This window comes from Bacillus sp. FSL P4-0248, from assembly GCF_038593305.1.
Lineage (GTDB): Bacteria > Bacillota > Bacilli > Bacillales > Bacillaceae > Bacillus > Bacillus safensis.
Genome location: NZ_CP151983.1, coordinates 2,761,629 through 2,817,613, shown reverse-complemented (window position 1 = coordinate 2,817,613; position 55,985 = coordinate 2,761,629). Strand labels below are relative to the sequence as shown.

The 55,985-nt window shown below is 41.2% G+C and carries 68 protein-coding genes and 1 tRNA gene (2 of these 69 cut by a window edge); 60 read left to right on the top strand and 9 right to left on the bottom strand.

What is annotated here, in order from left to right; genetic code table 11:
- Positions 1–86, top strand: the final stretch of a protein-coding gene (locus tag NST65_RS14605) for an aminotransferase (protein WP_041115831.1). 1,108 nt of this gene lie to the left of the window's left edge; 86 of the gene's 1,194 nt are visible here — the last part of the coding sequence; the start codon falls outside the window, past its left edge; its stop codon occupies positions 84–86.
- A 198-nt stretch (positions 87–284) separates the two neighbouring features.
- Positions 285–677, top strand: a complete 393-nt coding sequence (gene yugI, locus NST65_RS14600) for a S1 domain-containing post-transcriptional regulator GSP13 (protein WP_008345795.1) — start codon at positions 285–287, stop codon at positions 675–677.
- A 244-nt stretch (positions 678–921) separates the two neighbouring features.
- Here the strand turns inward: yugI and NST65_RS14595 are convergent, their stop codons facing one another.
- The gene (locus NST65_RS14595; protein ID WP_003212952.1) at positions 922–1,158 is read right to left on the bottom strand and encodes a DUF378 domain-containing protein; all 237 of its coding nucleotides are present in this window, start codon (positions 1,156–1,158) and stop codon (positions 922–924) included.
- 144 nt (positions 1,159–1,302) lie between these two features.
- Between NST65_RS14595 and NST65_RS14590 the strand changes: the two genes are divergently transcribed.
- The 5 genes from NST65_RS14590 to NST65_RS14570 all read left to right on the top strand — a co-directional run bounded on the left by NST65_RS14590 (position 1,303) and on the right by NST65_RS14570 (position 6,201).
- Positions 1,303–2,466: an iron-containing alcohol dehydrogenase gene (locus tag NST65_RS14590; protein WP_024423295.1), complete on the top strand. Its 1,164-nt coding sequence runs from the start codon at positions 1,303–1,305 to the stop codon at positions 2,464–2,466.
- Positions 2,467–2,587: 121 nt separating this feature from the next.
- Positions 2,588–3,760: an iron-containing alcohol dehydrogenase gene (locus NST65_RS14585; protein ID WP_034282532.1), complete on the top strand. Its 1,173-nt coding sequence runs from the start codon at positions 2,588–2,590 to the stop codon at positions 3,758–3,760.
- A gap of 126 nt (positions 3,761–3,886) precedes the next feature.
- The gene (locus NST65_RS14580) at positions 3,887–5,242 is read left to right on the top strand and encodes a glucose-6-phosphate isomerase (RefSeq protein ID WP_041107612.1); all 1,356 of its coding nucleotides are present in this window, start codon (positions 3,887–3,889) and stop codon (positions 5,240–5,242) included.
- A gap of 309 nt (positions 5,243–5,551) precedes the next feature.
- Positions 5,552–5,770, top strand: coding sequence for a spore germination protein (locus NST65_RS14575; protein WP_046313371.1), 219 nt, complete (start codon positions 5,552–5,554; stop codon positions 5,768–5,770).
- A gap of 29 nt (positions 5,771–5,799) precedes the next feature.
- A complete protein-coding gene (locus NST65_RS14570) occupies positions 5,800–6,201 on the top strand; it encodes a YugN-like family protein (RefSeq protein WP_024423291.1) in 402 nt (133 codons plus the stop codon).
- Here NST65_RS14570 and NST65_RS14565 read toward each other — a convergent pair.
- Positions 6,198–7,184: a potassium channel family protein gene (locus NST65_RS14565; RefSeq protein WP_034282528.1), complete on the bottom strand. Its 987-nt coding sequence runs from the start codon at positions 7,182–7,184 to the stop codon at positions 6,198–6,200. The two genes, NST65_RS14570 and NST65_RS14565, sit on opposite strands and share 4 nt — an antisense overlap.
- Before the next feature lie 126 nt (positions 7,185–7,310).
- Between NST65_RS14565 and NST65_RS14560 the strand changes: the two genes are divergently transcribed.
- The 6 genes from NST65_RS14560 to NST65_RS14535 all read left to right on the top strand — a co-directional run bounded on the left by NST65_RS14560 (position 7,311) and on the right by NST65_RS14535 (position 11,468).
- A complete protein-coding gene (locus tag NST65_RS14560; RefSeq protein ID WP_024423289.1) occupies positions 7,311–7,535 on the top strand; it encodes a hypothetical protein in 225 nt (74 codons plus the stop codon).
- Positions 7,536–7,616: 81 nt separating this feature from the next.
- The gene (locus tag NST65_RS14555; RefSeq protein ID WP_024423288.1) at positions 7,617–8,291 is read left to right on the top strand and encodes a zinc metallopeptidase; all 675 of its coding nucleotides are present in this window, start codon (positions 7,617–7,619) and stop codon (positions 8,289–8,291) included.
- A gap of 48 nt (positions 8,292–8,339) precedes the next feature.
- Positions 8,340–9,632 (top strand): hemolysin family protein, encoded by a 1,293-nt coding sequence (locus NST65_RS14550; RefSeq protein WP_024423287.1) that lies wholly within the window; start codon positions 8,340–8,342, stop codon positions 9,630–9,632.
- Between the two features lie 113 nt (positions 9,633–9,745).
- On the top strand, positions 9,746–10,147 hold the full coding sequence (locus NST65_RS14545) for a secondary thiamine-phosphate synthase enzyme YjbQ (protein WP_065215236.1): 402 nt from the start codon (positions 9,746–9,748) through the stop codon (positions 10,145–10,147).
- Between the two features lie 16 nt (positions 10,148–10,163).
- On the top strand, positions 10,164–11,195 hold the full coding sequence (locus tag NST65_RS14540; protein WP_065215237.1) for a nitronate monooxygenase: 1,032 nt from the start codon (positions 10,164–10,166) through the stop codon (positions 11,193–11,195).
- 24 nt (positions 11,196–11,219) lie between these two features.
- On the top strand, positions 11,220–11,468 hold the full coding sequence (locus NST65_RS14535; protein WP_065215238.1) for a hypothetical protein: 249 nt from the start codon (positions 11,220–11,222) through the stop codon (positions 11,466–11,468).
- Between the two features lie 21 nt (positions 11,469–11,489).
- Here the strand turns inward: NST65_RS14535 and NST65_RS14530 are convergent, their stop codons facing one another.
- On the bottom strand, positions 11,490–12,230 hold the full coding sequence (locus NST65_RS14530) for a protein-glutamine gamma-glutamyltransferase (RefSeq protein ID WP_342489037.1): 741 nt from the start codon (positions 12,228–12,230) through the stop codon (positions 11,490–11,492).
- A gap of 156 nt (positions 12,231–12,386) precedes the next feature.
- Here NST65_RS14530 and NST65_RS14525 point away from each other — a divergent pair, with 156 nt between their 5' ends.
- The 5 genes from NST65_RS14525 to NST65_RS14505 all read left to right on the top strand — a co-directional run bounded on the left by NST65_RS14525 (position 12,387) and on the right by NST65_RS14505 (position 21,614).
- Complete coding sequence (locus tag NST65_RS14525; RefSeq protein WP_111926641.1) at positions 12,387–14,378, top strand: methyl-accepting chemotaxis protein; 1,992 nt, start codon at positions 12,387–12,389, stop codon at positions 14,376–14,378.
- A 125-nt stretch (positions 14,379–14,503) separates the two neighbouring features.
- Positions 14,504–16,495: a methyl-accepting chemotaxis protein gene (locus tag NST65_RS14520; RefSeq protein WP_111926639.1), complete on the top strand. Its 1,992-nt coding sequence runs from the start codon at positions 14,504–14,506 to the stop codon at positions 16,493–16,495.
- A 173-nt stretch (positions 16,496–16,668) separates the two neighbouring features.
- Entirely contained in the window at positions 16,669–18,645 is a 1,977-nt protein-coding gene (locus tag NST65_RS14515; RefSeq protein WP_111926637.1) for a methyl-accepting chemotaxis protein, read from the top strand.
- 365 nt (positions 18,646–19,010) lie between these two features.
- Complete coding sequence (locus NST65_RS14510; RefSeq protein ID WP_046313385.1) at positions 19,011–20,999, top strand: methyl-accepting chemotaxis protein; 1,989 nt, start codon at positions 19,011–19,013, stop codon at positions 20,997–20,999.
- A gap of 90 nt (positions 21,000–21,089) precedes the next feature.
- Positions 21,090–21,614, top strand: coding sequence for a type 1 glutamine amidotransferase domain-containing protein (locus NST65_RS14505; protein ID WP_024423278.1), 525 nt, complete (start codon positions 21,090–21,092; stop codon positions 21,612–21,614).
- Between the two features lie 62 nt (positions 21,615–21,676).
- On the opposite strand, the gene NST65_RS14500 is transcribed toward NST65_RS14505, so the two are convergent.
- Complete coding sequence (locus NST65_RS14500; protein WP_046313387.1) at positions 21,677–22,669, bottom strand: Gfo/Idh/MocA family oxidoreductase; 993 nt, start codon at positions 22,667–22,669, stop codon at positions 21,677–21,679.
- A gap of 197 nt (positions 22,670–22,866) precedes the next feature.
- Between NST65_RS14500 and NST65_RS14495 the strand changes: the two genes are divergently transcribed.
- The 4 genes from NST65_RS14495 (at position 22,867) to NST65_RS14480 (ending at position 26,277) form a co-directional block, all read left to right on the top strand.
- Positions 22,867–23,259 (top strand): DoxX family protein, encoded by a 393-nt coding sequence (locus NST65_RS14495; protein WP_034282508.1) that lies wholly within the window; start codon positions 22,867–22,869, stop codon positions 23,257–23,259.
- Between the two features lie 66 nt (positions 23,260–23,325).
- A complete protein-coding gene (locus NST65_RS14490; RefSeq protein ID WP_024423275.1) occupies positions 23,326–24,468 on the top strand; it encodes an AI-2E family transporter in 1,143 nt (380 codons plus the stop codon).
- A 127-nt stretch (positions 24,469–24,595) separates the two neighbouring features.
- Positions 24,596–25,429 (top strand): undecaprenyl-diphosphate phosphatase, encoded by an 834-nt coding sequence (locus tag NST65_RS14485; RefSeq protein ID WP_046313507.1) that lies wholly within the window; start codon positions 24,596–24,598, stop codon positions 25,427–25,429.
- 374 nt (positions 25,430–25,803) lie between these two features.
- Positions 25,804–26,277 (top strand): stress protein, encoded by a 474-nt coding sequence (locus NST65_RS14480; RefSeq protein WP_111926629.1) that lies wholly within the window; start codon positions 25,804–25,806, stop codon positions 26,275–26,277.
- Positions 26,278–26,312: 35 nt separating this feature from the next.
- Here NST65_RS14480 and bioB read toward each other — a convergent pair whose 3' ends face one another.
- From bioB to NST65_RS14465, 3 genes are all read right to left on the bottom strand, one after another.
- On the bottom strand, positions 26,313–27,308 hold the full coding sequence (gene bioB, locus NST65_RS14475; protein WP_111926627.1) for a biotin synthase BioB: 996 nt from the start codon (positions 27,306–27,308) through the stop codon (positions 26,313–26,315).
- 151 nt (positions 27,309–27,459) lie between these two features.
- Positions 27,460–27,810 carry a hypothetical protein gene (locus NST65_RS14470; RefSeq protein ID WP_111926625.1) on the bottom strand — a complete coding sequence of 117 codons (351 nt, stop codon included), beginning with the start codon at positions 27,808–27,810 and terminating at the stop codon, positions 27,460–27,462.
- 218 nt (positions 27,811–28,028) lie between these two features.
- Complete coding sequence (locus tag NST65_RS14465; RefSeq protein WP_065215243.1) at positions 28,029–28,406, bottom strand: helix-turn-helix transcriptional regulator; 378 nt, start codon at positions 28,404–28,406, stop codon at positions 28,029–28,031.
- Between the two features lie 159 nt (positions 28,407–28,565).
- Here NST65_RS14465 and NST65_RS14460 point away from each other — a divergent pair, with 159 nt between their 5' ends.
- From NST65_RS14460 to NST65_RS14280, 37 genes are all read left to right on the top strand, one after another.
- Positions 28,566–28,829, top strand: a complete 264-nt coding sequence (locus NST65_RS14460; protein ID WP_065215244.1) for a helix-turn-helix transcriptional regulator — start codon at positions 28,566–28,568, stop codon at positions 28,827–28,829.
- A complete protein-coding gene (locus tag NST65_RS14455) occupies positions 28,826–28,978 on the top strand; it encodes a hypothetical protein (RefSeq protein WP_170825845.1) in 153 nt (50 codons plus the stop codon). The genes NST65_RS14460 and NST65_RS14455 overlap by 4 nt, the downstream gene beginning before the upstream one ends.
- Positions 28,956–29,198 (top strand): hypothetical protein, encoded by a 243-nt coding sequence (locus NST65_RS14450; RefSeq protein WP_080701215.1) that lies wholly within the window; start codon positions 28,956–28,958, stop codon positions 29,196–29,198. The genes NST65_RS14455 and NST65_RS14450 overlap by 23 nt, the downstream gene beginning before the upstream one ends.
- Before the next feature lie 50 nt (positions 29,199–29,248).
- The gene (locus tag NST65_RS14445; protein WP_034282500.1) at positions 29,249–29,650 is read left to right on the top strand and encodes a hypothetical protein; all 402 of its coding nucleotides are present in this window, start codon (positions 29,249–29,251) and stop codon (positions 29,648–29,650) included.
- Positions 29,647–29,853: an XtrA/YqaO family protein gene (locus NST65_RS14440; RefSeq protein WP_024423268.1), complete on the top strand. Its 207-nt coding sequence runs from the start codon at positions 29,647–29,649 to the stop codon at positions 29,851–29,853. The genes NST65_RS14445 and NST65_RS14440 overlap by 4 nt, the downstream gene beginning before the upstream one ends.
- Before the next feature lie 126 nt (positions 29,854–29,979).
- The gene (locus tag NST65_RS14435) at positions 29,980–30,498 is read left to right on the top strand and encodes a sigma-70 family RNA polymerase sigma factor (RefSeq protein WP_034282498.1); all 519 of its coding nucleotides are present in this window, start codon (positions 29,980–29,982) and stop codon (positions 30,496–30,498) included.
- 152 nt (positions 30,499–30,650) lie between these two features.
- Positions 30,651–31,295 carry a phage terminase small subunit gene (terS, locus tag NST65_RS14430; RefSeq protein WP_061110000.1) on the top strand — a complete coding sequence of 215 codons (645 nt, stop codon included), beginning with the start codon at positions 30,651–30,653 and terminating at the stop codon, positions 31,293–31,295.
- 8 nt (positions 31,296–31,303) lie between these two features.
- Positions 31,304–32,605, top strand: coding sequence for a PBSX family phage terminase large subunit (locus NST65_RS14425; RefSeq protein ID WP_162176180.1), 1,302 nt, complete (start codon positions 31,304–31,306; stop codon positions 32,603–32,605).
- The gene (locus NST65_RS14420; protein ID WP_111926623.1) at positions 32,602–34,059 is read left to right on the top strand and encodes a phage portal protein; all 1,458 of its coding nucleotides are present in this window, start codon (positions 32,602–32,604) and stop codon (positions 34,057–34,059) included. The genes NST65_RS14425 and NST65_RS14420 overlap by 4 nt, the downstream gene beginning before the upstream one ends.
- Positions 34,060–34,097: 38 nt before the next feature.
- Positions 34,098–35,186 carry an XkdF-like putative serine protease domain-containing protein gene (locus NST65_RS14415; protein WP_098677629.1) on the top strand — a complete coding sequence of 363 codons (1,089 nt, stop codon included), beginning with the start codon at positions 34,098–34,100 and terminating at the stop codon, positions 35,184–35,186.
- A 22-nt stretch (positions 35,187–35,208) separates the two neighbouring features.
- The gene (locus tag NST65_RS14410) at positions 35,209–36,132 is read left to right on the top strand and encodes a phage major capsid protein (protein ID WP_081124729.1); all 924 of its coding nucleotides are present in this window, start codon (positions 35,209–35,211) and stop codon (positions 36,130–36,132) included.
- A gap of 13 nt (positions 36,133–36,145) precedes the next feature.
- Positions 36,146–36,529 (top strand): DUF3199 family protein, encoded by a 384-nt coding sequence (locus NST65_RS14405; protein WP_024423261.1) that lies wholly within the window; start codon positions 36,146–36,148, stop codon positions 36,527–36,529.
- Positions 36,526–36,882 carry a YqbH/XkdH family protein gene (locus NST65_RS14400; RefSeq protein ID WP_101676422.1) on the top strand — a complete coding sequence of 119 codons (357 nt, stop codon included), beginning with the start codon at positions 36,526–36,528 and terminating at the stop codon, positions 36,880–36,882. The genes NST65_RS14405 and NST65_RS14400 overlap by 4 nt, the downstream gene beginning before the upstream one ends.
- Positions 36,879–37,376, top strand: a complete 498-nt coding sequence (locus NST65_RS14395) for an HK97 gp10 family phage protein (RefSeq protein WP_101676421.1) — start codon at positions 36,879–36,881, stop codon at positions 37,374–37,376. Before NST65_RS14400 ends, NST65_RS14395 begins: the two co-directional genes overlap by 4 nt.
- 4 nt (positions 37,377–37,380) lie before the next feature.
- A complete protein-coding gene (locus tag NST65_RS14390) occupies positions 37,381–37,836 on the top strand; it encodes a hypothetical protein (RefSeq protein WP_034282479.1) in 456 nt (151 codons plus the stop codon).
- Positions 37,823–38,035 carry a hypothetical protein gene (locus NST65_RS14385; RefSeq protein WP_034282476.1) on the top strand — a complete coding sequence of 71 codons (213 nt, stop codon included), beginning with the start codon at positions 37,823–37,825 and terminating at the stop codon, positions 38,033–38,035. Before NST65_RS14390 ends, NST65_RS14385 begins: the two co-directional genes overlap by 14 nt.
- Before the next feature lie 3 nt (positions 38,036–38,038).
- Entirely contained in the window at positions 38,039–39,385 is a 1,347-nt protein-coding gene (locus NST65_RS14380; RefSeq protein WP_041107583.1) for a phage tail sheath family protein, read from the top strand.
- A 1-nt stretch (position 39,386) separates the two neighbouring features.
- The gene (locus NST65_RS14375; protein ID WP_024423257.1) at positions 39,387–39,830 is read left to right on the top strand and encodes a phage tail tube protein; all 444 of its coding nucleotides are present in this window, start codon (positions 39,387–39,389) and stop codon (positions 39,828–39,830) included.
- 525 nt (positions 39,831–40,355) lie between these two features.
- Positions 40,356–40,796 (top strand): phage portal protein, encoded by a 441-nt coding sequence (locus NST65_RS14370; protein ID WP_012011040.1) that lies wholly within the window; start codon positions 40,356–40,358, stop codon positions 40,794–40,796.
- A 41-nt stretch (positions 40,797–40,837) separates the two neighbouring features.
- On the top strand, positions 40,838–40,975 hold the full coding sequence (locus NST65_RS14365) for a hypothetical protein (protein ID WP_095357030.1): 138 nt from the start codon (positions 40,838–40,840) through the stop codon (positions 40,973–40,975).
- Entirely contained in the window at positions 40,976–45,058 is a 4,083-nt protein-coding gene (locus NST65_RS14360) for a transglycosylase SLT domain-containing protein (RefSeq protein WP_342489029.1), read from the top strand.
- Positions 45,051–45,719, top strand: a complete 669-nt coding sequence (locus NST65_RS14355; protein ID WP_034282467.1) for a LysM peptidoglycan-binding domain-containing protein — start codon at positions 45,051–45,053, stop codon at positions 45,717–45,719. Before NST65_RS14360 ends, NST65_RS14355 begins: the two co-directional genes overlap by 8 nt.
- Before the next feature lie 11 nt (positions 45,720–45,730).
- Positions 45,731–46,741 carry a phage portal protein gene (locus NST65_RS14350; RefSeq protein ID WP_101676420.1) on the top strand — a complete coding sequence of 337 codons (1,011 nt, stop codon included), beginning with the start codon at positions 45,731–45,733 and terminating at the stop codon, positions 46,739–46,741.
- Entirely contained in the window at positions 46,738–47,004 is a 267-nt protein-coding gene (locus NST65_RS14345) for a DUF2577 family protein (protein ID WP_101676419.1), read from the top strand. Before NST65_RS14350 ends, NST65_RS14345 begins: the two co-directional genes overlap by 4 nt.
- A gap of 14 nt (positions 47,005–47,018) precedes the next feature.
- The gene (locus NST65_RS14340) at positions 47,019–47,441 is read left to right on the top strand and encodes a DUF2634 domain-containing protein (protein ID WP_041115871.1); all 423 of its coding nucleotides are present in this window, start codon (positions 47,019–47,021) and stop codon (positions 47,439–47,441) included.
- Positions 47,434–48,483 (top strand): baseplate J/gp47 family protein, encoded by a 1,050-nt coding sequence (locus NST65_RS14335; RefSeq protein WP_024425895.1) that lies wholly within the window; start codon positions 47,434–47,436, stop codon positions 48,481–48,483. The genes NST65_RS14340 and NST65_RS14335 overlap by 8 nt, the downstream gene beginning before the upstream one ends.
- The gene (locus NST65_RS14330; protein WP_065215252.1) at positions 48,467–49,390 is read left to right on the top strand and encodes a YmfQ family protein; all 924 of its coding nucleotides are present in this window, start codon (positions 48,467–48,469) and stop codon (positions 49,388–49,390) included. The genes NST65_RS14335 and NST65_RS14330 overlap by 17 nt, the downstream gene beginning before the upstream one ends.
- An 11-nt stretch (positions 49,391–49,401) precedes the next feature.
- On the top strand, positions 49,402–49,785 hold the full coding sequence (locus NST65_RS14325) for a phage tail protein (protein WP_024423249.1): 384 nt from the start codon (positions 49,402–49,404) through the stop codon (positions 49,783–49,785).
- A gap of 165 nt (positions 49,786–49,950) precedes the next feature.
- Entirely contained in the window at positions 49,951–51,156 is a 1,206-nt protein-coding gene (locus tag NST65_RS14320; RefSeq protein WP_065215253.1) for a hypothetical protein, read from the top strand.
- Positions 51,157–51,178: 22 nt separating this feature from the next.
- A complete protein-coding gene (locus NST65_RS14315; RefSeq protein ID WP_268481303.1) occupies positions 51,179–51,307 on the top strand; it encodes a BhlA/UviB family holin-like peptide in 129 nt (42 codons plus the stop codon).
- A 106-nt stretch (positions 51,308–51,413) separates the two neighbouring features.
- The gene (locus tag NST65_RS14310; RefSeq protein ID WP_268481301.1) at positions 51,414–52,730 is read left to right on the top strand and encodes a hypothetical protein; all 1,317 of its coding nucleotides are present in this window, start codon (positions 51,414–51,416) and stop codon (positions 52,728–52,730) included.
- 12 nt (positions 52,731–52,742) lie between these two features.
- Positions 52,743–53,063: a hypothetical protein gene (locus tag NST65_RS14305; RefSeq protein WP_251232480.1), complete on the top strand. Its 321-nt coding sequence runs from the start codon at positions 52,743–52,745 to the stop codon at positions 53,061–53,063.
- Positions 53,060–53,203, top strand: coding sequence for an XkdX family protein (locus tag NST65_RS14300; RefSeq protein ID WP_034624530.1), 144 nt, complete (start codon positions 53,060–53,062; stop codon positions 53,201–53,203). Before NST65_RS14305 ends, NST65_RS14300 begins: the two co-directional genes overlap by 4 nt.
- Positions 53,204–53,239: 36 nt before the next feature.
- The gene (locus NST65_RS14295) at positions 53,240–53,452 is read left to right on the top strand and encodes a BhlA/UviB family holin-like peptide (RefSeq protein WP_211043393.1); all 213 of its coding nucleotides are present in this window, start codon (positions 53,240–53,242) and stop codon (positions 53,450–53,452) included.
- A gap of 11 nt (positions 53,453–53,463) precedes the next feature.
- Positions 53,464–53,727, top strand: coding sequence for a phage holin (locus tag NST65_RS14290; RefSeq protein WP_046313431.1), 264 nt, complete (start codon positions 53,464–53,466; stop codon positions 53,725–53,727).
- Positions 53,728–53,746: 19 nt separating this feature from the next.
- Positions 53,747–54,550 carry an N-acetylmuramoyl-L-alanine amidase gene (locus tag NST65_RS14285; protein WP_046313432.1) on the top strand — a complete coding sequence of 268 codons (804 nt, stop codon included), beginning with the start codon at positions 53,747–53,749 and terminating at the stop codon, positions 54,548–54,550.
- A 116-nt stretch (positions 54,551–54,666) separates the two neighbouring features.
- Positions 54,667–54,849: a hypothetical protein gene (locus tag NST65_RS14280; RefSeq protein ID WP_034282447.1), complete on the top strand. Its 183-nt coding sequence runs from the start codon at positions 54,667–54,669 to the stop codon at positions 54,847–54,849.
- A gap of 53 nt (positions 54,850–54,902) precedes the next feature.
- On the opposite strand, the gene NST65_RS14275 is transcribed toward NST65_RS14280, so the two are convergent.
- Together NST65_RS14275 and NST65_RS14270 are read right to left on the bottom strand one after the other, a co-directional pair.
- A tRNA-Ala gene (locus NST65_RS14275) sits at positions 54,903–54,975 on the bottom strand.
- Between the two features lie 72 nt (positions 54,976–55,047).
- On the bottom strand, positions 55,048–55,605 hold the full coding sequence (locus tag NST65_RS14270; protein WP_034284303.1) for a GbsR/MarR family transcriptional regulator: 558 nt from the start codon (positions 55,603–55,605) through the stop codon (positions 55,048–55,050).
- A gap of 206 nt (positions 55,606–55,811) precedes the next feature.
- On the opposite strand from NST65_RS14270, the gene betB reads away from it, so the two are divergent.
- Positions 55,812–55,985, top strand: the start of a protein-coding gene (gene betB, locus NST65_RS14265) for a betaine-aldehyde dehydrogenase (protein ID WP_268481297.1). The gene runs 1,296 nt beyond the window's last position; only the first 174 of its 1,470 coding nucleotides appear in the window; it begins with the start codon at positions 55,812–55,814; the stop codon falls past the right edge of the window.

The window sequence follows — 55,985 nt, the reverse complement described above, 5'->3', positions numbered from 1 at the left end:
ATCATCTTCAGGAATCACTTTCAAGAATTCAGCGCTTTTTGCAGGCTCGACAAGTGAAGGAAGAACCATCAGCCATCTTAAAATAAAAAAAGGCATCAATCCAAACGGACTCATGCCTCACAAATTAGGGGGGAATACTAGAAAGCATTCTTGTTTTCAGGTATTCCCCCTTTTGTTCTCATCTAAACCCATTTAAAAAATATTTTGCGTAACTGCCCGTTCTGTGATATAGTTTTTAATTGCGTATAAACGAATATTAAAACATTTATTTAGGAGTTGTTATCATGGCGACAAAGTTTGAAGTAGGCAGTGTTTACACTGGTAAAGTAACAGGATTACAAGCGTATGGTGCGTTTGTTGCATTAGATGAAGAAACTCAAGGACTTGTGCATATTTCTGAAGTAACACATGGCTTTGTAAAAGACATCAACGAGCACCTTTCAATTGGTGACGAAGTACAAGTAAAAGTTCTTTCTGTTGATGAAAATGCAGGTAAAATCAGCCTTTCTATCCGTGCGACACAAGAAGCACCTGAAAGAAAAGAAAGCAAACCAAAGAAACAAAGACCACAGCAAGTGAAAGAAGAAGCTGCTGCACCACAAGGTTTCAATACGCTTAAAGATAAACTTGAAGAGTGGATTGAGCAATCAAACCGTAAAGACCTTATCAAGAAATAATAAAAAAGCACCGCTTCAAACGGTGCCTTAGATTGTTGACAAAGGGCTAAAATGATCTTTATTTTAGCCCTTTGTCTTTTTTTTCAGCGTGATAGAAAACCTTTGAAGTCTAGGAATGGCTGCTACTTTTGCGGAGCGAATTTAGAATTCGTGAGCACCAGCGCGCAGACCTGACAAAGAATGCGAGGGTTTGTCTACACGCTGAGGCTGCCTCATGTAGGCAGCCTTTTTTATGTCCTTTTATTTAACGAACTTCTGGGTTCGGCTCGTCACGGCGAACAGCTTCTTCGCTTGGTTTGAACAACAGACCAAGGTTTACAAGACCTGCAATTCCAACAAGACCATAAATAATACGTGATAATGCAGAACCTTGTCCGCCAAAGATCGCTGCTACTAAGTCAAATTGAAAAAAGCCGATTAGTCCCCAGTTAATAGCACCGATAATCGTGAGCACGAGGGCAATACGCTGAATAGCACTCATCGTGATTCCTCCTTTCGCTACAGCATCAATACATTTATATTTTGCAGATTTTTAGCCAAACTATGCGTAAGAAAATGGATGAAAGCAAATTACTTTACTTTTGGAATGAATGAGGCGCATAATGTAGCGCGAGGAGGAGATCATATGGATCGATTTACTTATTGGAACCCAACGAAATTAATTTTTGGAAAGGGAGAAGTATCAGCCCTTTCAGATGAACTCAAACACTACGGAAAAAACGTATTACTTGTATATGGTGGAGGCAGTATTAAACGAAACGGCCTTTATGACCAAGTTGTTAGCATCCTAAAAGAATCAGGAGCTGCAATCACTGAACTTGCTGGTGTAGAGCCTAACCCGCGCTTAACAACAGTAAGAAAAGGGGTAGAGCTTTGCAAAGAAAACAACATTGACTTTATTTTGGCAGTTGGCGGCGGCAGTGTCATTGATGCCACAAAAGCAATCGCAGCTGGTGCGAAGTACGATGGAGATGCTTGGGATATCGTGACACGCAAACACGTCCCAATGGAAGCTATTCCGTTCGGTACTGTGTTAACACTTGCCGCAACAGGCTCTGAAATGAACTCAGGATCAGTTATCACAAACTGGGAAACAAATGAGAAGTATGGCTGGGGAAGTCCAGCAGTTTTCCCGAAATTCTCTATTCTTGATCCAGTTAACACATTCACAGTGCCTAAAAATCATACGATTTATGGTATGGTTGACATGATGTCACATGTGTTCGAACAATATTTCCATCACACAGAAAATACACCTTATCAAGATCGTATGTGTGAAGGACTTCTTCGCACTGTCATTGAAACGGCACCGAAGCTGATCAACGATCTAGAGAACTACGAGCTGCGTGAAACGATTTTATTCACTGGCACAATTGCACTTAATGGCATGCTTTCAATGGGGGCACGTGGTGACTGGGCATCTCATAACATTGAGCATGCAGTATCTGCTGTCTATGATATTCCTCATGCAGGCGGTCTTGCGATCTTGTTCCCGAACTGGATGAAACATGTGATTCAAGAAAACCCAGGCCGTTTTAAACAATTAGCGGTGCGTGTATTCGATGTAGATCCTGCGGGCAAAACAGACGAAGAAGTTGGCTTAGAAGGAATCGACAAGCTGTCAGCTTTCTGGACAAGTCTTGGTGCACCAAGCCGTTTGGCGGATTATGACATCAACGATGAGAAAATTGATTTAATTGCAGACCGTGCAATGGCACGCGGTGAATTTGGTCAATTTAAAAAGCTGAACAAAGAAGATGTTTTAGCCATTTTGAATGCTTCTTTATAATTGAACAACAAAGGGATAGCTGCTTGCGGGCAGTTATCTTTTTTTGAGTTCATCGTGTACATATGTTACAGTAGTCTTTCATGTTTTTGGATATATTCGTTGTAAGGAGATGTTTCAACAGATGGAGAATTTTATTTACTATAATCCAACAAAATTGATGTTTGGAAAAGGACAGCTAGAAGGACTCAAAAGCGAACTCGCTCGTTATGGAAAACGAGTGTTACTTGTATATGGCGGAGGCAGCATTAAGAAAAATGGTCTTTATGACAATGTCATCAGTGCGTTAAATGAAGCAGATGCAGAAGTGTTTGAGCTGTCTGGCGTTGAACCAAACCCGCGCCTCACAACAGTGAAAAAGGGAATCGATATCTGCCAAAAGGAGAACATTGATTTCTTATTAGCCGTTGGCGGCGGAAGTGTGATCGACTGTACAAAAGCAATTGCAGCCGGAGCAGAGTATGACGGTGATGTGTGGGATATTATTTCAAAAAAAACAACCGCTCAAAAAGCACTGCCGTTTGGCACAGTGCTGACACTTGCAGCAACTGGTTCGGAAATGAATCCAGACTCTGTCATCACAAACTGGGAAACGAATGAAAAATATGTGTGGGGCAGCTCTGTCACTCACCCTGCTTTTTCAATTCTAGACCCTGAGCATACGTATTCTGTGCCAGAAAACCAGACGGTGTATGGTATGGTCGATATGATGAGCCACGTTTTTGAGCAATACTTCCATAATGTGAAAAACACGCCTTTACAGGACCGGATGTGTTTTGCTGTTCTTCAAACAGTCATCGAGACAGCACCAAAACTGCTGGAAGACTTACAAAACTATGAGCATCGTGAAACGATTCTATATGCAGGAACGATTGCTTTAAATGGCACGCTGCAAATGGGTTACTTTGGCGACTGGGCGTCCCATACGATTGAGCATGCTGTATCGGCTGTCTATGACATTCCGCATGCAGGCGGGCTTGCTATCCTCTTCCCAAACTGGATGCGCCACACGCTCGATCATAATGTAGAACGTTTTAAAAACCTTATGCTGAACATGTTTGACATCGAAACAGACGGAAAGTCAGATCGTGACATCGCATTAGAAGGGATCGACAAACTGTCAGCGTTCTGGACAAGTCTCGGTGCACCAAGCCGTTTAGCGGATTATGATATTGGTGAAGATCAGCTGGACAAAATTGCCGACATTGCAGCAAAAGAAATGGAATACGGTGGTTTTGGTAACTTTATGAAACTTAACCGTGATGATATTTTATCCATTTTGAAAGCTTCTTTATAATCCAGATTGCCGCTTCTCATCAAGAGAAGCGGCTTTTTGCCATGCCAGTGACGATCACTTGATTTCAAAAGCTAGTTCCGCTAAAGTGAAAGGGACAGAACTAACGTAATGGAGGGCTTACAAGCGATGACACATATTCAATTTGACTACTCGAAAGCGTTACCTTTCTTTCAAGAACATGAGCTTACATATTTAAAAGATTTTGTGAAGGTAGCCCATCATAATATTCATGAACAAACGGGTGCAGGCAGTGACTATTTAGGCTGGGTGGACTTGCCGAAGCAATATGACCGCGAAGAATTTGCCCGCATTAAAAAAAGTGCAGACAAAATTAAATCTGACTCTGACGTCCTGCTCGTTGTCGGAATCGGCGGGTCATATCTAGGGGCACGTGCGGCGATTGAATTTTTGAACCATTCTTTCTATAACACTTTGCCAAAAGGCAAGCGCAAGACACCGCAAATCATTTTTATTGGAAACAACATCAGTTCTTCTTATTTAACAGATGTAATGGATCTATTGGAAGATGCAGATTTCTCCATTAACGTGATTTCAAAATCTGGTACAACAACAGAGCCAGCCATTGCGTTCCGCATCTTTAAAAAGCTCCTCATTGAAAAATACGGTGCTGAAGAAGCGAAAAAACGTATTTATGCGACAACTGACAAGGCACGCGGTGCACTTAAAACATTAGCAACTGAAGAAGGCTACGAATCATTTATCATCCCGGATGATGTTGGTGGACGCTATTCAGTATTAACAGCAGTCGGTCTTTTGCCAATCGCTGTGAGCGGTGCAGATATTGATCAGATGATGGAAGGTGCAGCAAAAGCAAGCGAAGACTTCGCTTCATCGGAGCTTTCTGAAAATGCGGCTTACCAATATGCTGTCGTCCGCAATGTCCTTTACAATAAAGGCAGAACGATTGAAATGCTGATTAACTATGAGCCAGGTCTGCAATATTTCGCAGAATGGTGGAAGCAATTATTCGGTGAAAGTGAAGGGAAAGATGAAAAAGGAATCTATCCTTCATCTGCTAACTTCTCAACAGATCTTCATTCACTTGGCCAATATGTTCAAGAAGGAAGAAGAGACTTGTTTGAAACAATCGTGAGTGTAGACAAGCCTCGACATGAGCTTGTAATTGAAGCAGAAGAACAAGACCTTGATGGCTTGAACTATCTGGCAGGAAAAACGGTTGATTTCGTCAATAAAAAAGCATTTGAAGGAACGATGCTTGCCCATACAGATGGAAAAGTACCGAACCTTATCGTGACAATTCCTGAGATGGATGCTTATACATTCGGATACCTAGTGTACTTCTTTGAGAAAGCATGTGCGATGTCAGGATATTTACTAGGCGTCAATCCATTTGATCAGCCTGGAGTAGAAGCTTATAAAGTGAATATGTTTGCTTTACTAGGAAAACCAGGCTTCGAAGAGAAAAAAGCTGAGCTTGAAAGCCGTTTAAAACAATCATAAGAACAAAAAGCACACCTTTTCATAAAGGTGTGCCCAGCGTGTAGACAAACCCTCGCATTCGTTGTCAGTCCTGCGCGCTGGTGCTCACGAATGTTCAATTCGCTCCAGTGCTCGTTCTTCCTAGACTTCAAAGGTTTTCTATCACGCTGAAAAAAGAAGACACAGGGCTAAAATAAAAATCATTTTAGCCCTGTGTCAACAATCTGAGCACACCTTTTCAAAAAGGTGTGCCTTTTTTGTTTTCTTCAGGTTCCTGTGCAAGCTTTCCAGTGTGCTGTACATAGAATAATGAATAGAGGAGGGTGAAAAATGAGGACGAATCATATATATATTCATGATATTTCTGGTCAGGCGATCGTTAACTTTGGCAATGTCGGACGCATTTGTTCTAAGAGTGCTACGAAGGAAACAGCGGGTTCCGGCAGTGATAACGAGACGAATCAATCATCCAATCAAAGCCTGTTTGATGCCGCGTTTACAAACAATGTACAAATCACGAGGGGGAAATGTATGAATTCTTCTCTTTAACGAACCCTATACAAAAAGGAGGGTTTCGTATGATTCATGTACCATCCAGGCTGCCTGGTGAAAGCTTTTCACTTTACCATTTAGAAGAAACGATGAAGCCGCTCGGTTATGTCATTAATGGCAACTGGGATTATGATCACGGGTATTTTGATTATAAAATTGATAACCGTGATGGCTATACCTTTCTCAGAGTTCCTTTTACAGCCGAGAAAGGCCAGCTCGATCAGCCAGGTGTTGTGGTGAAAATGGGACATCCATTTCTCTTAAAGCATGTCTATCAAGACAAGTTAGATGATCATGCGATGGTTGGAAATGTGGGTGCATCCTTTAACCAATTCCAAGAACCAAAAGAGAAAGATGGGGATGTATCAAAGGCTTATGCTGAGATTGGCTTTTCGCTCGTCAAGGAATTAGAAGACGCACTGCTTTAAAGGCTGATCAATTCATCCTCTGGATGAAGCTCATAGCCAAAGGGAGGATTCATCATGGGTCCTTCTTTTTTTTGTACGCCAACGATAATTACATGATGCTCTAGAAAGTGATGGAGCGCCGTTAAGAATGTTTCTCCAGCCAATGAAGCCGGTACAGGTATGATGGTGACGTGTTTATGCAGCGTCATATGTCGTTTTTTCTTAAACGCCGTAAGCTGTTCCTTTATCAGAAAATGTTCAACCATTAAATGATTGACAGCATCAGAGGTATGAATGACTTGGTTGGCGCCAGCACGCTCGGCATTCTTCACGTAACGATCTGTTAAGATTTCAATTAAACAATATAGAGAAGGGTTTAATCCTTTTGCTGCAAGTAAGGTTAAAACACTCTGCATATCGGCTGTCACTTCATTTTCATGCTGATCTGCGGTAATCATGATTGCATCTGCACCGGTAATGTTGGCTTTACGAAGTGTGACATCTTCGGTCCCATGTCCTTTAATAAAATGAACATTTTCCAAAAGAGGCCCTTCTTTCAAGGAGTCATCAATCAGCACAATCGGCATGGCTGGATCAATCGTTTGAAACGACTGAAGCAGTTTGTTTGTCTTCTCATTCCAGCCGACGATAATGAGGTGTCCATTCCCCTTAAAGGCTACCTTGCCCTCAACATAATGGTGCTGCTTGCTGAACACAGCGGCGGCAAGTGTGGCGAAATAAGCGGTGACAAAGCTGGCTCCGATAAAAATGAGCGCCATACCTGCCACCTGCCCTGGCATGGTTTGCGGCACAAAATCACCGTAGCCAACCGTAGAGACTGTAATGAGTGCCCACCAGATCCCATCAAAGATTGTATGATACTGCTTCGGTTCAAGTAAAACGATTAATTGTCCAAAAAAGAGAAGCAAGAAACAGATGATAATGGCAATTCGAAGATAAAGTGGCCACCTTAGCCAAGCGATAAAGATACGGTTTGATTTCATCGGACTCTTCCTTTCAGGAGACTGCTAATGTCAGTATGCCCGATTGAGGAAACATTTTTTCATCTTCGTCATGTATTGAAATAGAACCCATATCTTAAAATAAGGGAGAAGAAGGAGGGAATTCGAATGTCGTTTGTTCAAAAGACCGTACTTCTTTTTATTGGTGTGCACTTTTTATCATCAGCTGTCATCTTACTCGTGTTTGATTTAAATGCTGTGAATCATTTTATGAATGATTTTTCATGGCTGCACTTTTTTCAAGACCTTTATGGTACAGGGACCTTTTATACAGCTTGCTTAGGTGTGTTCTTCTTTTTCATTGGTGCGGTTATCCCCCTGAAAAAGACCTAGTGCTTTTTGCTGTACATGGTACATAAAAGTCATTAAAATTGTAAATAAATATATAAAATAAAAAGGAAGCTGATGAGCATGCTGTTTTTTTATTTTTTAACGTTTGCCGCATTGGGTTTATCATTTTGGGCACAATTTAAAGTGAAGAATAATTTTGAAAAGTATTCAAAGGTGGAAGCATCCAGTATGAAAACAGGTGCTGAAACCGCTCGATATATTTTAGATCGCAACGGGTTATACGACGTGCCTGTTGAACCGGTAAGAGGAACTTTGACTGATCATTACGACCCGACGCAGCGTGTGGTTCGTTTATCTGAACCTGTGTACTACGGCCACTCCATTTCGGCCATTTCAGTCGCATCACACGAGGTTGGACATGCCTTGCAGCATCAGGAATCCTATGGTGCGCTTGTTTTGAGACATAAGATCTTTCCTGTCGTGAACTTTGCATCTGGTGTTGCTCCGCTTCTTTTCCTTGGTGGAATTTTGCTCAGCAGCCTTAACTTAATCGGGCTTGGGATCATTTTGTTCTCAGCAGCTGTATTCTTTCAGCTTGTGACATTGCCTGTCGAGTTTAATGCAAGTTCTCGTGCAAAAGATATCATTGTTTCAGAAGGAATCATTAGAAGCAGTGAAGAAAGAGGCGTGAACAAGGTGTTAAATGCTGCAGCTCTGACGTACGTAGCAGCGGCCCTTGTCTCCCTGTTTGAATTGCTCCGTTTTGTAATGATCTTCCTAAATGGCCGTAATGATTAATTGATGCCAGAGGAGGTGAGCCCTTACCATTGTTAGGTAAGGGTTTTTTTGTACATTTTAAACGTATTTTTAGTCATATTACTCATTGCTGCGACAGCATTTTTTGTTGTCACTGAATTTGCGATTGTGAAAATTAGAGGCTCTAAAATCAACCAGCTGATCGAAAGCGGGGATAAGAGAGCCATTCATGTTCAAAAGCTGATATCAAATCTTGACGAGTATTTATCCGCCTGCCAACTTGGCATTACCATCACGGCTTTAGGTCTAGGGTGGCTGGGTGAGCCGACGGTGGAGCATTTTCTGCATCCGCTGTTTGAAAAAATCGGGCTTCATTCTGCATTGACTGACATCCTTTCGTTTATCATCGCATTTGTGATCATTACATTTTTACATGTCGTTGTGGGAGAACTCGCGCCTAAAACAATTGCCATTCAAAAGGCAGAGGCGGTCAGCCTTGTGACAGCAAAACCACTCATCTTTTTCTATAAAGTCATGTACCCGTTTATTAAGGCATTAAATGGGGCTGCACGAAGCATCGTGAAATTATTTGGTTATCATTCTGTCAAAGAACATGAAGTGGCGATCAGTGAGGAAGAATTGCGTCTCATTTTATCTGAAAGCTATGAGAAGGGTGAGATTAACCAATCTGAGTACAAATATGTGAATAAAATCTTTGAATTTGATAACCGAGTGGCAAGAGAGATCATGATTCCGCGTACAGAAATTTCAGCTATAGAGATTGAACAGACCTTAGAAGACGTGACCCATTATATGCTGAACGAAAGGTACACACGCTACCCTGTTATTAAAGAAGACAAAGATCATGTGATTGGTGTTATTAACAGCAAAGATGTATTTAAGGCCAGCTTTCTAAATCAAGATGTATCGATTGAAGACTTAATGCGTCCGGTGATCCGAGTGATTGAAAGCACCCCTGTTCAAGAATTGCTCATTTTGATGCAAAAGGAACGGATTCATATGTCAGTGCTCGTAGACGAATACGGAGGTACAGCGGGACTTGTCACAGTGGAGGACATATTAGAGGAAATTGTCGGAGAGATTCGAGATGAATATGATCAGGATGAAACACCTCACATCGTTAAAAAAGGTGATTTTCATTATGTGATGGATGGGAAAGCATTGATTGATGAAGTAAATGATTTATTGGATTTAGCCATTGAGAATGATGATGTTGATACAATTGCTGGCTGGATGATGACGCATAAATTTGATTTTGACATTGGGGATACGATTGAAGCAGAAGGCTGTGAATTTACGATCATTGATGCTGAAGACCACCATATTCGAACCATTGAAGTCAAAAAGGTTCACTTTTCTTAAAAACCTCGCATTGCTTGACGAGGTTTTTTTGCTTGGTAAACTTTAGATAAGAAGATTTGTTTCACATAAAAAGGGTATGGTTTTTATAGAAACGTGAAAAAGGAGCAGCTCATATGAAAAAAATCAATCTACAAACAAACAGACGCGATGATATGATCGACGTCACACATGAGGTTCTCCAATATGTCAGGGAAACAGGCATACAAAACGGAACTGTCATCGTCTATTGTCCACATACGACAGCAGGGATCACCATTAATGAAAATGCGGATCCAGATGTGAAACGAGATATGCTTCGCCGGCTTGATGAAGTTTTTCCGTGGGAACATCCAAAGGATCGCCATATGGAAGGAAATACGGCTGCACATATGAAAGCGAGTTATATGGGGGCGTCTCAGCATGTTCTCATTCATGATGGAGATCTTGTGCTTGGCACGTGGCAGGGAATCTATTTCTGTGAGTTTGACGGGCCGAGGCATCGTCATTTTTATGTACAAGTGTCGTCAAACGAGTAAGAGATGGGGGAAATAAATGGGGGACATCAAAAAGTTACTGCAAATCGAACATGGAATCATCCAAGCACCAATGGCAGGAGGAGCTGTGACACCGCAGCTGGCAGCCGCTGTTTCAAATTACGGAGGGCTTGGCAGCTTGGCAAGTGGATATGTGCAGCCTGACGATTTGAGACAGCAGATTAGACAGGTCAAACAGCTGACATCTCGCCTGTTTCAGGTCAATGTGTTTGTACCAGAGCCAATTCCAGATGTGAAAAAAGAGGATGTGGCGTTTTGGGAGAAGAGACTGCCTGTATGGCCCGAAGCTCATAGGATGCCAAGCGAAGAAGAGCTGTGGGATGATTTTGAACGGAAAATCAACATTCTTCTGGAAGAAGACGTTCCGATCGTTTCCTTTACATTCGCCTGTCCAAATGAACAAACGATTCACCACCTAAAACAAAAGGGAATCTTTTTAATCGGAACGGCGACAACAAAAGAGGAAGCACTGCTTCTAGAGGAAAAAGGAATGGATGCCATTGTGCTGCAAGGAAGTGAAGCAGGGGGACATCGCGGCACATTTTTACGTGCAAAAGGAGACGCCTTGGTGGGGCTGATCAGTCTGATCTCTGACGTCAAACCGCTCTGCCGTGTGCCTTTTATAGCAGCAGGAGGCATCACGGACCGATTAGGTATGAAAGCAGCGCTAGCGCTTGGAGCGGATGCGGTTCAAATCGGCACACGATTTTTAGCCAGCCAGGAAAGTGCTGCGGCAGAGGTATACAAGAAAGCCATTTTACAGGCAGAAGGCAGTGAAACAAGGGTGACAAGGCTTTTTTCTGGGAAAAGAGCGAGAGGTATTGTGAATCAGTGGATGGAGGATGAAAGTCGGCATGAAGATAGGGTTCTTCCTTACCCAGTTCAGCATCTATGCACAACACCGATGCGAAAAGCAGCTGCTGCCGGCGGTAACCCTGATCAAATGGCTCTGTGGGCAGGACAGGGCGTTGGACGTATTCACTCGATTTTAAGCGTTGAAGACATCATGCACGAACTGACGCAGACATAAAATCATGATGGGTGGTGTGACAGGATGGACATCTTAAAACATTCCTACCGAAAAAAAGGCCAGATTGAATTTTGGTTTGATGATTTCCCTCATTCTCCTGCCGTCCTTACGCCCATTCGTCATTACTATTTTGTTCGATACGTGAAATGGAGCCGGCACGACTCGCCGGTCACAAGAAAAGATTTAGAAGAAATGGAGATCCTTGCGAACACGATGCTTGGCACACTCCAAAATTATCGTAAACGCAAGGCATACAGAAGCCCCTTGTCATAACCAATAGACAAGAGGCTTTTTTTAGCTGCCAAACATTTGCCTGAGATAAATTACATCCATCCGGGTAGTCTGCGGTAATAAATAAGCGGATTGAACCGCACCTGGCCGTCTTCTCTTATTCAGTTTGTCGATAATTTCTGCTGCTGTTAAAATTCCAAGTCCATGACCGTAATATTGATCTTCTCCTAAGTAAATCACATTTTCCCCGCGCCATTGCGATTGCTGATAGCTAAACTCTGGATTTTCGAAATATAAACAATCCCCATAGATAAAATCATTCCCGCGCTCTGTATAAATCGACAAAGTATCATAGTGCCAGTCATACAGTGTTAAACTGCGAAGTCTTCGATTAAACTTCTCCTCTCCTACTGTTTGCAAAACCCCCATATAAAACACAATGACAATCGCTGTTGCGCATTCAAATGCATATTTTGAGCCATTTTCAAAAATGTCTTGAATGCCTCTTGATGGCTCCACTTGATAGCGCAGCTCTAGTGCTCCTGCTTCCGACACACGCCAAAACGCATCATTTGCACGCGACCTTTGAAAGATGGCGAATGAGGCACCGCTTTTATTCAAATCTCTTGCAGCATTCATAATGTTCGATCTTAAAGTGACCTCAAATAACAAATCAGATGCTTGCTTATAGCGGAACGTATCATTCGAGGCCTGTAACTGCATCAAAATGATCCGCTTTTGTCCCTCTAGCTGAAACGATGCCAGCTGCTCATTTGTCACTGGCTGTCCTGAAAGGATAATCATATGAAAAGCGCCCCCTTTTGTATTAGCGTATGCAGGGTGCTTGGGCAAGGAATCAATTTGTGAAAATAAACAAAATAGCATCCTTTTTATTTGAAAAACATGAAAATACTATGAAGATGTCCGATATAAAACATATCGTTTAAAAGGAGGAAAAACATGAAAAGTGCAATAAAATGGTTGAAAAAACCATCGATTTCCAAAAGACTGATTATTTCATTCACACTTGTTCTCGTCTTGCCAATCATTACACTCAGTACGATTTCATATCAGATTGCCAAAGAAGAATTAGATCATGAAATCATGTACGGAGCAAAAGCAAGAGTCAATGATATGAATGACATGATCGAGCAAAAGCTTTTGAATAAAGAAAACGCGGTGAAACTTTTTACTCAAACAACTACTGCTGCAGACTTTAAAAAGAAAAACCAGGACGAACTGTATGAGCATTTTGAAATATACAGCAAAATCAACGAAGATGATGTAGTTGGATTTTATGCAGCAAGTAAAAATCGTGATTTCATTCAGTTTCCTAAAGTAGACATGCCAAAAGGCTATGACCCAACAACACGCGATTGGTATCAGCAAGCGATGCAGGATGAAAAAGGTGAGCCAGTTGTCACCAATCCATACATTTCTGCTACAACAAACGGCATGGTGGTCACGATTGCCCAGCGCCTGAAGGACGGGTCGGGAGCGATCGGAATCGACATTGATGTGCAAGACATTGTTGATAAAATCAAAGAAATTAAAATTGGACGAGAAGGATATCCAATTATTTCAAATAAAGACAAACAAATTGTAGCCCATCCAGAAGAAAAGTCAGGATCTGAGGTCACAGGAAATATTTCATCAATCCTTTACAGCGGCAAAGAAGGAACATCAACTTATGAGAATAAAGGAGAACAAAAACGTATCGTTTTTGTCACAAATGATTTAACAGGTTGGAAAATTGCTGGAACGATGTTTGTATCAGAAACAGAAGAAGCAGCACAGCCAGTTTGGAATTCTGCCATTATTCTTTTAATTTCTTCATTTATCCTTGGCGGTGTCGCTATCTTCTTCATTGTTCGCTCGATTACCATTGGACTGAGAAGGCTTGTTGATTTCTCAGAAAAAGTGAGTGAAGGGGATTTAACAGAAACCCTCGAAACCAAATCGAAGGATGAAATAGGAGATCTCACAAGAAGCTTCAGCAAGATGAGTGAATCTCTTCGTGACGTCATTCGCGCTGTACAGCAATCTGTCGACAACGTGGCTTCGGCTTCAGAGGAGCTGACGGCAAGTGCCAGCCAAACGAGTCAAGCAACAGAGCATATCACGATGTCAATTGAACAATTTTCAAATGGAAATGAAGCACAAAACGAGAAAGTCGAATCTAGTACGAATCAGCTTGAGGCAATGAACGAAGGATTACAAGATATGTCACAAACCTCATCTGAAGTGGCTGCTGTCTCTATTCAATCAACAGAAGCTGCTGGTCAAGGCGGCCGAATTGTTGAAAGCACAGCAAGCCAAATGAAACATATTGATACATCTGTACAAGAAGCAGAGCAGGTCATGAAAGAATTAGAATACAAGTCTAAAGATATTACGAGTATTTTAAATGTCATTAATGGCATCGCGGATCAAACGAATTTACTTGCGCTTAATGCAGCAATTGAAGCAGCAAGAGCAGGTGAATCAGGACGCGGATTCTCCGTCGTTGCAGAAGAAGTGAGAAAACTAGCAGTCCAATCCGCAGATTCAGCGAAAGAAATTGAGAAGCTCATCCAAGAAATTGTACTAGAAATTGCTAAATCTCAAGATATGTTCAAAGCAGTCAATCGAGAAGTAAACGCAGGACTCGGTATGACAGAGGAAGCAAAAGAAAGCTTCCAGCACATTTATGAGGCAGCAGAAGGAATGTCGAAAAAACTGTCGCAATTAAACGATACAGCCATTGACCTATCAAGCGGTTCAAAGCTTGTTTCACAAGCGATGCAGGAGATGCGCCAAGTCTCGAGAGAAAGCGCAGCAAACATTCAGGACATTGCGGCTTCTGCAGAAGAGCAGCTAGCATCTATGGAAGAAATCACATCTTCCTCTGTGACACTTGCCAACATGGCAGAGGAACTAAAAGAGCTCACAAGTCAATTTAAAATTAATTAAATGATGATGAAAAAGTATCCAGAATTGTCTGGGTATTTTTTTTATTTTTAAACGTCATTTCCAGCCTCTAAAAATACACCTTTCATCCGATAATAACTTTAGAGAAGTAAAGGGGGAAAGTTAAAATGGGAAAAATGATCCAATGGTTCAAAAAACCATCCATTTCAAAGAAATTAATCATTGCCTTTTTGGTCGTCCTTATTCTGCCAACTGTGGCACTGACAATTAGTGCGTTTTTTACATCAAAGACAGAGCTAGACAAACAGATTATGGGCAGTGCGATGAGTCAGGTTAATGCATTTGATACCTTAATCAATGAGAATATTGGCAACAAATCAGATGCTGTGACACTGTTTTCAGACTCGCTCAAAGCGTCTAATCTTCAAGAAAAAAATAGAAATGCGACCATTAAAGAATTACAGCAATTTGGAAAAATTAATGAAAAAGATGTATCCGCAATCTATGCAGGCTCTGAAAAGGGATTGTTTATGCAATATCCAGTTCAAAAGATGCCAGATGGCTACGATCCAAGAGAACGTCCATGGTATCAAGAGGCATTGAAAGCAGAAAACGGCAAACAAGTCATCACAAAACCATATGTAGCAGCATCCACAGGCAAAATGGTTATCACAATTGCCCAAAAAATGAAAGATGGTTCAGGTGTCATTGGTCTTGATATGGAAATTGACAGCCTGCTCCAAAAACTAAAAGAAATCAAAATTGGGCAAAAAGGCTATGCTTTCATCATGGAGAAAGATAAAACAGTTTTAGCAGATCCAACCCAAAAGCCAGGAAGTCAAGTCAATGAAAATCTGGCCAGTATTATTTTTAAAAATAAAGAAGGAAGCGGCAGCTATACCCTCAAAGGAACAGATAAAAAGGTTGCATATGTCACCAATGAATTAACCGGCTGGAAAATTGGTGGAACGATGCTCGTATCTGAAGTAGAAGAAGCGGCAAAGCCCGTTTTCAATACAGCCATTATCGTATTCAGTGTCACACTCATTGTTGCAGGAACCCTCATTTTCTTTATCGTCCGCTCTATTTCAAAAAGATTATCCAATCTTGCCCGCTTCTCGAAAAAAGTCAGCGAAGGTGATTTACGCGATAAGCTTCAGATCCAGTCAGATGACGAAATTGGACAAGTTGGTAAAGGCTTTAATACGATGATTGACTCATTGCGATCTCTCATTGGAGCCGTTCAAACTTCAGTCGAGAATGTCGCATCTTCATCAGAAGAACTGACTGCCAGCGCAGGACAAACAAGTAAAGCAACAGAGCATATTACACTAGCCATTGAACAATTCTCCAGCGGAAATGAAAGCCAAAATGATAAAGTCGAATTGAGCTCAGAAGAGTTAGAGGAAATGAACCGCGGTCTTCAGAATATGAATGAATCGGCTGAATCCATTACTGCTTCATCGATCAAATCAACAGATATCGCAGGGGAAGGCGGCCAGCTTGTTGAAAAAACCGCTTCTCAAATGAATGTCATTGATCAGTCCGTGAAAAAAGCAGAGAATGTCATCAGTGCACTTGAAAGTAAATCGAAAGACATTACCCAAATTCTCGGTGTCATCAATGGAATTGCCGATCAAACGAATTTACTTGCGCTAAATGCAGCGATTGAGGCAGCAAGAGCTGGTGAATCTGGCAGAGGATTCTCCGTTGTAGCAGAAGAAGTAAGAAAACTGGCGGTTCAATCTGCCAACTCGGCAAAAGAAATTGAGAATTTGATTAAAGAAATCGTACAAGATATTGACGTATCACAGGAAGTATTCACTGCGGTGAATCGAGAAGTTCAATCAGGCCTAAGCTTCACTGAACAAACGAAAGTAAGCTTCCACAATATTTTCGAAATGACAAAAGAAATTTCTGACCAGCTTCAAACAATGAATCAAACCGTTGTTCAGCTTTCAAAAAGCTCGGCACATGTGTCAGAGGCTGTTCGTGAGATCGCAGACGTATCACGTGAAAGCTCGGCAAATATTCAAGACATTGCTGCTTCAGCAGAAGAACAGCTGGCATCAATGGAAGAAATCAGCTCGTCCTCTGCCACACTCTCTTCGATGGCAGAAGAATTACGCGATTTAATTAGCAAATTTAAGGTTGAATAGACAGGAAGAAAAGAGCCTCCAGATAGAGGCTCTTTTTCATTGAGTAAATCAAAAGAAATGGGTAATTATACTTATTTTTTGGATTTTTTGAACATTATTCCTTGAAAAATAATTCATATTACCTAAGAATAGAAGAGGAAGACCACAAATCATAAATCAAAAGGAGTAGAGTCATGAAAAAAATCAACTTTTTTAAGCACTTTACGATGTCGAAGAAATTAATTACTGCATTCTTAGCGATTCTCCTAGTGCCAATTCTCGTATTGGCTGCATTTTCTTATGAAGTGGCATCAAAGTCTCTTAATGATGAGATTATGTCTAGTGCTGCAAATGGTGTTCAACAATTAAACGAACTCATTAATAAAGATATACAGCCTAAAATTGACATGGTTTCATACTTATCTAAATCGATCAAAAAGGGTGAATTGACTGCTAAAAACAAAGATTTACTCAAAGTGAAATTAGAGCAATTATCGGAAACAGATGACGATGTAGTAGAAGTATTTGTTGCAGATCAAAATGGTAAACTAACTGAATATTCGGAGATTCACAAAGGTAATGCAAAGAGCGCAAAAAATGAAACTTGGTTTCAGAAATCGATGGGAGAGAAGAAACTCATCATTTCAGATCCTTTTGCCGATAAGTCATCAGATGACCTGCTCATCACAATATCAGAACAGCTAGCAGATGGATCTGGTGTGATCGGGGTGAATGTACGCTTAAATACGGTTGTAAAAGATACAAACAGCATCAAAATTGGCCAAGAAGGCTATGCGTTTATCGCCACATCAGATCAGCGTTATGTGGCCCATAAAACCGATAAGGCTGGGACAAAGCTGACTGGTGACTTCATCTCAAAACTATATGATAAAAAAGAAGGCAGCTTTGAATATGAATACAATGGCCAGCCGAAGCAAATGTTTTTTGACACAAATGAAGCAACCGGCTGGAAGCTTGCTGGAACGATGTATGTGAATGAAGTAAAAGAAGCCGCACAGCCAGTGCTCGACTTAACAATGATCATTCTTGCGGCTGCGATTGCCATTGGCGGAATCGCGATTTATTTTATTATTAAATCGATTCGAAAGCCACTGATAGAGCTCTCTGAATCGGCTGAAAAAATCAGTCAAGGTGATTTGACCCAGCATATTGAAGTTCGTACGCACGATGAAATTGGTAAGCTAGCGCAGAGCTTTAACGACATGTCAGCAAAGCTGAAACAAGTCATTCAAGCTGTCCAAAATTCCATTGAAAATGTTGCTGCTTCGTCTGAAGAGTTAACGGCAAGTGCAGGACAGACAGCTCAAGCGACCGAGCATATCACATCATCTATTGAACAGTTCTCAAACAGCACTGAACATCAAAATGATATGATCGAAAAAAGCTCAGTTCAGTTAAACGAAATGGATCGGAGCTTATCACATATGGTCGACACGACCTCTCATATGATGGAATCGTCGATCGAATCGAGCAAAACTGCTCAGGCTGGAGGAGAACTCGTTCAAAAAACAGCAGGTCAAATGCAAACCATAGAGCAGGCAGTAAAAGAAGCAGAGCTTGTCATTGCAGGCTTAGAGCAGAAATCAAAAGATATTACAAACATTCTTGGGGTCATCAACGGTATTGCGGACCAAACGAATCTCCTTGCTTTAAATGCTGCGATAGAAGCCGCACGAGCAGGTGAAGCAGGCAGAGGCTTCTCTGTTGTCGCAGAAGAAGTCCGCAAGCTGGCAGAGCAGTCAGGAAGCTCATCAAAAGAAATTGAAAGCCTGACGAACGAAATTGTGGAGGAAATAGAAAAATCGCAGAAAATGTTTAAACAAGTAGCAGGTGAAGTACAATCTGGATTAAACATTACAGATGAAACGAAAGTGAGTTTTGAGAAAATCACTGATAAAACATTAGAAATGACAGAACAAATGAAACAAATGAACAGATCAGCCGAAGAGCTATCGCATGGCTCAAATGATATTTCTCATGCGGTGAATCAAATCAAAGAGCTCTCAAGAGAAAGCTCAGCAGGCTTCCAAGATATCGCGGCATCAGCAGAAGAGCAGCTGGCATCTATGGAAGAGATCAGCTCATCCTCTGCCACTTTATCTCAGATGGCAGAAGAACTAAGGGAGCTTATTAAACAATTTAAAATGTAAGAGAGTAGCGAAACACCTGACGGCAAAACGTCAGGTGTTTCAGCGTGTAGACAAACCTTCAAATTTGGTGTCAGGTCTGCGCGCCGGTGCTCACGAATCTTTTATTCGCTCTGGTACTCGTTCTTCCTAGACTGCAAAGGTTTTCTATCACACTGAAAAAGAAGACAAAGGGCTAAAATCAAGAATCTCTTAGCCCTTTGTCAACAATCTTAAGCACCTGACGCCAAAACGTCAGGTGTTTTTCCATTCGATGCATATAAATTGGGTAATTTGGACTTATTTAGACTTTAATAAGTTAAAAAAGTAAAGAACCTAGTAGTACTTCCGATATATATACTATCTTACTAAAAGGAGTTTTCTTTTTTATGAAATTCATACAGTATTTCAGAAAGCCATCTATTTCAAAAAAGCTCGTATTCTCTTTCTTATTTATTCTTTTATGTCCAATCATTGTATTGGCATTCTCTTCATACCATACGGCAAGCACCTCATTAAATGATCAAATTATGCAAAGTGCAAAGGAAAACGTAGAGCAGCTAGATAAAAATATTACGAAGGTTGTCAAAGTGAAAACAGACGCAGCCGATTTCTTTAGCAAATGGATCACGGAGAAAAAGCTCAAGCAAAAAGGAACGACCGATATTCAAGGACGCTTTGAGCAGTTCATGAGTATGAATGATGACACAGAAGGCATTTTTGTCGCTTCAAGTGACGGCAAAGTGTTTTCAAGATATCCTAATCAAAAAATGCCTGCAGGTTATGTCGCTACTGAGCGGGATTGGTACAAAGACGGCTGGGCGAAAAACGGTGAGCTGTCTGTTTCAGCCCCATATGCAACGGCTTCAACCGGTACACTTGTGGTAACCATTTCTAAAAAACTAGAGGATGGATCAGGCGTCATCGCGATGAACCTAGACATTGCGAATCTAGTTAAAGAGTCCAATAGCATTAACATTGGGAAACAAGGCTATGCCTTTATTGGAAGTCCAGACCGTACATATGTGGCACATCCAACGAAAAAAGCAGGAACAAAATTATCTGGTGAATGGTTAGAAAAAATGTATTCACAAGATAACGGATCTATGAGCTATATGTTTGAAGGAAAAGAAAAGCAAATGGAGTTCACCACAAACAAGGCGACTGGCTGGAAAATTGTCGGGACGATGTTTGTCAGTGAAGTAGAAGAAGCTGCACAGCCAGTCTTTAACATGGCCGCCATCATTTTAGCCGGCGCGCTTATCATTGGCGGGATTCTGATCTTCTTTATCATCCGTTCCATTACAAAACCACTTTCCACTCTTGTCTCTTCTTCGAAGAAGATCAGTCAGGGAGATTTAACAGAAAAAATTGATGTCCGCTCAAAAGATGAAATTGGACAGCTTGGCACAAGCTTTAATGAAATGAGTGAGTCCCTAAGAGATGTCATTCAAGCAGTACAAACATCTGTTGAGAATGTTGCTTCATCATCTGAAGAACTGACGGCAAGCGCAGGTCAAACAACTAAAGCAACCGAACATATCACATCATCTATTGAAACATTCTCAAACGGCAACGAAAATCAAAGCGAAATGGTGGAACAAAGCGCGGTTCATTTAAAACAAATGAATGAAGGACTGAACGAAGTTGCCGAAACGTCTGATGTCATCACAGCGTCATCTGTTCAATCAAAAACAGTCGCAGAAACAGGCGGACAGCTTGTGGAGCAGACTGTTGGCCAAATGAAGACGATTGACCATTCAGTGAAAGAAGCTGAAGGCGTGATCAACGGGCTAGAGCATAAATCAAAAGATATCACAAACATCCTCGGCGTGATTAACGGCATTGCGGATCAAACGAATTTACTTGCACTAAATGCTGCCATTGAAGCAGCACGTGCAGGTGAATCAGGCAGAGGCTTCTCTGTTGTTGCGGAAGAAGTGCGTAAACTAGCGGTTCAATCATCGGATTCAGCAAAAGAGATTGAAAAGCTTGTGAATGAAATCGTTACTGAAATCGAAACATCTCAAAATATGTTCAAAGCAGTGAATGAAGAAGTGAAAAATGGTCTTACTATTACAGATCAAACGAAAGAAAGCTTCTCACAAATAAATGAGCAAACAGCGGAAATCGCAGCAAGAATGAATGAAATGAATACAACGGTGCGCGAGCTGTCGAAAGGATCTGAGCAAATTTCTAAAGCAGTAAATGAAATTGCAGATGTATCAAGAGAGAGTTCAGCAAGCATCCAAGATATCGCAGCATCTGCTGAAGAGCAGCTTGCTTCTATGGAAGAGATTAGTTCTTCATCCACAACTCTTTCCCAAATGGCGGAAGAATTACGTGATTTAATTAAAAAATTCAAGATCAGCGAATAAGGTCAAGTGGTTCTCCTCAAGGGGAACCGCTTTTCTTTTTAAGAGGACATCTCGTACAATAGAGGAAATCGAAAGAAGAGGAGAGATAGTATGCGTTTATCAGATAAGAAGGTCATTGCGTTTGTCAGCGATGATTTTGAAGATTTAGAGCTGTGGTATCCGGTTCTGCGTTTAAGAGAAGAAGGGGCGACTGTCCATCTTGTAGGTGAAAAAGCAAATCATGAGTACATCGGGAAGTATGGTGTGCCGGCGGTATCTGATGCAGATTTTTATTCCATTCAAGCTGATGATTATGATGCTGTGCTAGTCCCTGGCGGATGGGCGCCTGATAAACTGCGCCGTTATCCAGAAGTATTAGACATCGTCCGTACATTTGATGCGAAGGCAAAACCAATCGGTCAGATTTGTCATGCCGGCTGGGTGCTGATATCAGCAGGAATCCTGAAAGGCAGACAAGTGACAAGTACACCAGGTATTAAAGACGATATGACAAATGCTGGTGCGGACTGGTTCGATGAGGCAGTTGTCACAGATGGCCACCTCATCTCCAGCAGACGCCCGCCGGACCTTCCGCCGTATGTGAAAGCATTTGCGGATGTGTTAGCCGCAAAATAAACGACTGACACGAAACAAAGGGCGAACAAAAAAATTTCGCCCTTTGTTCATCATTTCATGCCCTATACATTTTGTCTGTCGGCAGGATACAACACACCCATTTGTCTTCTCGCTTCGTCCATGACGGACATGGTTTGAACAGATAGGGCAAATGTATTGACAGGAGACTGCCCCATTCCCTGCTGAATACACTCAATAAAATGATTGATTTCATAAGACATAGCTGGCTGATCATCTTTGAGAGAGATGTCAGTTTGATGTCCGTCACGGTCGTGTATCGTGATTCGTGAAGGACGGTGGAATTGATCAATCACCATGGTGGCATCCTCGCCTTGAATTTCAGCCGATAAATGAGACGTTGAAATTTTAGAATGAAAAAGAAGTGCTTGATGCCCGTCATACTGTAAAAGGACTGAACCGTTCCCATCCACACCAGAAGAAAGCTTATAGCCTCTTGCGGTGATTTGATTCGGCAGACCAAATAAGTATATGACTGGGTAAACGAGGTACACCCCGATATCCATTAAAGAACCGTTGGATAGCTCAGGCTTAAAGGCATTTGGAAGCTCGCCGCTTCGATAGGCATCGTATCTTGAAGAATATTTACAGTAATGCGCGACCACTTGCCTGATAGGTCCAAGCTGATCAAGATGCTGTTTGATTTGAAGGAAATTAGGCAGAAAGGTCGTTTTCATCGCTTCCATCAAACACACTTGATGTTTTTTCGCTGCGGCAATCATTTCTTCCACTTCTTTTCGATGAGAGGCGAATGGTTTTTCGCATAAAACATGCTTTTGATGCTCCATCATTAACATGGCCTGCTCTTTATGAAGGGCATTTGGACTCGCAATATACACGGCATCAAACGTATCACTTTCCGCCATTTCTTGTAAGTTCGTAAAAACCGTATCAATCCCATATTTTTCGGCAAAGGCCTGTCCTTTTTCAGCGGACCGTGAATAGACGGCTGTACATGTAAAATCAGCTAGTTCTTCACCAGCTTGTAAGAACCGATCTGTAATCCAGTTCGTTCCGATGACAGCAAATCGAATCATGTGATTCCCTCCTTCTGCTTTTCTCTGATTATACATGCTTTGAAAGCGTTTGTATGAAAGAATATTCTTTTTATTGCAAAGCGGATGAAACCTTTATATAGGCTGAAACGTCTTACATAAAGGATATAAATGTACGAAAAGTGGGTAGTTTCTTCCTTCTTCGGGTAATACTCAGGATAGAAGGGAGAGGAGGAAACATGAAGCGCGTCCTGCATATAGGAAGTACATACATCTTTGCGCTTTTATTCATAGCGGCTGGTATTTTTCATGTGATAGAGCCGAGCGGCTTTGCCCGCATGATGCCAGGCTGGCCATTTCCATATGTAATGGTCTATGCGACTGCATGTCTTGAATGGCTGCTGGCCGTGCTGCTGCTTTTGCCAAATGTCAGGATTGCAGCGGCAAAATCCATTGCTGTCTATCTTGTACTCATTTTCCCTGCAAACTTATTTGCTGCTCGTGAGGGAATACCATTTCCAGGTCAAGAAAATACAGAACAAGCCTTGCTATGGATAAGGCTTATTGGACAGCCGATTCTCATTGTATGGGCAATGTCCATTGCAAAATGGGAAAAAAAGCTCAAACAATGACGACCATAATCATGATCAAGTAGTGTACAATTTACTCATAAAATAGCCCGTGTTTGGAGGAACAATATGAATTCTATGCAAATGTGGAGCAGTCGATTTAGAAAATTTTTTCTTGATAACAAGTTTGTTCTCTTTTTACTCGTCCTGTTATTAATTGGATTGAATATCCTAGTTTTCATGAAAACATCATTTATTTTCACACCGCTCATTGTACTCGTCAAAACCATTGCCTTACCGATTATTTTAACGGGAGTCGTGTATTATTTATTAAATCCAATTGTTAACTTGTTAGAGAAAGCAAGAATCAAGCGGATCTATTCCATTTTGCTTTTATATATTGTCATTATTGGGATTATTACAGTGACCATCGTGTCCATTATTCCTTTTTTACAAGCTCAAACCATGAGTCTATTTCATAATCTTCCGAAATACGTCGATACGGTAGAAGATCAAATTAGACAATTAACAGGAAGTAACTTTATTAATCAAGTGCAAAACTCGATGAACTTTAACGTGTCTGAATTGGTAAGTAAAGCATCCAGTCAAGCGACGAAGATTTTGGAAAGCACCTTTACCGGTGTAGGAACATTCTTAGGGGCGCTCACAGAAGTCATCATCTCGATCGTGACTGTGCCGTTTATTCTGTTTTATCTATTAAAAGACGGCAAAAAGCTGCCTGACTATCTATTGAAATTTTTCCCAAGTAAAATGAGGGAACATACACATATCATGCTTCACGAAATGAACCACCGTCTAAGCTCGTATATTCGCGGACAGATCATTGTCAGCTTCTGTATCGGTGTTCTTCTGTTAATCGGTTATATGATCATTGGACTTGACTATGCGCTGCTGCTCGCTATCATTGCAGCATGTACAAGCATAGTGCCTTACCTTGGTCCAACAATTGCGATTACTCCAGCGATTGTGATTGCACTTGTGACGTCACCAGTAATGCTGCTAAAACTCATTATAGTCTGGACAGTGGTTCAGCTCGTTGAAGGGAAATTCATTTCTCCTCAGGTGATGGGGAAAAACCTTCATATTCATCCCATTACGATTATTTTTGTTATATTAACAGCTGGTAAATTGTTCAACGTGGTCGGCATCATTGTCGCTATTCCGACGTATGCCGTTCTGAAGGTCATCACGACTCACTTATTTGATTGGTTCAAAATGCGGTCTAATTTGTATAAAGAAGAAAAGGTTTGATGTCATAATCTTTTTTTGAAAAAAATATAGTATCATAAAGACGAGCTTTCGATGAAGGAAGCTTGTCTTTATGTGGACATAGATGTTTGGCGTGTTCAAAAGATCAGAATTGAAAGGAAAGAAAATCATGAATCTATGGGATTTATTCGTGGCACTGGTTTTAGGAATTGTCGAAGGATTAACAGAGTACGCACCTGTTTCATCTACAGGTCACATGATCATTGTCGATGATCTTTGGTTAAAATCAAAGGAAATTATTACGCCAGAAGCGGCCAACACATTTAAAGTCGTGATTCAGTTAGGCTCAATTTTAGCTGTCATGATCGTGTTTAAAGATCGTATTTTAAACTTATTGGGCTTAAAGAAAAATATCACCGAAGAGCAAAAGCGCAGCGGGCATAAACTGACCATCGCCCAAATTGCAGTTGGACTTGTTCCAGCCGTCATTTTAGGATTCTTATTTGAAGATTATATTGATAAATACTTATTTGACGTCAGAACAGTCGCTGTCGGTTTGATTTTAGGGGCAGTTCTGATGCTTGTCGCTGACTGGATCAATAAACGGAAATCAGAAACAAGCTCTGTCGATAACATGACTTACAGACAGGCGCTTTATATTGGACTGTTTCAATGTTTAGCATTATGGCCAGGATTTTCGCGCTCAGGTTCGACGATCGCAGGCGGGGTTATTCTTGGTTTGAATCACCGTGCTGCGGCAGACTTTACATTTATCATGGCGATGCCGATTATGGCAGGAGCAAGCTTGTTAACCCTTGTGAAAAATGCCGAATATTTAACACCGGATATGCTGCCATTCTTTATCGTCGGCTTTGTGAGTGCGTTTGTTGTGGCTCTCTTTGTTGTTCGATTCTTCCTAAAACTGATCAATAAAATCAAACTGGTGCCTTTTGCGATATACCGAATTATCCTAGGTGTGATTTTATTTATCCTGTTCATGTAATACTGTAAACTACTCTTTTATAAGAGTAGTTTCAGCGTGTAGACAAATCCTCGCATTCTTTGTCAGTCCTGCGCGCTGGTGCTCACGAATGTCAAATTCGCTCCGCGCCAGTGCTCGTCCTTCCTAGACTGCAAAGGTTTTCTATCACGCTGAAAAAAAGACAAAGAGCTAAAATAAACATCATTTTAGCCCTTTGTCAACAATCTGAAAAAACTACTCTTTTATAAGAGTAGTTTTTTTGTGATTTCGCCTAATTAAACAGTAAAAATACCCTCTTAATTGGTAGAATAAGAATTTTTTTCATAAATTAGTGTTTAAGAGACAGATGAAGGGGTAGTACATAAACATACCAATTAAAGGAGGAGTTAGAAATAATGAGAAAAACAAGCAAAATGTTTGTTGGTTCTGTCATCGCTACGTCAATGATTGCTGCCCCTCTATCTCTTACGCCTTTTGGTCAAACGGCTGAAGCTGCTACAACAACAGGTGTTGATGGAAGTGTCTCAATTGATCCAGTAGCCATTGCCGATAAAATTGAACAAGCAGTAAAATCATCTCAAAATCGTGATGGATTCGTAAAAAATGCGGCATACAGTGCGTTCTATGAAGCAGGTCAAAACTACAACGTAGTTGTCCAAAACTTAAGCCAAGACCACGACTTTAGCGGTCTGAACAATGTTGTCTACTATGATAGTGTTGAATATGACGGTATTACGTTTGGTATTTGGGTATTTGAAGATGGTACGTTTGTCAACAATGGTGACGGTGGATATATTAACTGGACGTTTGTTGGCAGCTTTGACCGAGAAGATGGAAGCGGAACTGTCGATTTTCATAAAAGATTCTAATCTTAAAAGTCTGCCGGTGAATCGGCAGACTTTTTTTATAACGCACATTCTTCTATTTCAAACCCTAAATCCTCAATGATGTGATGATCCGTTTGGACTTGCTGGCCTTTTGTTGTTAAATAATCACCAATAAAAATGGAATTTGCGGCATACAGTGCGAGCGGCTGGAGTGTCCGTAAATTAAACTCTCTGCCTCCGGATACCCGAATTTCCTTTGTCGGGTTGACAAATCTCATCATTGCCAGCACTTTCAATGCTTTGATCGGGTGTGTTCGTTTTTGATGCTCAAGCGGTGTTCCTTCAATGGCATGAAGAAAGTTGACTGGAATTGAATCCGCATCAAGTGCTCTGAGCGCAAAAGCCATTTCAACAATTTGCTGATTGGTTTCACCCATTCCAATAATGACCCCTGAGCAAGGTGACATGCCAGATTGTTTGACCTGCTCAATGGTCGACACGCGGTCATCGTATGTATGAGTTGTCGTAATGTGAGCATGGTGATCATGATGTGTATTGATATTGTGATTATACCGATGAACACCCGCTTCCTTCAGCCGCTTCGCTTTTTCTTCATTTAATAACCCAAGACAGGCACACACTTTCAAAGGCATCGTTTCAGTGATTTCCTTGACTGCTGCTGTGACTTCATCTAATTCCCTATGAGAAGGCGCTCTCCCGCTTGCCACAATACAATAAGTCCCGGCTTTTCTTTTGAGAGCCTCACGCGCACCAGCTACAATGGTCTTTTGATCAAGCATTGTATATCTTTCAACTGGTGCTTTTGAAATCATCGACTGTGAACAATATCCACAGTTCTCAGGGCAATATCCACTTTTCGCGTTAAAAATCATATTTAATTTCACCTTTTTTTGAAAAAAATGATATCGCACTTGATAGGCTGTATGCATAATAGGTAACAATTCTCTATCGTCAGCTTCAAGAATGTCTAGACCCTCTTGCGCCGTGATCGGTTCATTTTTCATCGCCTTCTCCGCTATTGCTTCCCAAGACAAAGACAGCTGCTCTCTCATCATGAATGCCTCCTTAATATGTTAACTTATTTTTATTAAAAGTTAACATATTGTACGGATGTTGGCAATCATGATTCAGATGAAACCAACACTAAACACCAAAAGGCGATGACTTCATGTCATCGCCTTTAGATATGTAAAGCTAGATTGCTTATCGAACAGTAATATAGTTAATCACAAGCTCGCCTAGTGAATTATAGTAGGAAACTGTCACAGAACCGCGTTGTACAGCGCGAATCCAAGTGAAGTTTGGAGCCGTTTGATCTAATTGAATCGCATACGTTGCACCCGACACAGAAATTTGGCTTGCTGGAAGAGAGACGGCGATTGAAGAACCTACAGAAAGCGTACGGTTCACCGTAATTACTTTATTCATAATAGGAGCTTTTGCTATGACTGGTTCTTTTGGCTGTGCAGCTGCATGAGCACCTTCAATTTGAGAGAACGTAAGAGCACCTACAGCAGCTAAAGACAATGTACAGATTTTCATGAATTTTTTCATCGGTAACACTCCTTTTTTTGGTATATACATATATTAATAATAATAGAATTATTTGTCAATTAATATATATGAAAAAAAGAGTAATTATGGTTAAAATTGTCACATATTTGTTGGAAAAGACATGATTTTTTATTCATATGCTATTTCTTTTTTAAGGGAAAAAGAGGTATAAAAAAAAGCTGGGTTCGTCCCAGCGTAAAGCAGATGAAAAGAGATGATCAATTGTCGTCTCGCTTTTTTGGCTGACGACCTTTTTGCTTCTCTTTCTCTCTAATGTAGTTAATAAAATCGATGGTTTGTCTTCGTGCTTCTTCGGAAAAATCTGATGCTGCTTTAAACGCAATTTGCAAATCAGGATCGTCTGCAAGATCGTCATCGGGCCTGCCTTTGTCCTTACCTGTGAGAAGATAATCGGTTGAGACCCCATATAATTCGGCAATTTTCACAATCATTTCACCGTCGGGTTTTCTCAAGCCGTATTCCCAGTTTGCATAAGTGGACATCGCCTTTAATCCGAGTTTTTTAGCAACTGTTGACTTGCTCCATCCATTCTTCTCTCTTAATTCAGTTAGAATCTTCCCAGTCAAATTATCCATCAGAAACACCTTTTTTCATGTTATGAGTAAATTTTATCATGAATTACACGGAAAAGATAAATAAATACACAAAAAGAATAAAAATGTGGTTGACTTACTCGTTTTGTGTATATTATCATAATGAATATAACTTACACATATTGAGTAAGAGGTGGAAAGATGAAACTTGAAAATTTACGAGAAGAGCGCATATTGCAAGGAAAAACACAAACCTATATGGCGAAAAAATTGGGATATAAGTACACAAGCGGCTATGCGAATATCGAAATGGGCAGAACGAAGCCTAGCTTAGAAATAGCAAAGCATATTGCAGATCTGCTGAATACCGGGGTTCAAGAGCTTTTTTTTGGCCAAAAGTTACACGGAAAGAGTAATTCTTTAAAAGAAGATCGGTTCTTAGAAAAGGGGAGACGAGCAGAATGAATATTGAACATCCAATGGTGACTCAGATAAGTGACTTTGGTTATCCAAAAAGTTATTGGGTATATGACATGAAACGATATGGATACCAAACAGAAATTGAGGACAGCTTGGAGGGAGCTGAAGAAGATGAGACATCAGCTGACGTTTGATGCTAGAAAAGAAGCGCAGCTTTGTTTAGACCAAGCTGGCGGCTGGATCGCCTTTCATCATCAGACACCGATGTTTGTTTTTGCCACATCAGAAGAGAAAGAGACATATATGACCCTCCTGGAAGCTAAGGTTGATGATACAAAAAAGGAGGAATCAGGTCAACGTGAAACGATGGAAGCAAATCATGACATTTTTGAAATGCTTGCTCAAAGCGAGTAAAAACGAACAAGACATCCGCCAGTGGGCAAAGGATGACGGGAGATCATAACATGGTCATCCATTTAATCATTGAACATGAGCATTTGTTAACAAAAGAGACATTGATGAAAAGAATACGATCAGCTGCAAAAGGGCAATGCCCGCAAAAATTAAAAGGCGCACTATCACTTGAAATTCGTTTATTTGATCACATGCCGTTTGATATAGCTGACTGCCAAAAAAAGCGTACATACGCAGAAAAAGGGTTGATACGCCCAGTACACGTCAGCATCTTTCAGCCGAATCTACAGCATATTCAAGAAGCACTTCATTCTATAGCCGATGAAGTCCCTCTGCAGATGGTCGATTTAAGAGTTTCTCAGTTTTATAGTATGTGTCCAAGAGTTGAAATCATTATCAATACGGTAGGTGGTGGCACGAGGCCAACACCAAAAAAGGAGACAAGCAGATGAACGAGCCAAAACAACTATTCATTCAAGAAAACCAAACATTTGTCGGTGAGATGGAAAAAGGAAAAATTCAAGTCATCGTGTTAGATGGGAATGTAGGAACGGCTTATAAAATGGATGTACCTGAACATGGAAAAACCATTATTCAAACGGCAAAAGGTCATTTTGCAAGAGTAGATCACGAGATTGGTTTTAAAATCAGCTAACTGACTGAACACATCAAAGCACAATATGTCCAAGACGGAAAGCCTGCGGACACTGATCAAGACCCTGCTAAAAGGGGACTTGATTGGTGTCCGTTTTTTATTTTCTTAAAAAGGGAGAGAGCCAATATGCAAGATTTACTCATTGAATATAAAAGAGCTTTAAAGAATGCTAGAAAACAATATGAACCATTTAAAGAAAAAGAAGAACATCAGCTGTCCGTTCAAGACAAGCATGATAAAAAAATGATTGCCAGTATGGTAAGCGATCTGGAATACGTAGTAGAATGGCTTCAAATCGGAAGAGAGCCAGGCGCGCGCAGAGGATTAGACAGACGTTCAGTCTATCAGCGTACCATTCTCGCAAATCCAGAAGTGTTAGAGGCTTTATCACATGAATATACCCTTATTCAAGAGAAAGAAAGAGAAGTCAGTGAGAGAGACAAAAAAAGAATTGATGACGCTTTGTCTGTTTTAACAGATCGAGAAAAGGACGTATTCTTTATGCACACAACACAAGGGTTATCGTTTAGCGAGATTGCGGACATGCTGGATGTCAAAAAAGGAACTGTGCAAAAACATATGGAAAGAGCGCGGACGAAAATGTCCAAAAAAGTACAAGAACGCCTATTCAGAGCTGCTGAATAGGTGTTTTTTCTGTTCAAAAATAAATCAGCTAAAGCTTGTCTTACAGTTGCCACCTATAGTTAGAAAGACCAAACGAATGTTTGCTAGCCCTACACAAATGATTCCTTCAGAGGGAATCATTCGAATTAAAAGGAGGCGGCAGGTGAATGTAAATGAAAGATAAACGGATAGAGGCCAAGCAGGATTATATGAAGGGGATGACGTACCAGGAAATTGCTGATCATTACAATGTCTCGATCCATACCGTCAAATCGTGGAAAAGACGATACGGATGGCAAAGACAAAAAACTTCGTCAAAGCAAGCACACTCGATTTTCAATCAATTTCTTTCAGATGAAACGATTGAAATCATGGAGAAAATGGATGGACGCACATCGCTTGATTTAATCTGGGACCAAATTCAAATTCAATATGCAGCCATTATTCGGGCGCAGCGAATCATGTATGTAGCAGATCAAGAGGACATGATCAAAGAGGTGAAAAAGGCGGCATACATGCCTTCTTCATTAGAAGAAACAGGCGAAGGCATTCAGACAGAACTAGACATGACCTCAGAAGAATACTCGTTTCAATTTTCATGGGATCGGCATGCGACGTTTTTAAATGCACAATCCCGTGCAATGGGTGAACTCAGGCGTTTAATAAAACAGTTTGAAGAGCTCGCACATGCGAAGGATGAACGAAGATTAAGGCTGAAGCAAATTGAACTGACGATCGAAAAAACGAAAAAAGCAGTGCGTGAAGAAAAAGAGGAAGATCTTCAAATCATGATCAAGCGAAAAGAGGAAGACTCATGACGCCATTGATTGAAAAAGAAGTCAACCCTCACTTTGAACACTTTCTATTCGATTGGAATCAAAAGTTTCAATTTTTAGTAGGAGGCTATGGCTCATCCAAAAGCTATCACATTGCTTTAAAGCTTGTCTTAAAACTGCTGGAAGAAAAGCGGACAGCACTTGTCATTCGAGAGGTGTATGATACGCACCGCGAATCAACCTTTTCTTTATTACAAGAAATCGTTAGCGACCTCGGCATCGACCACGTGGTGAAGTGCCGAAGTTCGCCGCTTGCACTAACGTTTCGAAACGGCAGCAGCATCTTATTTAAAGGACTGGACAAGCCTGAAAAATTGAAATCGATCAACAACATCTCGATCATTTGGATTGAGGAATGTTCAGAGGTTTCTTATGAAGGTTTTAAAGAGCTGCTTGGAAGGCTGAGGCATCCATCCTTACCGCTTTATATGATGTTATCGACGAATCCCGTTGGTCAGGATAATTGGACGTACAGACATTTTTTTCGAGATGAACAGCTGAAGCGATTTGTTTTAGATGACGAAACATTATACAAAAAGCGAACCGTTGTCATCAAGGATACGTATTACCATCACTCCACGGCGGAAGATAACCTATTCCTTCCTAAAAGCTACGTGAAGCAGCTGGATGAGCTGAAAGAGTATGACCCAGATCTCTATCGTATTGCGAGGAAGGGGTATTTCGGCATTAATGGCACAAAGGTTTTTCCTCAATTTGAGGTGAGAAGCCATTCTGATGTATTAGAAGCCATTCAGCAGATTGACAGACCGCTGAAACGAGCAGGCATGGATTTTGGATTTGTTGAATCATACAATGCGCTCATTCGGTTAGCTGTCGATCATGAAAAAAAGTACTTATATATTTATTGGGAATATTACGACCGCGGGAAAACAGATGATGAAACAGCCACTGACCTGCAAGAGTTCATTGAATCACAGGAACTGATTAAAGCTGACGCAGCCGAACCTAAAACCATTCACTATTTTCGGCAGCGCGGATTTCAAATGGTAGCGGCACATAAGTTCCAAGGCTCACGTTTGCAGTATACAAAAAAAATCAAACGGTTTAAGAAAATTATTTGTTCTGATGCTTGTCCATATACCATCTATGAACTTCAATCACTAACCTATAAGGCAGATAAGGATGGACGTCTAGAGGAAGATGAATTTCAAATCGATCCGCACACTTTATCAGCCATCTGGTATGCGCTGGATGATTATGAAGTGACAGATTTGAAACAGACCGCCTCAGAGCGTGTCCGTCCAAACAGAGAGAGGAGGTCCATACAATGAAACAATTGAAAGCAACCATTATGAAGGCAAACATGTCTGATCATACAAAACAAATGTATGCAGATGAATTTTCCTACGAAAAAGATGACATTGTTCCCCCGCCTTACAATATCAATGAATTAAAAAGCATGGCAGAATATTCAACCATTCTTCAGCAATGTATTGATGCGTATAAGACCAATATTTTAGGCTTTGGTTTTGGCGTAGAATATGCCTTTGACTATAATGCAGAAGGTGTGAAACCGGCAAAAAAGAAAGCAGCAGAGAAGGAATGGACAAGACTTGAAGAGTTTACGAAATACATGAACTATGATGAGTCTGCTGATGTGGTGCTTGGCTATGTCATCGAAGACCGGGAGAAAACGGGAAATGGTTTTTTAGAGGTTCTCCGAGATGGTCAGGGAAAGCCGGCAGGAATCGAGTATTTAGATGCGCTCCATATCCGTATTTGCAAGCTTAGTGAGCCAGTTGATGTTGAATTCCGGTATACAGAAAACGGCGAATTGAAAACAATGAATCGAAAGAAACGATTCCGTAAATATGTGCAGGTGATCAATGAAAAGAAAGTCTTCTTCAAGGAGTATGGTGATCCGCGCATTTTACATTGTGAAACAGGCAAATACGATGACACCACCCCAGAGCCGCTGCGCGCAACAGAAGTGATTCATTTTAAAATCGGCAGTGGAACGTATGGGATTCCCCGCTGGATTGGCAACATCGTCAATATGTATGGGGCACGCAAGGCAGAAGAGCTGAACTATCTTTATTTTAAACAAGGGCGGCATGTACCTGGTGCCATCATTGTCGAAAATGGAATGCTCTCTGAGTCTTCCTATCAGCAGCTTCAGGATTATATGGACGATATCGAAGGCTCTGATCATGCACATAAATTTCTATTGCTTGAAGTCGAAGGTCTCCCGACGGAAAAAGGATTAACTGGAGAAGAAGATGTCTCAAATGTCAAAGTGAACTTCAAATCTCTAGCAGAGATCTTGCAAGAAGATGCACTCTTTTTAGAATACGATGAAAAAACAAGAAACAAAATCCGCTCTGCTTTTCGCCTGCCGCCTATTTACACAGGTGAGTCTCAAGACTATAACAAAGCGACAGCCGATACGGCGCGAAAAACAACAGAAGAACAGGTATTTCAGCCTGAACGGCATCTCATCACAGGAAAGCTCAATACCCTTTTCCTGCCGGATCTTGATATTTGGCATGTTCGTTTCCTATTAAATGGTCCTGACTTTAGAGATCCATTAGAGATTGCCAAAGTTCTGACACCGTTTATTCAGGCTGGGGCAGTGTCACCAAACGATTTGCGAGATCTAGCAGGACGTATCCTTGGGAAAACGTTAGAGGAATGGCCGGAGGATCTCTATCACAGACCTTTAGAAAGCCGCATGACATCAGCCGAACAAGAGCCTCAACGAGAGGCGAATCAGCTGAAGAAATAAACCGAAGCGCATGCGCTTTTTTGAAAGGGGGTGAACATATGCCAAGAGAATTAAAAAACGCAAAAATTACGCATGTTTCCTATGTGGACAGAGCCGCAAACAAAAAGAAATTCTTTTTGATGAAGGCAAAGAAAAGCCAGCCTGACTTTCAAAAGGAGGTTAGTGTGCTGACAAAGGCAGAAGATGCTCATCGTCTTGTGTATGGTGTCGTGTATGAACCGAATACACCTGATGCACACCAAGACTTTATGTCTGCCAAAGAAATTGAAAGAGCGGCACATGGTTTTATGAAGGATGCCCGCCACATTGACAAGCAGCATGATTTTCAACATGGTGTGGGCGAGGTTGTTGAATCATACATTGCCCCCGCTGATTTTGAGGTAGGCGGTGAGCTGATTCGAAAAGGATCTTGGGTACTTGTAACAAAGGCTTCCCAAGAGATTTGGGATCAAATCCAGAAAGGCCACATTACAGGGTATTCAATGGCTGGAACGGCGGACATCGTAGCAATAGAAGAACAAGATCAGCTCCTATCTCAAAGCACAAATGAGAGAGGGCTTTTTTCTTTGCTGAAAAATTTCTTTTTGAAAGAGGAAGGTGCAAACATGTCACAACAATTTTGGAGCGTTTTAGACCATCTGCTGGAAGCCTTACAGTCAAGTGATGGTGATGAGGCGGGTGTAAGATCAGCGCTTGAGCAATTGCTGCCAATCGTGCAGGACATTTTGAAGACAGAGGATGTGCTTCAAACGATTGGTGAAAGGCCAGCCTCCGTACAAAAACAAGATGCCGCTCTGACAACGGAGCAAGTACAAGAGCTTGAAAAAGCAAAAATGGCCATTGAAAACGTCTTACAGCAGGCAGAACAGCTAGAAACAGATCAAACAGAGGAAGAACCTGTCCAAAAGGTGCTTGAGCAAGTCGTTGCACCGATTCGTCATCAGCTTTCTTCCTTAGAGAAATCAGCCAGCAGAGAAAAAGCAGCGCTTGAGCAAGTGCTTCAGCAGCAGCTTTTGCCTATTTCAGAGCGGATTCACATGCTTGAAAAAGCGCGCGGCATGTCAAAACAAACAATCCACGATACACAAAACGACAGTACAAAGCCCATATGGGATGGCTTACTATAAGCCTAAATAAGGAGGAACCAGTGTGAGAAATCAAGAGTTGATTCGCAAGGCCGAAATGACACTTGCCAGCTTAAAAACCGGCGGTCTCATGAACGCAACCCAATCCAACACATTCATTAGAATGATGCAAAATACACCAACCGTTTTAAATGATGCACGTATCATTCCAATGGAAAGTGATTCACAAAAAATCGAAAAAATCGGCTTTGGCCAGCGTATTTTGCGCCCAGCAGAAGAAGGCAAAGCACTTGATGCGAAAGACCGTGTTGTCCCAGCGACAAGCACTGTCCAGCTAAATGCGAAAGAGGTCATCGCAGAGATTCATATGACCTATGACAGCATTGAAAACAATATTGAGAAAGACGGAATTCAGCAGACGATTATGCAAATGCTCGCTGAACGAGCAGCCGTTGACATTGAAGAGCTCATCGTCAATGGCGATACGGCTTCAGCAGATCCATTTTTAGCCCAAATGGATGGCGTGAGAAAACAAGCAGTCTCTCATATCGTAGATGCAAACGGAGCGGAAATCAGCCGCCAAATGTTTAAGCAAGCCTATAAAGCGATGCCGTCAAAATATTTACGTGTACCTCAGGATTTCCGTTTCTACACATCCCCAAGCTTAGAGGTTGAGTGGAAGGATCAAGTAGCAAACCGTCAGACAGGCCTTGGAGATGCGGCCATTCAAGGCGGACTTTCTTCTGCATTCGGTGTGCCGGTCAAAGGTCTTGCCAATATGCAGCCATATGACGAAGCGGGAACAGACGTATCAGATATTTTGCTGACACACCCTAAAAATATTATCGTAGGTTTCTCTCGTAATATTCGAATTGAAGTAGAAAAAGATATTCGCAGCCGTAAATTTATTATTGTCCTCACAGCGAAGCTAGACAGCAAATTTGAGGAAGAGGATGCTGTAGCAAAAGTGATGAAAGTGAAAGAGTAGGTGACGGCAGGCCATGATCATTTCTGCTGAAGAACTGCAAGCCTATTCTGTATTTGATCGTGTGAAAAATCGATCTGTAGAAAGACTGACAGCAGATATTATCGAAGCAGAAGCTGCGGTATTTCAGATCGTAGGTCACGATTTCTCAAGTGAAAAATATCAGCCCCTCCCTGAAAAAGCAAGAATCGCATTATTAAAAATGGCTCAATATTTTGCCATGCTGAATGATGACGAATCTATGATGAAAGGCTTTACGTCAGAAAAAATGGGCGATTATTCATATGCGAAGGCAGCTGATCAAGTGAAAGGCAGACCCTATGTATATGCCCTGCTTGTAGATTACATTGAACCAACATTGACCGGCGGCAGTGCCAAACTAAAGGTGAGATCATTATGAGCTATCAATCTCTATTAACAGATCGCTGTGATCTTTTTCACCTTGAGCATAAGGAGTCTGCCCGCGGGAAATACGGGATTCCAGCTGATGATTTACAAATGACACTTTCCTATCCCGATGCTCCCAGCCTGACCGATCTAGCTTGTTATGTCATAGAAAAGAACCAGTCACTTGTGCAAGAAGAGCCGAATACAGTCATTTATCAATCCTATCTTGTCCATTTTCCTTTAGCAACTGATATTCGCTTGCATGACAAAATAGTGTGGAATGGCGTGTCACTCAAATTACAGCAGCCTAAAAAAGTGAAAAATCATCACATCGAAGTGATGGCAGTCAGGAAGGAAAATCTATGAAAATTGATGGACTTGACCGGCTGCTCTCACAGCTGCAGACAGCGTATGATGGCGGCTTAAAGGCAGAATATCAAGATTGGCTGGAGGACATGGGCCTGCAGTTTTTAGACATCATTCAGGATGAATTAATCAAGGAGAATGCTGTCGATACAGGCCGGCTTCTAAACTCCTTTAAGCAAGGCGGCAAGGAGAATCATTTTCTCATTTCAAAAGGCGGTCTCACACTTGAAGTGGGAACGCAGCTTGAATATGCCTCCTATGTCAATGACGGACATGCCACTTCTTCAAGTGGAGAGCGAAGATGGGTGCCTGGCAGATGGACTGGCAGCCGCTTTGAATATGATCCGAATGCAAGTACAGGAATGATGCTTGCCTCTCAATGGATTGATGGCAATGGCTACTGGGATCATGCTGTCATGCTCTATGAGCAAATGTTTGACCAGGCGCTGGATCGAAAGCTGCAAAGCTGGTTCGATCGACATTTTGGGAGGTGATGGAATGAATCAAGAAGTCGGGGCAATCATGCATTATATCTACACACACTTTCCTGTGACAATGTATGATCGTCTTTTGCCAGAACGCTTTCAAGTGCCATCCGTTTATGTGCCGCCTGTGACAGTGATCAGTGGTCCAGATACGGTCTCTACCTTTATGAAATCTTATTCGCTGCAAGTGAAAGTCTTTCATATTGATACAGAAAAAGCACATGATGCGGCAGAATCAATCGTTGATGCATTGCTTGCTGATCGTCAAATCATTCAGATGATGAGTGAAGACGGAGAGGTGCTTGATGATTATGTCCGCATAAAAAGAGTGGAAACAAGAATGATAGATCAAGGCGTAGCAGCGATTGTCCTGACGTGGGATAGCAGCTATTGGTATAACCGTGACAAACAGGCAAGCCTTGAAGATATCAACTTTTCAGATGGGGTGATCAAACGTGAGCAAGACTAAACATGCTCAGCCTGCTCAAACAGCCGGCGAAGAAAAAGAATTTGGCTTTTCATTTGAAGCCTTAAAGGAGCACAGTAAGGATCTTTTTGGGGTCAAACCAGAAATCCTTGAAGGGGCTCTTTTTTATATCAAACATCAACCAATTACAAAAACAGAAGCGAAAAAGCACATTGATGCTTTTTTGTCCAAGGAGGTTTAAAGGATGAACGGAGGCACTTTTACACCAGGTACAGAGAAAAAGCGTCCTGGTATTTACTTTAATTTTAAAACAACAGCAGAGCAGCGAATTACTTTAGGCGATCGAGGTACAGTAGCACTTCCCCTTGTGATGAGCTGGGGAGAACCCAAAACCTTTATTTCCGTTTCAAATATGGAAGATTTAAATAAAAAGGTTGGACTCAACATTGATGATAAGTCACTTCTTCTTTTCCGTGAAGCAAAGAAAAAAGCGCAAACGGTCTTGCTTTACCGCCTAAATGAAGGAGAGCCGGCCAAAGCCGAAATTGCTGAAAATTTTGTCGTCACAGCAAATTATGGCGGCCTAAAAGGAAATGAGATCACAGTACAAGTCGCAGAAAATGTACTTGATAGCACAAAACGCGATGTGATCACTTATCTTGGAACAGATATTGTGGATAAACAGGTCGTCACTGATGTCAAAGACCTTGTGAAAAACAAATACGTTCAATTTTCTGGTGAAGGTGAAGCCGTCATCACAGCAGGTGTGGCACTAAGCGGCGGGAAAAACGGCGTGGCAAGTGTCGCAGATTATACAGCTTTCCTAGAAGCAGCAGAAACAGAATACTTCGATGTCATTGCTCTTCCAGTCGATAATAGTGAGCAATTAAAAGCAACCTTCGCTTCATTTATCGAGCGTCTACGTGATAAGCAAGGACGTAAGGTGCAAGGGGTTGTGGCTAATTATGCAGCTGACCAAGAAGGAATCATCAATGTGACAAGCGGTGTTGTACTCGAAGATGGAACCGAACTAACACCTGCACAAACAACAGCATGGGTCGCAGGTGCAAGTGCCGGAGCAAATTTCAATCAGTCACTGACCTTTGTTGAATACGAAGGAGCGGTCGATACATTAGAACGTCTTGACAATGATCAAGTAGAATACCGATTATCGCAAGGGGAGTTCCTTTTCACCTTTGATGCGAGAGATCGTACCGTGAGTGTTGAAAAAGATATTAACTCCTTGACAAGCTTCACAGCTGAAAAGAACCAGCAAATGGCGAAAAACAAAATCATTCGTGTGCTTGATGCGATCAACAATGATTTAACATTCGAATTAAAAAATCTGATTAAATTACGCAAAGCCAATGGCAATGACATTCCAGCATCAGATGATGGAGTACAGCTTGTGAAAACACTGATTACCCAGTATCTCACACAGCTTCAAGATGGCAGCGGCATTACAGGCTTTAATTCAGAAACAGATATCGTAATCGGGCTCAATGAAGATCGTGATGGATTTATCATCGATTTAGCGGTTCAACCAGTAGATGCAGCAGAAAAATTCTATTTCAATGTGGAGGTGAAGTAAGATGGCTTTTAAAGCGCAAAATACAATTTCAGGTAAAGAAGGTCGTCTTTTCTTAGAAGGTGAGGAGCTTGCATTTATCAAAACCTTCGAAGCAAACGTGGAGAAAAACAAATCAGAAGTCAACGTCATGGGCCGCCGAATGACTGGACATAAAACAACGGGAGCAAACGGAACAGGAACGGCAACATTCTATAAAGTTACGTCCCGTTTCGTTCAATTAATGCTCAATTATGTGAAAAAAGGAGAAGATCCATATTTCACTCTTCAAGCTGTCATTGACGATAAATCATCAGGCCGTGGCACTGAGCGTGTCACATTATTTGATGTCAACTTTGATTCTGCTAAAATCGCTGGATTGGATGTTGATTCAGAGGCGCTTGAAGAAGAAGTTCCTTTCACATTCGAGGACTTTGATCTGCCTGAAAAGCTGAAGAATACATTCTAAGAAAAGTGGAGGAAATTAGCTAATTAATTAGCAAAATAATAACTGAATATGCTATAATGCAGTTGTAATACAACCGTCTTGAAGCCTTTTTAATTTCGTCTGGTGACGTCTTGTATTCGATTCATTAAAATATGTTTACATGCAAAGCGATTTGCATAAAATAAAAAGAAGCCAGGATGCTCTAACATCCCGGCAATGTACAATGAGGCCCTTCAAGGGGCTGGCTTTTCGAATAGGTTCTTTAGGTAGACTTCCCTTTAACCTTCCACAGCTCAAGGGGAGTCTATTTTTTGTCTATATACGTCAACAAAGTAAAGATAAACATCCCGAATAAAAGCATAAGGGAAATCGCTTCAAATGTTGACATATGCATCACCCCCTTCCTATCGGGGATGAGCCAGACGCCCTTGAGCAAGCCGTTCAATTGTACAATTTAAATTATACATGAAAAGATTAGAAAGCACATTCAAAAAATGGATGTGCTTTTTTGCATTCAAAAAAACATAACAAAGGGAGTTTTTAAACATGAGTGAAAAACAAACATTTGATCTTTCATTTTTTATGCCAGGACAAACAGTAGAAGCGGAAGAAGTCAAAGTACCGATTTCTAAGCGTTTTGTTGATAAAAAAGGGAATGTCATTCCTTTTGTCTTTAAAGCCATTACAACTGAACGTATTGATGAATTGGAAAAAGAAAACACAACCTTCAAAAATGTCAAAGGCAGAGGACGTGTGAAAGACTTAGACAGCCAGCGCTTCTACGCACGTATTGCGATTGAATCGACGATTTACCCAGATTTCCGCTCAAAGGAATTAAGAGAAGCCTACAGCACACAAGATCCAGTTGAAGTAGCAAAACGGGTCCTGTCAGTCGGCGGTGAATATGCGAACTGGTTAAACAAAGCGATCGAAATCAACGGATTCGAAGATGAAATTGAAGATTTAGAAGAAGCAGCAAAAAACTAATAAAAGATGGGGATAAAGAAGCGGTGTTTTTATATTACGCAATGCACGAGCTTCACTACTCCCCATCTGAACTCCTGGAATTATACGAATCCCCAAGACCGTTCAAAGCATTCCTTTTCGGACTCATCAGCTACAAGCTAGACATGCTAGAAAAAGAAGCAAAGAAAGGAGGTAAATAATTGGCGAAACTTACAGCACGATTTGAATTAGAAGACCGGGTGTCGAAGAAGTTATTACGCATTCAAAAACGATTTCAAACGTTTGAGAAGCAGCTCAAACCATTTAGAAAACCAGTGAAAATAAGTCTGGAAATGGATGAAAAGAAATTAAGAAACCTCACTTTATCGCTGCGGAAAGTTTCAGTATTTTCTATGAGGCTGGATCAAGGAATCTATCGGGATCTAAAAGCATTGAACAATCAGTTAAATATGATTCCAAATCATCTGGTCATATCCTTTCAAGCGAAGGGGCTGAATGTCATTAAATCCAACATAGATCGTTTGAAACAAATGGGGACAAGTCCCATTATGCTGACGTTTAAACTAAACGATCAATTGTCAGCGAAAATGTCATCGATCAAAAAATCAATACTTCAGCTCATCAACAGAACGTACTATATGAGATTAAACATGGTTGACCAAGCCACCGCTGCAATTCAACGAATCAAAAAGACACTCAAAAGCTTGACGATGTCCAAACACGAAATCAGAGTGTCTGTTCAAGACAATGCAAAAAGTAAGCTGAAAAAACGAGATCAGGCAGAGTCTGTTGTGAAAGAAAAGAAAGTAAAAAAGCAACCTAATGCAACTGCTGCTACAAAAACGAATGAAAACAAACAGAGCTGGTTAGGTAATTTGGGAAATAAGGCCCTAAAAGAAATTGAAAAATATGCAGGTGACGTTTCAGATAAATTGAAAGAAAAATTGAGTCCTAGAAACTTTTGGGATAATAATGCACTCCCTTGGATTGAAACGAAAATCGACGCTTACAAACAAGAAGTGATCGGACGAATTAGTGAGAAGATTAAAATCAATCCTGAGGAGTATTTAGATAAATGGTTTAACAAAGGCTTAGATTTGATCCTTGGCCCGAAAAATCCATCAAGCGAGAACAACAGTAACTCTTCAGCTCAAAGTCCAACGACTGAAGCATCAACAAATCCAACTCCTAATACGCAGCCAAATAAACAAAAAGGAAAAGGTTTGTTTCGTAATAGCTGTTGCCCTTGTTGTGCTCGAGGGTTAAGCAGGCGTGGTTCTAATAGAACTAGAAATAGAAATGGCCGTGCTCAAAGGCAGCCCACAAATCCTACCGCCATTTCTAGAGCTGAAAGAAATAGAAGACCTTCAGGTAGACTAGGAAAACTGAAAACAAATGCAGGTAAGATTTTTGAAAAAATCCCTAGTGGATTGAAGAAAACTACAGGCATAGTAGCCTCAGTTGCGGGACTTGCTGGACTGATGAAAGGTAGCGGCGGGTTAAGTAGTTTAGGCGATTCATTAAAAAATATAGGTAGAGGAAGTAGTAAGTTATTAAAAAGAGTGCCTGTATTGGGGAACTTATTAAGTGCAACAGATTTAATAGGAACAACCAAAGAAAACGTTGGGGAAAAAGTAGGTGGTTTCTCTGGAGGTCTTGCAGGAGGAGTTAGTGGAGCTGCAATTGGTCAGGCTCTAATTCCAATACCATTTGTAGGAGCTGCAATTGGTGGTGTTGCTGGAAGCATGGCTGGCACTTATGGTGGATCAAAATTAGGGGAGATATTTGATACTTCAAAACTTAAAGAGAATATTTCAAACACTTTATTTAATGGCGAATGGTGGAGTGAAAAGTGGGGGAGTGTTAAAACTTCTGCAGAAACGTCTTTAGGAAACTTAAGTGAGAAATGGGAAGATATAAAAACTACAGCATCGAATACACTGTTCAATTCAGAATGGTGGGCAGAACAAGCTGGATACGTTACAGGAGTTTTAGAATCTACTGTCTTTAATGGCGAATGGTGGAGTGAAAAATGGGATGCTATCAAAGACTGGACTCAAGAAAAGTGGGATAGTGCAGTCGAAATATGGGATTCTATTAAGGGGAAACTTAGTGAGACCGTTTTCAACGGAGATTGGTGGGGAGAGAAGTGGGATAATGTAAAGGAATGGACCAAAGAAAAATGGGATGGTGCAGTCGAAATATGGGATTCTATTAAGGGGAAACTTAGTGAGACTGTTTTTAACGGAGATTGGTGGGGAGAGAAGTGGGATAATGTAAAAAAATGGACCAGAGAAAAATGGGATGGCGCAGTCGACATATGGAATTCAATTAAAGGGAAAATTCGTGAAACGGTCTTTAACAAAGATTGGTGGGGGGAAAAGTGGGATAACGTAAAAAGTTGGTCAAAAAGTAAATGGGAACAATCAAAAACAATTTGGTCAACTGCAAAAGCAACTATTTCTTCAACTTTATTTAATAAAGACTGGTGGTCAAGTAAGTGGAGTAATGTTCAATCTTGGGGTAAAAATATTTTAGGAGATTCATGGGATTTACTCAAAAGTGAAGGCGCAAAATTCGTTGGTAGGCATATTGTGAAATTTGAAAAAGGTCGAGAAAACGGGAAAAAAGATTTTAAACCTGGTAAAAAAGCCACAGGCGGTTATATCACCCAGCCAACCTTATCATGGGTCGGTGAAGCTGGTAACGAATTTGTTATTCCAACTCAAAATAACCGAGGACGCGGAAAAATGCTGCTGGCACAGGCAGCTTCTCAACTTGGAATGTCTGTTGTACCAAGCGGAGCGGCAGGAAACTCAGTGTCAAGCTCTCCAGCTCCTACAGCAGTAGCTTCATCATCTTCTGTCGGTTCAATAGATGGATCGGTCTCGATGACTGGGGACATTCAAGCCTCTAGCATTGGCGAGCAATTTAATAACGATTTTGAACAAGGATTAAATCGTAAAGTCATCTCTCTTGATCAATGGAAACAAAAGAATATTCAGCAGCCTTTTGGTCAATTGACATCAGACTCAGGAAAGTATGGTCAGCAAACGGTTTCTGCCTTTGCAAACGGTCAGCAGATGACACCAACTGGAACAGATAGCTTTTTACAAAGTCGTGTAAAAGCACCCTACCAACAAGTGATGACAGCATCACCCACTTGGGGTTCTGGAACGGTTAGTGGTTTTGCAGCAGGCCAAAATGCCACATCAATTGGCACGAGCCAATACGTAGATCAAAACATCAAACAACCATTCCTGCAAGCAAAACAAGAATCACCAGGCTGGGGTTCTGGAATGATTGACGCCTTTAACAGCGGCATGCGTTCCAAAGGAAGCGAAGTCACGCAAGCAGCCAAAGAAATGGCGAAGAAAGTAGAGCAGGCGTTTAGAGAGGAATTAGACATTCATTCCCCTTCACGCGTCATGATGAGTCTTGGGAAATTTGCATCGATCGGTGTCGTCAAAGGGCTCGACTCAGTTGATGTGAAAAAATTTGCTGAAAATCAGGCTGGTTCATTAATCGGTGCCTTCAGCGGTATGGGAGCTTCAGGTCTTAGTGTTCAGCAATGGCTCATGGCAGCTCTCATGGCAACTGGCACATCTATGAACTGGCTTCCAGGTCTGATGACTATCGCGCAACATGAATCAAATGGAAATCCGAGAGCAATAAACTTATGGGATTCCAACGCCAAAAAGGGAACCCCTTCTAAAGGCTTAATGCAAACCATTGGAACGACGTTTAACGCCAATAAAGGCAAGGGCATGAATGACATTTGGAACCCAATTCATAATGCCGTAGCAGCCATTAACTACATTAAGGGAAGATATGGAACAGTCTTCAACACACCGGGATTACGAAGTATGAGAAGAGGCGGCCCTTATAAAGGCTATGCAAATGGCGGATTGATTACTCAAGAGCAGGTTGCTAGAGTCGGTGAAGGAAACAAGCGCGAATGGATTATTCCTGAGGAAAGAGGCATTCGCGGAAGGTATTTATTGACGCAGGCAGCTAAAGCACTTGGGATGCAAGTATATGATCCATCAAATGCATCTGCTCCTTTACCGGAAGCACAGATGCAGCAAGTTACCTCACCTCAGTCTACTGGCAGTACAACTTCGCCAGGTAATAAACAGATTACGATTCAATTCAATGGAGATCAGCATTTCCATAATGGACAAGATCAGCAATCGCTAGTCGAAAAAATTAAACAAATGCTTGTAGATGAACTAGAAGTAGAGATTCATACAGGAACGAAGGGGGTCGTAATTGATGGGTAAATCAGTGTATCAATTGTGGATTTCCCAAGGAAAGGACAAGTTGCGATTCCCTGTCCTTCCATCCGAACTCGAAATCACAAATAATGTACAAAATGAAACAGTGAAGGTCGCCTCTTTTGGAGAATTGACTTTTATTGACGTACCATCGGCTAAACAAGTATCATTCACCTCATTATTTCCTAAGAAATATTCGCCGATTGCTGAATATAAAAGCATTCCATCACCAGAGAATGCGATCGCGAAAATTGAACGAATGATGCGTTCAAAGAAATCCGTGCGGTTGATTGTAACTGGAACAAAAATCAATATGACGTGCAGCATTGAAAGCTTCACCCACAAGGAAGGGTCATATGATATTGGAGATCGTGAATTTACGATCGAGTTAAAGGAATACAAAACTGCATCTCCTAGGAAAATAAAACGTAAGAAAAAAGCAAAACAAACGAAAAAGAAACGGCCTTCAAAAACACCACCAAAAATGTACACCGTCAAAAAAGGGGATACACTATGGGCCATTTCTGGCAGGTTTTATGGAGACAGTACAAAATGGCGGCGTATTTGGAATGCCAATAAATTAGCGATGATTAAACGTAGCAGACGCAATATTAAGCAGCCGGGGCATTGGATTTTCCCTGGACAAAGGTTAAAAATACCACAATAGGGGGGCTGGCATTGATCGAGCTTTTTGCCATCAGAAGCGGCACCATGTATGAGCTTGTCACAGAGAGTGTGACACTTCAGGGGCAAAGGTATCAAGCCCCTCGCTCAATTCAGGCAAATATTATCACAAAACAAGGCAGTCAAACATATTACCGTGTCTCGGAAGGGGACACGGTTCTTTTTAAATGGAAAGGAAAAGAGCTGTTTAGAGGCATTGTTTTTTCGCGGACGCCAGTTGAAGGAAAGCTGACGTTTACTGCATACGATATGCTCCAATATTTGGTGAAAAACCAAGATGTCTATGTTTTTTCAAATCAAAGAGCAGATCAAATCTTAAGGCGGATTGGAGCCGACTTTCAAATTCCAATGACTTCTATCTCCAATACAGGACATGTCATAAAATCACTAGTCTTTAAAAATGACACGAGCCTGTATGACATGATATTGAAAGCATTGAAAGAAACGAAGCGGCAAACAGGAAGAAACTATCAAATCTTTTCTGCTAAAGGCAAGATGGGGCTGAGAGCCTGGCCTGATCCAGAGGACGTCTGGGTCATTGAATCAGGCGTCAATCTCATCAGTTATCAATACAGCACCTCGATTGAAGAGACAGCCACTCGTGTCAAGATGCGTACGTCTGCTGATGAACAGGGGAAGAATAAGAAAAAAGGCAGTAAATCCGAGATTGTGGTGATCGAACAGGATAAAGCAGGTCAGAATAAATACGGTATTTTACAGCATGTTGAGACAGTCACTGGGCAAATCAACCAGCCGCAGCTGCAAAAAAGAGCCAAAGTACGGCTGGCAGAGAAAAAAGGCGTCAAACAAGAAGTCAAAAGCATACAAGCGTTAGGAATTCCAGAGCTGCAAAGCGGTCTCCCAATCTATTTGAAAATTCCTGAAATCAACGTGAAAAAAACTTACTGGATCGATCAAGACAAACATGAATTCAGTGGGGTGAAACACACCATGACCATTGATGTTGTTGAGAAAAATTCCATGCCAAAGGGTGATCAAGCGTGAGATTAAGTGAAGCGATTAAACGATTGGCAGTGAATGCAGTAGACGCAGAGTCGCCAATTGATCTTGTCATCGGAGAAGTCACGGCAGTTTCCCCTCTGAGCATCCGATTAAATGAAAATCATAAGCTGATCATTCCAGAAGAATTACTGATTTGGCCGAAGCGCTTAAATAAGGGTGAGGATGATGAGCTGAAAAGGGGAGACAGTATTATGGTGCTTGCAATGGCAGGAGGCCAGTCCTTTTACATCATCGACAAATTTTAAGGGAGGTGATGAACGTGGCACTTTCACCAGAGGAAGAAATCGAGGAAACAGAAGAAGATGAAGAGGTCGAAACCTCGACGACGTATCGAATAGATTTTGAAACTGGCAGGCTGACAGGCGAAACCATTTCAGGCATCGAGGCAATTCGGCAATTCGTTTATATGACACTTAGGACAGAGCGGTATGCACATCCTATCTACAGCCACGATATTGGTACTGAAATTCAGGAGCTGTTGACGGATACAGAAGCCACGGATGAATACAAAGAAATGGAGATACCAAGGCTGCTAGAGGAAGCGCTGCTTGTTGACGAACGGATTGATCATATTGAAGAGTTAGAGGTCACAAAGCAAAATGACTCATTTCATGTCAAACTAGCGATTGTCACAGATGAGGGCACATTAGAAATAGAGGAGGTGATGGAGGGCGATGTTTGAGGAACAAACGTACGAAGCATTAATGGAAAGAATGCTGGATAGACTGCCAGATGATATAGATAAAAGAGAAAACAGCGTGATTTGGAATGCCTTGGCACCTGCTGCCGCTGAATTGGCCCAGTCCTATATTTGGCTTGATCAAGTGTTTGAGCTGGTCTTTGCAGATACAGCACAAGGAGAGTTTCTAGATCGGCGGGCTGCTGAAGTAGGAATTGAAAGAAAACCAGCCACTAAAGCAGTTTGGTCAGCGGCCATTCAGCCAGAAAATATCAACATTCCAGCTGGTTCACGTTTTTTTATTGAAGACGTTTATTTCCAGTATTCGAAGGATGGCACGCTAGAATGCGAGACACCTGGTAAAGCCGGCAATGTTCAGTTAACAGATCAGCCGCTGCTGTCACTTGATACAATTCCAGGACTTGAATCGATTAAGATGAAAGAACTGGTGATACCAGGTCAAGAGGAGGAAGATGACGCTTCTTTATATGATCGATATTTAATACGTGCGAGGCGGGAGGCTGTCAGTGCCAACAGGGCGCATTATAAAAAATGGGCTGAAGAAGTGCCCGGTGTTGGCAGAGCGAAAGTGTTCCCGCTTTGGAACGGAGAAGGGACGGTCAAAATTGTCATCACAGATGGCAATCTAGATGTTGCATCAGACCTTCTTGTCAAAAGAGTACAGGAATATATCGACCCAGTGCCAGGTGAAGGAGAAGGACAAGCGCCTATAGGCTCAAAAGCAACCGTTGAAAGCGCCAAATGGCTGGATATCGACATAGAAGTGGCTGTCGAACTTCAAATGGACTGGACCCTTGAAGGAGCTCAGAAAGAAATAGAAGAAAAGGTCAAGACGCTGTTAAAATCAATCGCATTTGAAAAGAGTACCATTCGAATGTCTGCCTTAAATGATATTCTGTACCATTCAGAAAGTGTGTCAGATTATGCAGATGTGTTATTGAATGGGGAGTCGAAAAACTTAGTATTACAGGACATTGAGATTCCGCGTCTTAGGCAGGTGAAGGTTATTGAGCAAACAGGATGAAATGAAAAACTACTTGCCGCCATATTTTACAAAGATTTATGAAGTGGATCACCTGCTCAAGACAGAGGCACCGGAATTTGAGCAATTGGACGAATCCATTTTCGACTTAACGGATCAGTTCTTTCCTTTAACTGCGACATGGGGATTAAACAGATGGGAAAGAATGCTGAAGGTGCAGCGGGAATCAGATGATTCAATTGAACTGCGAAGGGCACGCTTACTCAATATGATGTCAAATATTCCGCCAATCACGTATCTTTCATTAGAGAAATCAGTCAATCGCTTTCTCAAGAATCCAAGTGCTGTCATCCGTCTCACAACCAATCGGTATCATTTCGCCTTACGTGTGAACTTAGATGATCTGCAAAACACGAGATATATTGTAGAAATACTTGAAACGTTAAAACCTGCACACTTGGCTTATACGTTCACAGCTTTTCATCATACCGACGTACATGAAAAAAATGATCATCACGGGAGGCTCACACTGCGCAGCAGAGTGGGTTTTTTCGATCATATCCCGATTTTACTCAATGGTGAATTTGTCTTAAATGGTACGTTTTATCTCAGCGGAACGCGAGGTGCAACGGATGTGCCTGCTCGTTTTCGGCATTCATTAAACATGAGGATGCCTCTTCAACATCAGTCAGAAACAGCATATCGCATGAACTATGTCATGACTGGAGCGGTACTTGAAACGAAGCAAGGAGCGGCATTGACATTACGCGCAAAAAATCAGCTCCAGCATCAAACAAAGAAGAAGATGACGTTCCGTCTGCCAGTACATGTCCAAACTGAGCAGGATGGAAGCTTACTGATCAAGGATCATTACTGGATTCTCGATGGATCTGTTCCGCTGGACGGATCAAAAATGCTAGCAGCAACTTCTAAAAAAATAGATTTATAAGGAGGATCACAATGGCTGATCAATTAACCGTAACAACACTGTATGCACGTCAACAAATGGCAAAGGCAAGAGCCGAAGGAACAAAACTCACAAAAGTCGTCAAAATGGCTTTTGGAAATGGGGGAACGAAGGATGGAAAACCGATCTCACTAGACGGCACTGAACAAAAACTCAAAAAAGAACTAGTCCAAAAAAATATTGATTCGTTTACCTTCATGGAACCAGCAAAAATCCGCTACACCTGCACGATCGCCGAAGGAGAACTGGCAGGAGAAGTGATCAACGAACTAGCACTTGTCGACGAAGACGGCAAATTCACCGCCATCCGCACCATGACAGACAAACAAAAAGATGGGGACATCGAATTTGTTTTTGAGATTGATGATATTTATTAATGGAGGGGGAAGAAGTGGACATAGTCCTTTGACTCATCAAACAAGCAATTGAACTAGGTGATTTTTCAATGGAAGATCTAAATTTAGGGTCCGAGCAAAGGATGCTCACTTTAGAGTAGTTGCAAGAGATTGAATCAAATTTCAAGGCAAGGGAGTGAAAGCCGAATGGAAATAAAAGAACCAAAAGCTTTTGAAGTGAATGATAAAGCGCATGCAGATCTGTTTAATGACATGGTCAAAGTACTACTTGAAAATGATACTGGACTATTAGAGCATCTCTTAAAACATACAAATGATGGGGGAGTACACGCATCTGAAACAGAAAAGAAAAAATGGAATGATTCCCAGAGCTATAAGATCACGGCTGATAGTGGAAGACAGCTTATCAATGTGTCAGCTGGTGGAAGCATATTTGATGCGATAAAAGGGAAAGGAACGTGTACTTTTTACGCAGCTTCTGGAGTAGAAGATTCCCCAGCAAATATTTCATTGAGAGGATTACAGACAGTAGGTCAAGATAACATTGGTACTGGCTTTGCTGTAGATATTGCTGGTAATTCTTATAGTTTTTACTATAATGCTGCAGATACCGCTATTAACTGGACAAAGCTCCCTTCAAATGCTGAAAGAAATAAATGGAACGATGGACAATTATCTAAGATCACCTCAGATAATGGAGGGGTGATTCTATCTGTTTCTGATGGTGAAGATTTACTTGAAAAGGTTGTTTCTTTAGGCCCCAAGCATGGTACATTTTATGCCACAGGTAAAGCATTAAACAGCCCAACAACAAGATCGTGTCGTGGTATGTATCATTTTACTTCTCAAGATAGTAATGGAAAAGGTACATTTGGATGGGTCATAGCAATAGATTATAACAATTACATGTATACAAACTATCTTGATTTAAATTTGGGGTGGCAAGGCTGGAAACGTGTTTTAACAAAGGAGGATATGGATAATACTTCTTTTGTTGATACGTATGATCTCGATAATTCTTCTGTATCAGCCGTTGAAAACGTTCCAACAAAACTGAATTTTGGTGATACAAGATCAGACGATCTAGGAGAGTATAATCGTTCGCGCGCTGAAATTACACTGAAAAACAATGGTCTGTATTTAATTAGGCTTTATCTTAATAGCAATAACATTCCTGTTGGATCAGATAGTATTTTGTCATGTTATGTGAATGGTACAGAATTTCAACGATTAGGTAACTGGAATCCTGTGGTCTCATCAAGTGTATGTGTATTATACCTTCAACAAAAGTTTAAAGCAGGAGACAAATTAACATTTTATATTACACCCAAAAACACTGGGAGAACCATTACGGTAAATAGAGCTTATGTTACCTTGTCACAGCTAAGATAGGATTATTTGAAAAAGAAAGTGTGTGAGCAAATCGGAGGTAGCTCTCGTTCAAAACTTAATGACACAAGGCCCATTTACCGTTCACTCATACTGGATTCTGTTTTATGTGCTTAATATAACAAATGAACGGGAACATAAGTTCAATGCATAACATCGCCTAAATAATAATGGTTTTTTGAAAGGAGAAAAAGATCATAAAAACACCTCAACCTTTTAGGACGAGCGATAAGGCTCATGCAGATATCTTTAACAATCTAGTGAAGATTTTGATTGAAAATGACCAGGAACTATTAGAACAATTCAATCTTCATACGGGAGATACAAATCCTCACGTCTCAGGTTCAGAAAAGAAGAAATGGAATGAATCTCAGCTATATAAACTGACAAATGATAACGGCTCCCATTTGGTCAGTATTCCTCCAGGTGGCAGTATCTATGAGGAAATTAAAGCGCTAGGTGCTTGCTCATTCTATGCCCCAGGAGGTTCTGGAGTAGTTGATTCTCCTGCTATTGGGAACGCTGCATTAAGAGGCTTCCAGCTTGTAGGACAAAACAATATTGGTGTAGGAATCTCAATTGACACATTAGGCAATGCATTTTGTTTTTCCTATTATGTAAAAGACATTGGAATCAACTGGGTGCAAATGCCGACTCAAAATGAAAAAAACAAATGGGATGCAGGACAATTGTCTAAAATCACTGCTGATGATGGAAAAGCTTTTGAAAGAATTAATGCAGATGATCCTAGCATTTTAGATAAGCTGTTAAAATTGCCGGGAGTTCACTCATGGTACATCCATGAAGCACATCCAGATCTTCCGACAAGAAGTTCCATGAGGGCTTTGTCTGTTTTTAGTGAAAATACCTACGGCTGGGTCATCGGTGCAAACAATACAGGAGATGTCTATATTAACCGTTCAACAACTGATGTAACAGGCACCCAACAAGAGTGGAGCGGTTGGAAGCGTCTCAATGACCATCACCTATTAAACTCAAAGGGATTAAGACTTTCAATGCCAATAGGTACTGATATTTTAACGCTGCCATCCGGATTTTACTTTGCTGTTGGATCTAATGTTTTAAATATGCCTGTCGATAATGATTCTTCTTGGTTTAATATCGATATCTTAGAAACTGTAAATGGTAGAAAGACCATTCATGTCATCAGAAGTTTCGACAACACTCATTGGTTCGGGACTGTTCATACTGATGGAGTCTTTAAAGGGTGGAAAAAATTAGTCACTGATGCTGATTTTGAAAATGTTAAGTGGCTAAATGTTACCTTAGGCAGCGGTTCTTCTATTGGAGATAGACCAGTTGAATATACTAGATGGGGAAATTTATTATTGTTGAGAGGTCACCTAAAAGCAAATAGAGAAGTTATCTGTGGAAGTATTCCAAGTGCGGGCTTACCAGATAAAGGTCTTGTGGTGTCAGTTCCCGTATCAGGTACAACGGGTCATAGTAAATTACTTATATATAAGACAGGAGAGCTAAAGCTAACTGGTTTACTGGCAGCGAATGAAAGTGCAGTAACTGGCTACTATTTAGACACAGTCGTCCCATTAAATTAAGGAAGTGATAGTATGATACAAGTTTATGAGTACAATCATCAAAATGAATTGGTCAGACCTATAGTAGTGTTTGAGAGGGATGATGAAGGAAATTATATCATTCCAGATCAATGCACAACAATTGCTCCACCCAATAATCCTTCTTTTTATAAAGCAGCTTTTGATGTGGAAAAACAGCAATGGTATGAATCTGCGACACAGGAGTATATAGATAGCCTAAAACCAGCCCCTCACCAGCCAAATGATATAGAACTTTTAAAGAAACAAAATGCTTTATTATCAAAACAATTAACGCAGCTATTTGCTATCTTTAAAGGAGCTGAATCAGAATGATGTTTCCAACTGTAGCAGATATCAAACAATTTTGGGACTGGCAGTGTTACGGCCCAGAGGACATTGCATTTTATGTAAGCATCGGCTGGATCTCGGCAGACGACTATCAAGACATAACAGGAGACAAATACGAAGCCTAATGGCTTTATTTTTTTGCCGGAAAGAAGGTGATTCCAATGGAAGTAGATGTCGTTCAAAACTTAATGACACAAGGCCCATTTGCCGTTCTCTTTTGCTGGATTCTGTTCTATGTTCTCAACACAACAAAAGAACGAGAAAACAAGCTCAATGCACAAATCGAGGCGCAAAATGATGTGTTAGCAAAGTTTAGTGAAAAGTATGACGTCGTGATCGACAAACTCGACAAAATTGAACGAAATTTAAAATAGGAGGAAAGATCATGAAAACATTCGACAAAGGCACTGTGATTCGCACAGTGCTTCTTTTTATTGCTCTGATCAATCAAACGCTTGTCATGTTTGGACAGACGGTGCTGCCGATTAGTGAGGAGCAAGTACAAACCGCAGGTGAGGCACTATATGTGGCAGGTTCTACAATTTTCACTATGGTCACAGCGGTAACAGCTTGGTTTAAAAACAATTATGTGACCTACAAAGGCAAATTACAAAAAGATGCTCTGAAACAAAGAGGGCTAACAAAATAATACTTGAAGGAGAAACGACATGGTAAAAATCATTCAAGCATTGATTCCAAAACAACATCGCAACAGACCAGGAAACACGATGAAGCCGCTCTATATTACAGTGCATAATACGTCTAACAGTGCAAAAGGCGCTAATGCGGCCAGTCATGCAGCGTTTGTTGCACGTTCAAGTACCGGGGTCAGCTGGCATTACACCGTTGATGATCAGGTGATTTATCAGCATTTACCGTTAAACGAAAACGGCTGGCACGCAGGGGATGGCAGAGGCACCGGCAATATGAAATCAATTGGTATTGAAATTTGTGAAAATGCAGACGGCAGCTTTGAACAAGCAGTCGAAAATGCCCAATGGCTCATTCGAAAGCTGATGGGAGATTTCGGAATTCCCTTATCAAATGTAGTGCCTCATAAACATTGGAGCGGGAAAGAGTGTCCAAGGAAACTTCTCGGACGGTGGGATCAGTTTAAAGCTGGAATAGCCACAGCGCATACCGGCAGCAAAAGCACAAGAAAACCAGTTCAGACAGAAAGCTTGAGCCACAAAGCACCCGTTCCCAAACAGAAATCGTCAAACCTGCCATCTGGCATTTTAAAAGTCACCAAGCCCTTAACAAAAGGCCCTCAAGTCACAGCCGTGCAAAAAGCCTTATCTACCCTCTATTTTTACCCAGACAAAGGGGCAAAAAACAACGGGATTGACGGCTATTATGGACCGAAAACGGCGAACGCGGTCAAGCGGTTCCAGCTCATGAACGGCTTAGCTGCAGACGGGATTTACGGACCGAAGACGAAGAACAAAATCGAACAATTACAGAAGAAATGATGATCTATAAAAAAAGCTATCAGCAAGTGAGGAAATGCTTCCTTGCTGATAGCTAACAAAAAATGACATCATTTGTGATATAATTGGCCAAATCCCTATCATGAGAGGAGAGAAAAATGAAAAAAGAACTGCTCCAGATCATTATGCTGTCAGTGCTGCTCATCTATTTCATTTATCACGAAATGACGAGCGACTTCCCTGTGTCCTATACAATCATTCTCATCCTAACTTATCTTTCTGTGATCACATACCGCATCATAAAGTTATTAAGAAAAAACAAAGAACAAACAGAACTGTAAGAGATATGTACATAAAAAAACCATCCTTGATTTTACAAGAATGGTTTTTCGTATGGAGCATAGCGGGATCGAACCGCTGACCTCTACGCTGCCAGCGTAGCGCTCTCCCAGCTGAGCTAATGCCCCGAGGTATGACGACATAATTTATTATAATCAATCCTCCTCTGAAATTCAAGCTGTAAAACGTAAACACATCGTCTATTTTTCCTTCTGCTCAATCGGAATATAGTCAAAAATTTCGCCAGAATGAACAGAATGCGCTAATCGTCTCAGCCAGTCATAATAGGCCTTTGAGCTTTCAAGCTGCTCAATGAGCTGCTGCGCTTCTTCTCTTACATGTTCCTCCAGCTGATCATCACGCGACACCTCTTGAAGCCGCTCTTGCGCTTCTTCAATTGCCGCTAAATTGACCTCGACCTCACGTTCCCATTTTTGCGGAAAGAAGTTCGTGAAAAACTTAAAAAAGTCTTTTTCCGCAACAAAGCTGTGTTTTCTTCGGCCACGGTGAAACGTCTTTTTGACAATATTCATGTCTTGCAACTTTTTCACACCCGTGCTCATACTCGGCTTACTCATTTGCAGCTCTTCACGCATTTCATCCAGTGTCATTTCCTCATTTAAATACATCGTTCCATATAGAATACCTGCACTTCGTGTAATGCCATAGAGATCCATCGTTTCAGCTATGGAATCAATGACTAGATCTTTAGCAGCTAAAATACGATCTTCTGCTTGCGGCTTTTCCTGCTTTTTCATTTTGTCCCTGCTTTCTATTAAGAAAATTCAATCCGTTCAAAAAAATCTTTATGGACTATATGTTAACGAAAGAATACAAAATGTCAAAATAAATGAAGCATATCTCCCTTTGACAGAAAAATTTGAACATGATAAGTTAATTATGTTCAAAACGTTAAATTTTTATTTAACAAACTTACCAAAGAGAATCAGAGGAGGTTCCTTCTATGAGTCAAACACTATTTATAGACGGACAATGGGTTGGCGCTAAAAGTAGCGACACACGGGATATCATCAATCCGTTCAATCAAGAAGTGATCGCGACAGTCAGCGAAGGATCTAGAAATGACGCGCAGCTAGCCATTAAAGCAGCGAGAAAAGCCTTCGATCAAGGGGACTGG

What these genes read in the sequence shown, in the direction of transcription:
- yugI (WP_008345795.1), top strand. Translation starts at nt 285, where the DNA reads ATGGCGACAAAGTTTGAAGTAGGCAGTGTTTACACTGGTAAAGTAACA.
- NST65_RS14595 (WP_003212952.1), bottom strand. Translation starts at nt 1,158, where the DNA reads ATGAGTGCTATTCAGCGTATTGCCCTCGTGCTCACGATTATCGGTGCT.
- NST65_RS14590 (WP_024423295.1), top strand. Translation starts at nt 1,303, where the DNA reads ATGGATCGATTTACTTATTGGAACCCAACGAAATTAATTTTTGGAAAG.
- NST65_RS14585 (WP_034282532.1), top strand. Translation starts at nt 2,588, where the DNA reads ATGGAGAATTTTATTTACTATAATCCAACAAAATTGATGTTTGGAAAA.
- NST65_RS14580 (WP_041107612.1), top strand. Translation starts at nt 3,887, where the DNA reads ATGACACATATTCAATTTGACTACTCGAAAGCGTTACCTTTCTTTCAA.
- NST65_RS14575 (WP_046313371.1), top strand. Translation starts at nt 5,552, where the DNA reads ATGAGGACGAATCATATATATATTCATGATATTTCTGGTCAGGCGATC.
- NST65_RS14570 (WP_024423291.1), top strand. Translation starts at nt 5,800, where the DNA reads ATGATTCATGTACCATCCAGGCTGCCTGGTGAAAGCTTTTCACTTTAC.
- NST65_RS14565 (WP_034282528.1), bottom strand. Translation starts at nt 7,184, where the DNA reads ATGAAATCAAACCGTATCTTTATCGCTTGGCTAAGGTGGCCACTTTAT.
- NST65_RS14560 (WP_024423289.1), top strand. Translation starts at nt 7,311, where the DNA reads ATGTCGTTTGTTCAAAAGACCGTACTTCTTTTTATTGGTGTGCACTTT.
- NST65_RS14545 (WP_065215236.1), top strand. Translation starts at nt 9,746, where the DNA reads ATGAAAAAAATCAATCTACAAACAAACAGACGCGATGATATGATCGAC.
- NST65_RS14540 (WP_065215237.1), top strand. Translation starts at nt 10,164, where the DNA reads ATGGGGGACATCAAAAAGTTACTGCAAATCGAACATGGAATCATCCAA.
- NST65_RS14535 (WP_065215238.1), top strand. Translation starts at nt 11,220, where the DNA reads ATGGACATCTTAAAACATTCCTACCGAAAAAAAGGCCAGATTGAATTT.
- NST65_RS14530 (WP_342489037.1), bottom strand. Translation starts at nt 12,230, where the DNA reads ATGATTATCCTTTCAGGACAGCCAGTGACAAATGAGCAGCTGGCATCG.
- NST65_RS14525 (WP_111926641.1), top strand. Translation starts at nt 12,387, where the DNA reads ATGAAAAGTGCAATAAAATGGTTGAAAAAACCATCGATTTCCAAAAGA.
- NST65_RS14520 (WP_111926639.1), top strand. Translation starts at nt 14,504, where the DNA reads ATGGGAAAAATGATCCAATGGTTCAAAAAACCATCCATTTCAAAGAAA.
- NST65_RS14515 (WP_111926637.1), top strand. Translation starts at nt 16,669, where the DNA reads ATGAAAAAAATCAACTTTTTTAAGCACTTTACGATGTCGAAGAAATTA.
- NST65_RS14510 (WP_046313385.1), top strand. Translation starts at nt 19,011, where the DNA reads ATGAAATTCATACAGTATTTCAGAAAGCCATCTATTTCAAAAAAGCTC.
- NST65_RS14505 (WP_024423278.1), top strand. Translation starts at nt 21,090, where the DNA reads ATGCGTTTATCAGATAAGAAGGTCATTGCGTTTGTCAGCGATGATTTT.
- NST65_RS14500 (WP_046313387.1), bottom strand. Translation starts at nt 22,669, where the DNA reads ATGATTCGATTTGCTGTCATCGGAACGAACTGGATTACAGATCGGTTC.
- NST65_RS14495 (WP_034282508.1), top strand. Translation starts at nt 22,867, where the DNA reads ATGAAGCGCGTCCTGCATATAGGAAGTACATACATCTTTGCGCTTTTA.
- NST65_RS14490 (WP_024423275.1), top strand. Translation starts at nt 23,326, where the DNA reads ATGAATTCTATGCAAATGTGGAGCAGTCGATTTAGAAAATTTTTTCTT.
- NST65_RS14485 (WP_046313507.1), top strand. Translation starts at nt 24,596, where the DNA reads ATGAATCTATGGGATTTATTCGTGGCACTGGTTTTAGGAATTGTCGAA.
- NST65_RS14480 (WP_111926629.1), top strand. Translation starts at nt 25,804, where the DNA reads ATGAGAAAAACAAGCAAAATGTTTGTTGGTTCTGTCATCGCTACGTCA.
- bioB (WP_111926627.1), bottom strand. Translation starts at nt 27,308, where the DNA reads ATGAGAGAGCAGCTGTCTTTGTCTTGGGAAGCAATAGCGGAGAAGGCG.
- NST65_RS14470 (WP_111926625.1), bottom strand. Translation starts at nt 27,810, where the DNA reads ATGAAAAAATTCATGAAAATCTGTACATTGTCTTTAGCTGCTGTAGGT.
- NST65_RS14465 (WP_065215243.1), bottom strand. Translation starts at nt 28,406, where the DNA reads ATGGATAATTTGACTGGGAAGATTCTAACTGAATTAAGAGAGAAGAAT.
- NST65_RS14460 (WP_065215244.1), top strand. Translation starts at nt 28,566, where the DNA reads ATGAAACTTGAAAATTTACGAGAAGAGCGCATATTGCAAGGAAAAACA.
- NST65_RS14455 (WP_170825845.1), top strand. Translation starts at nt 28,826, where the DNA reads ATGAATATTGAACATCCAATGGTGACTCAGATAAGTGACTTTGGTTAT.
- NST65_RS14450 (WP_080701215.1), top strand. Translation starts at nt 28,956, where the DNA reads ATGAGACATCAGCTGACGTTTGATGCTAGAAAAGAAGCGCAGCTTTGT.
- NST65_RS14445 (WP_034282500.1), top strand. Translation starts at nt 29,249, where the DNA reads ATGGTCATCCATTTAATCATTGAACATGAGCATTTGTTAACAAAAGAG.
- NST65_RS14440 (WP_024423268.1), top strand. Translation starts at nt 29,647, where the DNA reads ATGAACGAGCCAAAACAACTATTCATTCAAGAAAACCAAACATTTGTC.
- NST65_RS14435 (WP_034282498.1), top strand. Translation starts at nt 29,980, where the DNA reads ATGCAAGATTTACTCATTGAATATAAAAGAGCTTTAAAGAATGCTAGA.
- terS (WP_061110000.1), top strand. Translation starts at nt 30,651, where the DNA reads ATGAAAGATAAACGGATAGAGGCCAAGCAGGATTATATGAAGGGGATG.
- NST65_RS14420 (WP_111926623.1), top strand. Translation starts at nt 32,602, where the DNA reads ATGAAACAATTGAAAGCAACCATTATGAAGGCAAACATGTCTGATCAT.
- NST65_RS14415 (WP_098677629.1), top strand. Translation starts at nt 34,098, where the DNA reads ATGCCAAGAGAATTAAAAAACGCAAAAATTACGCATGTTTCCTATGTG.
- NST65_RS14405 (WP_024423261.1), top strand. Translation starts at nt 36,146, where the DNA reads ATGATCATTTCTGCTGAAGAACTGCAAGCCTATTCTGTATTTGATCGT.
- NST65_RS14400 (WP_101676422.1), top strand. Translation starts at nt 36,526, where the DNA reads ATGAGCTATCAATCTCTATTAACAGATCGCTGTGATCTTTTTCACCTT.
- NST65_RS14395 (WP_101676421.1), top strand. Translation starts at nt 36,879, where the DNA reads ATGAAAATTGATGGACTTGACCGGCTGCTCTCACAGCTGCAGACAGCG.
- NST65_RS14390 (WP_034282479.1), top strand. Translation starts at nt 37,381, where the DNA reads ATGAATCAAGAAGTCGGGGCAATCATGCATTATATCTACACACACTTT.
- NST65_RS14380 (WP_041107583.1), top strand. Translation starts at nt 38,039, where the DNA reads ATGAACGGAGGCACTTTTACACCAGGTACAGAGAAAAAGCGTCCTGGT.
- NST65_RS14375 (WP_024423257.1), top strand. Translation starts at nt 39,387, where the DNA reads ATGGCTTTTAAAGCGCAAAATACAATTTCAGGTAAAGAAGGTCGTCTT.
- NST65_RS14370 (WP_012011040.1), top strand. Translation starts at nt 40,356, where the DNA reads ATGAGTGAAAAACAAACATTTGATCTTTCATTTTTTATGCCAGGACAA.
- NST65_RS14365 (WP_095357030.1), top strand. Translation starts at nt 40,838, where the DNA reads ATGCACGAGCTTCACTACTCCCCATCTGAACTCCTGGAATTATACGAA.
- NST65_RS14355 (WP_034282467.1), top strand. Translation starts at nt 45,051, where the DNA reads ATGGGTAAATCAGTGTATCAATTGTGGATTTCCCAAGGAAAGGACAAG.
- NST65_RS14335 (WP_024425895.1), top strand. Translation starts at nt 47,434, where the DNA reads ATGTTTGAGGAACAAACGTACGAAGCATTAATGGAAAGAATGCTGGAT.
- NST65_RS14325 (WP_024423249.1), top strand. Translation starts at nt 49,402, where the DNA reads ATGGCTGATCAATTAACCGTAACAACACTGTATGCACGTCAACAAATG.
- NST65_RS14320 (WP_065215253.1), top strand. Translation starts at nt 49,951, where the DNA reads ATGGAAATAAAAGAACCAAAAGCTTTTGAAGTGAATGATAAAGCGCAT.
- NST65_RS14305 (WP_251232480.1), top strand. Translation starts at nt 52,743, where the DNA reads ATGATACAAGTTTATGAGTACAATCATCAAAATGAATTGGTCAGACCT.
- NST65_RS14300 (WP_034624530.1), top strand. Translation starts at nt 53,060, where the DNA reads ATGATGTTTCCAACTGTAGCAGATATCAAACAATTTTGGGACTGGCAG.
- NST65_RS14295 (WP_211043393.1), top strand. Translation starts at nt 53,240, where the DNA reads ATGGAAGTAGATGTCGTTCAAAACTTAATGACACAAGGCCCATTTGCC.
- NST65_RS14290 (WP_046313431.1), top strand. Translation starts at nt 53,464, where the DNA reads ATGAAAACATTCGACAAAGGCACTGTGATTCGCACAGTGCTTCTTTTT.
- NST65_RS14285 (WP_046313432.1), top strand. Translation starts at nt 53,747, where the DNA reads ATGGTAAAAATCATTCAAGCATTGATTCCAAAACAACATCGCAACAGA.
- NST65_RS14280 (WP_034282447.1), top strand. Translation starts at nt 54,667, where the DNA reads ATGAAAAAAGAACTGCTCCAGATCATTATGCTGTCAGTGCTGCTCATC.
- NST65_RS14270 (WP_034284303.1), bottom strand. Translation starts at nt 55,605, where the DNA reads ATGAAAAAGCAGGAAAAGCCGCAAGCAGAAGATCGTATTTTAGCTGCT.